This is a genomic window from Flavobacteriales bacterium (assembly GCA_020435415.1).
GTDB lineage: Bacteria > Bacteroidota > Bacteroidia > JACJYZ01 > JACJYZ01 > JACJYZ01.
This window is the reverse complement of record JAGQZQ010000007.1, coordinates 1-57671: the sequence shown is the minus strand read 5'-3', so window position 1 is coordinate 57671 and position 57671 is coordinate 1. Positions and strand designations below refer to the sequence as shown.

Sequence of the window (57671 nt, the reverse complement as noted above, 5' to 3'; positions counted from 1 at the left end):
GTTTCACCTCCCGGTGCCCACAAATAGGAATATGGCGTGGTACCTCCCGTTACATCCACTGCTACTTCTCCGTCACAAAGACCACCGCATGAAATATGGTACTCCGCCGGCGTAGTCACCATCGGGTTAGGTTCGGTGATGTTCAGTGTAGCAAATGCCTGACAACCGTTCTTATCGGTTATGGTTACACTATATGCTCCCGGACAAAGATTCTTCAGGGTATCCTGCGTACTGGCATTGGTCCACACATAAGTATAAGGTGTCGTACCACCACTTGGCGCCACATAGGCGGTTCCATCGCAAGCAGCGTTACATTGCACATTGCTACTTCCTTCGTTGGCTACAAGTAATCCCGGTTCGTCAATCGTTATGGATATATTATCCTGGCAACCGTTGATATCGGTCACGGTGATCGTGTAGTTACCCACACACAAGCCTGTGCAATTCGATTGAGTACATCCGTTACTCCACGTATAACTATAGGGCGGGGTTCCATCAATAGCCGTGACCGAACCATCCCCATCACAAACAGAGAAACAGCTGGCATCCTGAGGAGGAGGCGTGGCGAATATCACCAACTCTGCAGGTTCCGTAACCGCCTGGGACTTAAAGTGAACACAGCCTGTTCCTACGTCCGTTACACGCACCGTATACGTTCCGGGACCAAGACCGGTAAGTGAATCGGCTGTAGAACCGTTAAACAGCCATACATATGTAATAGGACCTGTTTCCCCGATCAGAGAATCAACCCGTGCTATCCCATCCGAGAAGCCATTACAGCTAACGGCGGTGGATGAAGTAACGATGGTAAACGGGCAAACAGAGTCCGGAGACAATGGCCCCGGGCTGGCTGCGGAAGGTGTATCAAACAGGACAGGTCCTTGAAACGCCATCCCGTTTGCCTCCATATCCATCTTTTTCCAGTTATTCGAATGAAGATGAATACTTCCGTAAAAATTGTTGATGATCTTATCCGAAAAATGGGCATCACCATATATATACAGCGAACTATTGACGTCAGAGGCGAAAATCACTTTATAAGAAAGTGAACTCCAATCTATTGATCTGCATTCGGCTCTCCCCTGAACAGTTACTTTATCGGAATAGGAATCAAAGGAGTTCTGATCAAAATGAACATTATCCTTACTGGTAGGAACGCCCGTGCCTCCTTTTCCACCACTTTGCGAGGACCATGAGGTACGATTGTGCCAGGAACCACTGCCACCCACCCAATATAAATCGGCCGCAAACAGTTGTGAAGAAAGAAATACGCCCACTAAGCTCCATGCCAGGCGCTGGGCGAAACGGTACTTCAAAAACATCCGATTGGGATAATGCACAATATCATCAATTCTAAAATTCTCCATTTATACTCGATATGGAAGAATTTGTTACAGCATAAACACGGACACTAACTGTCGAAGTTAACAAGAAATGAGGCTGGCAGCAACGTTACCACCCCTGGCTGTTAATTACTCTTTCCAATTGTTGATTTCTTTCCGGGATTCGGGCGATATTTTTCTAATTTTGGTCTGGCGCTCAATTTATTATCACAATGGCGCAATCTTTGATCCCATTCTCATAAAGAAATTCTGAATGACACACCGGATCCTTATTATATGCCTCTCCCTCATTTTGCTTGGAAGTTGCACCTCTTCCCGGAAGTATCTTAGCCGTGGCCAATATGAGATGGCCCTCCATAAATCGGTCAAGAAACTGCGGAAGAAACCCGAAAAAATGAAGGAGATCGATGTTTTACGCGAGTCGTATCGCATTGCCAATCAAAAAGACATGGATAAGGTGAATTTCCTCAAAGCGGAAGGCAACCCCCAACGTTGGAATGACTTGTACGTTCTGTATGAGCGGCTCAAGGCCAGGCAGTCTACCGTTTCCACGCTACCCAGTTACACCAAGGACGCCATCGGTTTCAGCCAGATCAACTACGATGCAGAACTGATCGAGGCAAAGAAAAATGCCGCCGAGTACCTGTATACCCATGCCGTTCGGTTGCTTGACAGCAAGGAGAAAGAAGACGCAAGGGCTGCCTGGTACGAATTGGCCAAAGTAAAATCCTATTTTCCTGACTACAAGGATACCGACGATCTGATGCGGAAAGCCAAAGAACTCGGAATGTCCTATGTGTTTTTTGAGATCCGCAACAAGAGTCAGGTGCTGATTCCTGCGACGTTCGATGAAGAGATCCGGCGGATTGCGCTTTCAGAGTTGAACACGGAATGGATCACCTATCATGTCCGATCCGAACAAAAGATCGGCTATGACTACAGCATTGCCCTTGAGATCAAGCATATTGAAGTGTCACCGGAAAGGGTAAAAGAAGTGCATTACGATGAAAAAGCCACTGTGAAAGATGGCTGGGAGTATAAACTTGATGAAAAGGGCAATGTAGTAAAAGACAGTCTGGGAAATGACATCAAGGTAGATAAGTATGTGAACATACAATGCAAAGTCATTGAAACGCAGCAGTCGAAAGCTGCCATACTTACGGGAGTTATAAACTACACCAATCTGCTGAGCGGACAGCTGATCAAAACAGAAGCCATTTCCGTTGAATCTGTGTTTGACCATGCAGCAGCTATCGCCATTGGTGATTTACGGGCATTAAGTAAGGCTTCGCAGGAGAAGACCAAGAGAAAGCCCGTACCTTTTCCTTCGGATGCGGATTTGATACTGCAATCTGCGGATATCATGAAAGGTCAGTTGAAGGATCTTATCTGGAAAAACAAAGGTCTGTTGCGTTAACAGTGCTCTGAGAAGATGTCCGTTACCTCCAAAATACTGGACCGCCTGAACATTGCAGGCAAACTCACGCCAAAAAGGCTGGCCAATGCCGGCAGGGTCTATACCAGCTTTTATAAGTCCCGTATGCTTGGCTCAACATATCATCCGGCATTTCCACTTGGCCTGGCGATCGAACCAACAACAGCGTGCAATCTCCGCTGTCCGGAGTGCCCTTCAGGTCTGAGATCTTTCACCAGACCTACAGGCAGATTGTCAATGCCTTTGGTGAAACGTGTACTGGATGAAGTTTCTCCATATACCTTTTACCTGACCTTGTATTTTCAGGGAGAACCATACCTCAATCCCGACTTTTTGGACATAGTTGAATATGCCAGGAGCAAGTCCATGTATACAGCAACATCCACCAACGGCCACTTCCTGAATGACGAAAATGCACGGCGAACGGTGGAGTCAGGTCTTGACCGCCTGATCATATCCCTTGACGGAACCACCCAGGAAACCTACGAGGCCTATCGAAAAGAAGGGCAGCTTGACAAGGTACTTGCGGGTGCCGAACGCATCGTCTATTGGAAAAAAAAGCTGAAATCCCGCACCCCGTATACCGTGTTTCAATTCCTGGTTGTCAAACCCAACGAACATCAGATTCCGGAAGCCAGAGACCTGACCACCCGTTTAGGTTTGGATGGCCTGTTGCTTAAAACCGCTCAGGTTTATGACTTCAAACATGGCCACGAGCTAATCCCGGATCAGGAACAGTTTGCACGTTATAAGAAAATGCCGGACGGAACTTATACCATTAAGAATTCGCTGGACAATCACTGTTGGAAACTCTGGACATCCTGTGTGGTTACCTGGGACGGCAAAGTGGTGCCATGTTGTTTTGACAAAGATGCATCGCACGAGATGGGCAATCTGAATGAACGTAGTTTTCGGGAAGTGTGGAACAACGAAGCTTACCGCGCATTCCGGAGCCAACTCCTGAAATCCAGGTCTACCATAGACATTTGCAACAATTGCTCAGAAGGCACCAAGGTATGGGGTTGAAGCCGTTTAGATCAAACGGTCATGATCTCCTTTTCCTTGGACTGAAGGTGTGCGTCGATCTTACCGGAAAATTGGTCGGTCACCTGCTGTATTGAACTCTCAGCATCTTTGGCCAGGTCTTCGGACAGGCCGTTTTTCACCAATCCTTTGATTTTTTCGTTGGCTTCCCTGCGAATATTTCTCAGGCTTACCTTGCCATGCTCAGCCTCCCCCTTGGTTTTCTTCACCAGCTCAAGTCTACGTTCCTCAGTCAGCGGTGGTATGTTGATACGGATCAGGGTACCGTCGTTCTGCGGATTGAATCCCAGATTGGATTCGCGGATCGCTTTTTCGATCGGTTCGATCATGGACTTCTCCCAGGGTTGCACGGTCAGTGTTCTAGGGTCCGGTGCACCGATATTGGCAACCTGGCTGAGGGGGGTACTATTTCCGTAATAATCCACATCTACGTTATCCAGCATAGAAGGATTTGCCCTTCCGGCTCTAATCTTGGCCATCTCATTTTCCAGATGGTCAATGGCTTTCATCATTTGGGTTTTTGCATGATCAATGCATGCTTGTAGTTCCGGCGTCATGCTAGCTTACTTTTACGATGTGGATCGTGTGATTCAACAATGGCGAAAGTTACTGATTTCCTCGAAAATGGTCAAAATTCCACAAGGGTGCCGACAGATTCCCCTTCAAGGATTCTCATCAGATTTCCTTCGACATTTACATCAAAAACAACGATAGGGAGTTTATTCTCATTGCATAGTGTGAATGCGGTCATATCCATTACATTCAAGGCCTTTTCATACACTTCACTGAAAGAAACCCGGTCATACTTGGTTGCCGTGGCGTCCTTCTCCGGATCAGCAGTGTATACCCCATCCACCCTGGTACCTTTGAGAATAACATCCGCTTCGATTTCTATGGCCCTTAATGTAGCTGCAGTGTCCGTAGTAAAGTAGGGGTTTCCTGTTCCGGCTCCGAAGATCACGATACGCCCTTTCTCCAGATGCCTTACGGCTCTTCTTCTGATAAAAGGTTCACATATTTGTTCCATTTTTATGGCAGAGAGGAGTCTTGTTTGCAAGCCTAAAGATTCTAATGCGGACTGCAAAGCCATGCCGTTGATGACGGTTGCAAGCATGCCCATGTAGTCTGCATGAACCCTTTCGATCCCACCTTTTGAGGCCTCAATGCCTCTGAAAATATTTCCACCACCGACAACTACAGCCACTTCCACACCTTTTTTTACGGCTGCTGCAATTTCGTTGGCATATTGGGTAAGCCGGTTGTTATCAATCCCGAAATCCTTTTCGCCCATCAATGATTCTCCGCTAAGTTTCAGCAGGATCCGCTTGTATTTGATCTCTCCCATGTGACCTTGCCGTTGATGTACGGCTCCATTTTAAAAGTTAGACTAAAAAAAAAGAGAGAATAACTTCTCTCTTTTTGAATATTGATCAGATACCCAGGCCAACGCGCCTGAATGCCTCGATTTTCAAATCTTTATCTACCTCACTGAGGTATTGTCTTACGGTTTTCTTACCGTCACGCACAAAGTCCTGATTGAGCAGGGTGCTTTCCTTGTAGAATTTATTAAGCTTACCCATGGCAATTTTTTCGAGCATGTCTTCAGGCTTGCCTTCCTTTCTTGCCAGCTCTTTGGCGATATCCAGTTCCTTTTCCACCGTTCCGCTATCCACGTCATCCTTATCAAGGGCTACGGGGTTCATGGCAGCTACCTGCATGGCCACTTCCTTGGCGACCTGTTCGATCACTTCCCCGTTGGAAATGTTCACACCTACCAGGGTTGCCAACTTATTACCGGGGTGGTTATAAGCAACCACACGTTCGGAATTGATTACTTCAAAGGCGGTGATTTCCAGTTTCTCGCCAATCTTTCCCATCTCATCAACGATGTTGTTCTCGATGGTACGTCCGTTATTTTCAACGGACTTCAGCTCTTCAATAGAAGACACGTTATTGGTAAGCGCTGCTTCGGCAATTTGATTGGCCAGGTTGATGAAATCATCGTTCTTGGCAACAAAGTCCGTCTCACAGTTCAGCGCGATCAAAATACCTTTTTTATTATCCGAAGCGATTTTAGCAACCACATAACCTTCATTGGCTTCACGGTCGGAACGCTTGTCTGCGATCTTTTGTCCTTTCTTACGAAGAATCTCAACTGCCTTTTCAAAATCGCCGTTGGCTTCCGTCAACGCGTTCTTACAATCCATCATTCCAGCGCCGGTCTTCTGCCTTAGGCTGTTAACATCGGCTGCGGTAATATTGGCCATGATCTTAAAATGATTTGATAAAAGATGGTGTTATACTTTATTCTTTCTCTGCCTTCACGTCCTCTGCAGTTTCAGCAGTCGCCTCGGTAGAAGCTTCCTGTGTTGGTGCATCGGCTGCTTTCTCTTCCTTCACTTCCACCTTCTTTGGCTGAGGAGATTTAGAGGCCGTAGGGGTTTTTCCCTTTTTACCCTCTGCATCTTTGGATTTCGCAGCACCTTTGGCTTCGGTGGATTTACCTTCTTTCTCAGCGATGGCTGCTTCTTTATCCTTTTCCTTCTTTCTTTCGTCCAGTCCTTCCTTTACGCCGGAGATCACACTTTCCATGATCACGGCGATAGAACGAGTTGCATCGTCATTGGCTGGAATCGGGAAGTCCACAAGGGTAGGATCGGAATTTGTATCAACGATTGCAAAAGTAGGGATATTCAACTTTTTGGCTTCTTTGATAGCGATATGTTCACGCATGATATCCACCACAAAAAGTGCAGCGGGCAGGCGTGTCAGATCAGCGATACTTCCGAGTTCCTTTTCCAGTTTCTCTTTTTGCCTTTCAAACTGAAGACGCTCTCTTTTAGAGATGTTATCGTAAGTCCCGTCGGTCTTCATCTTTTCGATGGAAGCCATTTTACGGATCGATTTACGGATTGTCGCAAAGTTGGTCAGCATTCCGCCGGGCCATCTTTCGGTCACGTAAGGCATATTCACGCCTTTTACGATCTCAGCAACAGAGTTCTTCGCTTGTTTCTTGGTCGCAACGAAGAGTATTTTTTTTCCGGACTTGGCCATTTGCTTCAGGGCTGCTCTGGCAGTCTCTGTTTTGGCAATGGTCTTGTTCAGGTCGATGATATGGATCCCGTTTTTCTCCATGAAAATGTAGGGAGCCATTTTGGGGTTCCATTTCCTTTTGAGGTGACCAAAGTGTGCACCCGCATCCAGAAGTTCCTTTTGGGTAAGTTGTGCCATAAAAAAGGTTCGGGTTTCTTAACGTTTGCTGAATTGGAATCTCTTCCGTGCTTTCCTTCTGCCAAATTTCTTTCTTTCCACCATTCTGGAATCCCTGGTAAGGAGTCCTTCGGGCTTAAGCACAGTTCTGTACTCCGGATTGATCTGGCACAATGCTTTACTGATGGCAAGGCGAATAGCTTCGGCCTGGCCTTTGATACCGCCACCATGCACATTCACAGTCACATCGAACTTGCCTTTATTGTCAGTCAGCATGAATGGCTGATTTACCTTTTCGATGAGTTCAGGAACAGTGAAGTAGTCTTTTTCTTCCCTGCGGTTGATAATGACAGAACCGTTGCCTTCACTCAGATAAATTCTGGCCACGGATGTTTTTCTTCTGCCAATGGTATTGATGACTTCCATAGGTTATTTGATTGTGCTGAGAGCGAGTGGTTGGGGGTTTTGACCGGCGTGCTGATGTTCGTTGCCCGCATAAACGTGCAGGTTTCCGAATATTTTATTTCCGAGTTTATTCTTGGGGAGCATCCCTCTGACCGCCTTTTCGATCAGCTGGGCAGGCTTTTTCTGAATAAGATCAGCGGCTTTGACTTGCCTTTGTCCGCCAGGATAGCCGGTGTGACGGATGTAGATCTTATCCTCCATCTTGGTACCGGTCAAACGAACCTTATCCGCGTTGATCACGATCACATTGTCTCCGCAATCTGCGTGAGGTGTGAAACCGGTTTTGTGTTTGCCACGGAGAACAAAAGCCACTTTGGAAGACAATCTTCCCAGAACTTCGTTCTCGGCATCCACCACAAACCATTCTTTGTTGGCATTCGCCTTGTTCAGCGATACCGTTTTATTGCTTAAGGTGTCCACTATTGCTTATATTTCAGGTATTCCGAATACGTTTTAACTCAGTAAAATCCACAAAATGGGCTGCGAAGATAGTTCCTTTTTTTCAATGCCACAAGCACAGAACCATTTAATTTACCAGAACGCCCAGTTGTTTTCCAACGTTAATAAATGCCTTTATCGCCTGATCAAGGTGTTCCTTCTTATGGGCCGCCGATATCTGGACCCTGATCCGGGCCTGATCTTTAGGCACCACAGGATAGAAAAAGCCGATCACATATATACCTTCTTTTAACAGATGGTCTGCAAAGACCTGTGCCGTTTTCGCATCATACAACATGATGGGCACGATGGGATGAACACCTTCCTTTATATCAAAGCCGGCATCGGTCATGCCCTTTCTGAAATACGCCGTATTCTCCATCAGGGTATCTCTCAGGTTCGTCGTTTCAGTGAGCAAGTCAAATACACGGCTTGCAGCACCTGTAATGGACGGAGCAAGGCTGTTTGAGAACAAATAAGGGCGTGACCGCTGTCTGAGCATATCAATCACTTCCTTCCGGCCCGACGTAAAACCACCCATGGCACCACCCAGCGCCTTTCCAAGCGTGCTGGTAATGATATCCACCCTTCCCATTACACCACAATGTTCATGGGTTCCACGACCGGTTTTGCCAACAAAACCCGTTGCATGGCTATCATCCACCATCACAAGGGCATCATATTTTTCTGCCAGGTCACAGATCTGATCCAGTTTGGCAATGTATCCATCCATGGAAAACACGCCATCAGTAACGATCATCCTGAACCGCTGGGCTTGTGCCTCCTGAAGTTTCGCTTCCAGATCCGCCATATCACTGTTCTTATAACGGTACCGCTGGGCCTTGCAAAGGCGAACACCATCTATAATGGAAGCATGGTTGAGTTCATCCGAGATCAGTGCATCCTCCGGACCGAGCAGAGGTTCAAAAACGCCGCCGTTTGCATCGAAGCATGCCGCATAAAGAATGGTATCCTCAGTACCAAGGAAGGCCGACACCTTTTCTTCCAGCTGTTTGTGAATATCCTGTGTCCCGCAGATAAAGCGAACTGAAGACATACCATAACCGCGGCTGTCGAGTGTTTCGTACGCTGCTTTGATCACCTCCGGATGCGATGAAAGTCCGAGATAATTGTTGGCACAGAAGTTCAGCACTTCCTTTCCATCGGTGGTTTTGATTACCGCATCCTGCGGCGTAGTGATGATGCGCTCCTTTTTATAGAGGCCTGCTTGCTCAATGCCCTGGAGTTCCTCTTGCAGAAATTTTTGAAATGAACCGTACATATACTCTACCCTATATTAATGAATGACTAATGAAAATCACGGACAAAAAAAAGACGGTGGCTCTCAGAGAACCACCGTCCAAAATTAATGAAATCGGAACGACTTATACCAGTCCCTGATCCAGCATGGAATCAGCAACCTTCACGAAGCCTCCGATGTTCGCACCTTTTACATAGTTAACGAAATCACCGTCTTCACGGCCATATTTCAGGCACATTTGGTGAATGCTCGTCATGATGCCCTTCAATTTATCATCCACTTCTTCACGTGTCCATGACAAACGGAGCGAGTTCTGGCTCATTTCAAGTCCGGATGTGGCCACACCACCTGCGTTGGCAGCTTTACCGGGACCGAACATGATCTTGTTGTTCAGGAATACTTCAACAGCTTCCGGTGTAGATGGCATATTCGCGCCTTCACTCACCGCAATACAACCATTGCTGATCAGTTTCTGAGCATCTTCTCCGTTCAACTCGTTTTGCGTGGCACATGGCAGGGCAATGTCACATTTGACTTCCCATGGCCTCTTACCGGCGATGAATTTGGCACCGAACTTATCAGCGTATTCTTTGATACGACCACGCTTGACGTTTTTCAGTTCCATCACCCATGCCAGTTTCTCACGGTCGATTCCCTTTTCGTCATAGATATATCCTTCGGAATCCGAGAAAGTCAGCACTTTACCTCCGAGGTCAAGAACCTTTTCGGCGGCATACTGGGCTACGTTACCTGAACCGGAGATCACCACGGTCTTGTCTTTCACCATTTGGCCTCGCACTTCAAGCATTTGTTCTGCGAAGTACACACAGCCATATCCGGTGGCTTCCGGACGGATCAGGCTACCACCCCAGTTGGGTGACTTACCTGTAAGTACGCCGGTGAATTCATTACGAATCCGTTTGTACTGACCAAACATAAAGCCGATCTCACGACCACCCACACCGATGTCACCGGCAGGAACGTCGGTATCAGGACCGATATGACGTGAAAGCTCAGTCATAAAGCTTTGGCAGAAAGCCATCACTTCATTGTCACTCTTTCCTTTGGGGTCAAAATCGGATCCTCCTTTACCGCCGCCCATGGGCAGGGTGGTGAGGCTGTTCTTGAATACCTGTTCAAAGGCCAGGAATTTCAAAATACCCAGGTTTACGGAAGGGTGAAAACGAAGTCCACCTTTGTAAGGTCCGATGGCGCTGTTCATCTCAATACGGAATCCGCGGTTGATCTGAAACTGTCCTTTGTCATCTTTCCACGGAACGCGGAACATGATCACTCTTTCGGGTTCACAAATCCTTTCCAGGATTCTTGCATCCTTATACTTGGGATGTGCTTCCATGAAGGGAATAATAACTTCGGCAACTTCATGTACAGCTTGCAGATACTCGGGTTCATTTCCGTTGCGGACCCTGACTTTGGCCATGAACTCCTCAAGCTTGGGGTCTTGAGCTTTTTTTGGTTCCATCGTTGCGGTTTCCATAGATGATTTGTTAAATAAGCGTCAAAATTTGGTTTTAGTGCTGGTAGATATATTTCAAATATAAAACAAACTTAAATCAGTAGTAACACATGGAAAATGTATCATGTTGGGTTTATCGACTTATCCATCAATTTGAACGACCAACCAAATCAGTGTACAAATGATAGTTCACTTTTTCAGGAACGGAGAGCACAAAAACGCGTGCATCCTTCGCTCCCGTCAACAAAGCAGTTTCCTCATCTTTGATCAATATAAAATCTCCGGTCACGGCCGACTTTCCATCAATGTTAATTTCGCCATCAAGTACAAATGCACCAACGATCTGGCCGGATGGCGACATTGAATACGAACTTCCTTCAGACATAGTTACCTGTTGCATGACCACCTCCGGACTTTCCATTTTCATGGGTGCCTTTTCTCCTGAAAACGAAACCACAGAGACACCATCGGATACCTCCACCGGAAAATCAGAAGACTTGTAATCATTATAGGATGCCGGACGGCTGAGGGATTGTTCAAGTCCCGGATCGAACCAAATCTGAAAAATGGCAGACTGCGGAAGCAGACGCTCGGCATGGGTGATTCCATTGCCTGCCCTGATGATCTGTGCATCACCGGCCTGCAGTGTTTTCCAATCTTTTAACTGGCTGTCGTAATGTTGAATTTCTCCTTTGAGAACGATGGTCACAATCTCAAACCCACGATGCGGATGCTCACCGATCAACCCACCTTCATCGCTCCAGGCATGGGCCCAGTAAAATAGATTGGACATAGGGGATAACTTCCCGCCGTCCTGGGGAAAACCAATCGGTTTCCGTTCCTGAATCCTGCCGCCGTCAAATGCACCGGCCGCTTGTTGCGAAGGCTCGAATCTCTCGTAAGCCATTGTGTAGTTAGGTAAAAACACCCAATGTTAGAAAAATTATAACTCATAAAAAAAGGCCCGATGAACAATATCAGGCCTTTTTTAGTATCCGGATCGCCGGATCCATGCGTCATTACACTATTTCAGGGTCACGTTGTAAGTCTTACCGCGAAACACAACGGTGGCTTGATTGTCACAATTTCCGTTGCCATAATCTCCGGTGATGGGGTCCTTGCCATCAGGGGTCAGTTCGAAGCTTCCGCTGGTAATCCACCGGCAGCTCAGTTCCACCCTCAAAGGGGTCTTGACCGCTGCATTGTACCCGTTTCCATTTGCACCCGTTCCACTGGCTGTTCCGGTGATCAGGTAAACATCATCCAACCAATTGATCAGGGTTGATTCACCTTCCACCCATTCTCTGACACGATCAGATTTCCACGTGGCTGACTTCCCGTCGGGAGCAGTAACCGTTCCATCAACCGTGATGTTATAGTAAAGGTGGTTGCTGGAATTGTAGCCCATGTTGGTTACAGATTTTAATCCTTCGATTTTATAGTCATTCACATAATAATCTTCAGGAGTGATGCTATGGGTAGATCCGGGATCCCGGTACATGCCGTTATAACTGACCCTGATCTTTCCACGACGGTTGCGGCCATCGTTGCACAGACAGTTCACGGTGCCGAAATCGACCACCAATGAACGTGGTGTGGTGGTGGTGTCATGGGTGATCGTGGCGCATTTACCCATGATTGACTGATCAAGTCCGTCTTTATAGCTGGTGAGATTGCCATCGGCAGCCTGATCAGAGATGCTTTCTATATCGCTGAAGCTGCGTTCGGCCAACGCATTGTCATTGGCTGCAGAATAGTCATTGTCCCGCTCTTTTTTACAGGAGACAAAAGCCATACCTAATGCCGCTGCCATCAACAACAGTGATTTTCCGGAGGTCAGAGGTTTCATAATGTACATTTTGATTATAGATTTCTTACCCGCACAAAAAGGCAAAGACTATGCCAGAATCAGGAAACGATGAACCGGTTCCTTAAGGAGAAAGACGTTTTATCTCCCATGCATCACCCTTCCACTGATAATCAAAACGGTTGTGCAGGCGAAATTGTTGGTCCTCCCAGAATTCATATCGATCAGGAATGATCCTGAAACCACCCCAGTAGTCCGGACGCTCCACCGGTTTGTTGAGAAACTGTGCGGCACTTTTTGCCACCGAACGCAGCAACTGAATCCTTGAACTGATCGGCCGGCTTTGCTTGGATGCCCATGCACCCAACTGGCTCTGCCGGGGACGGGTGGCGAAATAAGCGTCCGATTCTTCAGCGCTGACTTTTTCCACCTGGCCTTCCACCCTCACCTGCCGACCTAGTTCCTTCCAGTAAAACAACAGAAAGGCTTGAGGGTTCTCCTCCAGCTCATGGCCTTTTCGGCTTTCATAGTTTGTAAAAAAGACAAAGCCCTTTTCATCAAAACTTTTTAAAAGCACCATTCGAGCCGAAGGGCGGCCGGATTTGCTTGCAGTGGCGAGGCAAACAGCCTCCGGCATGTTCTTCACTTCCTGTTCCGCCTTCGCATACCATTGTCCGAATAATTCCAATGGATTGGGTTCCATGTTTCTTCTTTTTTACAAAGGTATAAAGTTTGATCCCAGATTATGCATTAGGAAGCGCCTTTCGCGCTGAACTATATATGTATTAGCTGGGGCTATCCCGCATTAGAAAATCAAGAATTTATTCCGAAGCAAACAATCGGTATCCTATGATTTTCTTATGCGTCATGCAATAGTTTTTTTCTATTGCATGATTCGGGTTGATCTGCGGGAATCGTCATGATCAACATCCGCTTCCTTTTTCTTGTTGTTTTGCCGGGAAATTCGCTAATTTCATGGCATGAAAACGCATTTGACCGTTTCACGATAGACAAATCACAGTGGTAACCATTTCAAAAGAAGCCCGGATCAAAGACCTGATTGAGCAGCATGCCTATCTCAAGGATGTACTCAGCAGATTTAATATTGACCAGGGACTGTTCGGACTCACCATTGTAGATGCTTGCAACGTGGTTGGTTTGAACGCGGATTTCCTGCTTACCCTGCTGGGTGCATATGAGAACCCGGATGCTTTTCCTGAACAGGAATTAAAGAAGTTTCCGGTGACCACGATGCTGGACTTTCTCCAAAAAACCCATCAGTACTACCGGTACCGCAGACTTCCCGAAGCGGAAAAATATATTTTTGACCTGATCCGCGAATTGATGGCACCTCATGCCATGCTGGATGAGATCAACCGGGAGTTCACCGAAGTGAAAGAAGAAATACTGGAACACATTGCTTTGGAAGAGGCATCCTTGTTTCCGTATATACTTTATCTATACAACATCGGGTACAATGAATACAACCTGGTGGAATTATATGAGCTGATGGAAAAAAATGCCATCAGCAAATTCACCACCGAACATGACGATATCGAAAGGCAACTGGAGTTGGTTCTGGACAAGCTGGAATCATGTGACGACCGGATTCAACAATTGCCTTCATTCGACAAGACCGTGCGGCATCTGCATGGACTGATCAAGGACCTCACCATTCACAAATGGGTGGAAGACCGGGTACTTACGCCCGCCGCGATTGAGATCGAAAAGAAGATCCGAAAAGAGATTTATTAAGGTTCGCGTGGAACGTTAACCCCTGGCTATTTTCTTCCCCGTTTCTTCTTTCCTTTATGACTCTGATCCTTCCTCCATCCGTCATCATCTCCCGATGGCCATTCTTCAACCACCACTTTCAATCCTTTGTATTTAACGTTTCCGAAGGACTTCAGTAGTTTTTTCTCATAGGCCTGATCCAACTCGAATACCGTGAAATTCTTTTGGATCTCAATGCGACCGATCTCGATGTTACGGGCAGCCAGTTGCTGGTTGATCATCTGGAAAAGAATGCTTGGCTTGAAGCGGTGTTTGACACCCAGGTTGATGACAAACTTCCCGAAAGTATAACCCTTACCATCTTTCTCTCCCCTTGTTCTTTTTCCGTCGCCGCGTTCTCCGCGTTCGCCTCGTTCGCCACGATCATTGCGATCGCCACGGCCGGATACGGTACTCAGATCCCTGGCATCTTTATAATAGGAAAGAAAGCGATTGAACTCCACGGATACAAACCGGGTGATCAGGTCTTCCTTACTCATCCATTCCAGCTTTTTGTAGATCACCGGCAGGAAGTCGCCGATCTGTTCTTCGTGCACTTCGATGGTCTCCATGCGATTGATGAGGTGAAACAGCTGCCTCTCACAAATCTCTTTTCCGGTTGGCACCTTCATCTGCTCGATGGGGCGGCCGAGCACTTTCTCAAGGTATGCGATCCTTTTCTTCTCTGACACATGAACAATGGCCAGCGATACACCGGTTTTATCACCCCTGCCTGTTCTTCCGCTTCGATGAACATACGCGGCATCATCGTCGGGTAAATTATAATGGATCACATGACTAAGATCATTCACATCCAGGCCCCGTGCAGCCACATCTGTGGCAATCAGCATCCTGATCTGCTTATTCCGGAAACGTCCCATCACGAAATCGCGTTGCCCCTGGCTCAGATCACCATGCAGGGCATCTACCGCATATCCTTCTGCCGACATCTTATCGGCGATCTCCTTGGTCTCTCTTCGTGTGCGGCAAAACACGATGGCGTAGATATTGGGATTCATATCCGCAATCCTTTTCAGCGCCAGGAAGCGGTCCCTTCCACTAACCAGAAAATAACCATGCTTTACGCTCCCGGTGCTGATGTGGGCATGCGCCACACTGAGCTCCTTCGCATCCTTCATATAGGATTTTGCCAGGCGTTTCACACCGGCCGGCATGGTGGCGGAGAACAACAGTGACTGCGCATCCGTGGGCACCGCCTCCATGATGGCATCAAGCTCTTCCTTGAAGCCCATGGATAGCATTTCATCCGCCTCATCAAGAACAAGCCACCGGATGTTTTCCAGTTTCAGGACCTTTCTATTCAGCAAATCAAGGGTACGTCCGGGGGTACCTACTACGACATGACTTCCTTTTTTCAAGGCCCGTACCTGGGTTTCCATGCTGGCGCCACCATACACCGGAGTCACATATAACCCTTTGGTGTGCTTGGAAAAACTTTCGAGGTCACGGGCGATCTGAATGCAAAGTTCCCGGGTGGGGCAAAGAATGATGGCTTGTGCATTCTTGCTTTGCAGGTCGAGCTGCTGAAGGATAGGGAGTCCGAAGCCAGCGGTTTTTCCGGTACCGGTTTGTGCGGTTGCGATCAGGTCTTCCCTGGTATTCAGCAAATGCGGGATGGTCAGTTGTTGGATGGGGGTTGGCTGTTGAAAGCCCAGATCAGCGATAGACCGGAGTATACCGGCATCCAGACCCATGTCTTCAAACGGGATCATAGCAAGCGGACTTTTGTTTTACGGCCAGGTGATCAACCGTGCGCCACCCTGGCTGCCCGCGTAGAATAACCCTTCTTCGTTCAAAAGCAGTGCAAAGGAACGGAATATTTATCAATAAAGAATAAGGTGTATGCAATGAAATTACCGGCGTTTCGCCCTCCAGCCGGAGTTTCTGATCCTGGAGCGGGTATTTTTGATGACTGATTCCGATTCCCGAGGAATCTTATCGGCAGGCAGTGTGGAAAAACGGAACCCTTCATAAACGGCAATGGCATAAAAGAAGAAGTCCATGGGTTCAAGGGAGTCCTGATACATATCAAACAGAAAGGTCACATCGATCATATCGATGATATCCAGCACACTCATACCACTGCCTGCACTTAAAAATCCGGCCACGCAAAGCAGGTTTCCGATAAAACAACCGACCAGAGAATAGATGGCTCCAAGTATTGCGAACTTGGATTCCACTCCCTTGCCGGCCCAACGTATGGTAAAGCCTACCACCGCACCAATGGCCACGGCTACATAACCGATCATCATATTTGTAACGATGGTGATGACGGCCCATAACACAGCGGCAACGATGGATGCAATCGCACCAAACAGGACCGCCCGTGCGAAGTCCTGTTCTCGGAGCATGGCTTCGTAGGTCTTCTTTTCCGGAAGAACACTTTCATGCTGGTCGGATGGTGTGATCACCACTTCAGGATCCGCTTCAAAGTCCGGGCAGTATTTTTCAAACGCAGCTTTCTGTCCGGTCAGGCTGCACAGCAAACCTTCCTTCATATCCAGCTGACGTTTTGTACAACGCTTGCAGAACTCAAGTTGTTCTTGTCGTGATATCATGTTCCCGGCAGATAATATATCATCCGCGAAGAGGTGTACGGCATTATACGGGGGAGGGTTATCATAATGTGCTGATGCGGTGATGTGCTAATGCGTTGATGATGTGATGACCTGCTAGCCGATGCTTAGGCCACTGGGATACAGGAATTGACCTGATGAATGTGAATTATTTAGCAGTGGGGGTACTCTAAAAAAGGAGAGCTGGTTAGAACAGTAATTCTATACATGGAAGCCGTAGTTAATGACATCATGTTTAGGGCATCCTCGCAATTTTTGCTTCACCGTACCATTATATCAACACATTAGCACATCACCGCATCAGCACATCATCACATCACCTTTTGAATACGTAACAAAAAATAAGTAACTGTGAATTTCGTGTTAATAAAACAGCCGTGCCAAAACCGTTAAAAAAAATTAGCGGACAACATTTTTCGCAGCGGGTAAGGGATAGCGTGTCAACTTTATTTTTTCACAGACATTTTGTTTATAAAAATGAAGAGATGCATGGAAAACATAAGGGGGTATTTTTGATTTTTGTAAAGTCGAAATTATCCGAGGAGAATTCCGGGATATTGATGTGAATCCCGGAGCGCCCGTCGCCGAACATACCGGTCTTTGTTAAAATGAGATTAATTACTTGATTTTTACCAAAATTGAGGGTGGGAAACTTTCCTCTTTTTTGTTCACCCAACAATACGAATTACTGATGCCCATAACCGATAAAAACAAACCTGCGATGTCCGAAATCAAAGAGCAAAACCAGACCCTGACCCTCGACCTCAATCTTGATGAAAAGGCCACCGCGCAACCCGTGAGTCCGACTGTTGAAATGAACACTACACCCACACCGAAGAAGGCCCTGGAAGGTCCGTTCCCCTTCGAAGAAGTGCTTCAGCAATCCATCGCTTACTTCCGGGGAGACGAGCTGGCAGCCAACGTATGGATCAATAAATATGCCCTGAAGGATTCCGAAGGCAATATCTTTGAACGCACACCCGATGACATGCACCGGAGAATGGCTTCCGAGATTGCGCGCATTGAAGCCAAATACCCGAAGCCTTTCAAGGAAGAAGAGATTTTCGATGTCCTGAAAGACTTCAAATACATTATCCCGCAAGGTGGTCCGATGACAGGCATCGGTAACGACTTTCAGATCGCATCCCTTTCCAACTGCTTCGTGATCGGACATGACAGCAATGCGGATTCTTACGGTGGCATCATGAAGATTGATCAGGAACAGGTACAGTTAATGAAACGCCGCGGCGGGGTAGGACATGACCTGTCGCACATTCGTCCCAAAGGAAGTCCTGTGATGAACAGCGCCCTCTCCTCTACCGGCATCGTACCATTCATGGAACGCTATTCCAACTCTACCCGGGAAGTTGCGCAAGACGGCAGAAGGGGCGCCCTGATGCTGAGCATCTCCATCCAGCATCCCGATGCTGAGAAGTTCATCGATGCGAAACTGGACGGCACCAAGGTCACCGGCGCCAATGTTTCCGTTAGAATGGATGATGCCTTTATGAAAGCGGCCACCACCGGCACCACGTATACACAACAATATCCTATCCAATCGGCCAACCCTGTTTACAAGCAGGAGATCGATGCTTCAGCACTCTGGAAAAAGATCATTCACAACGCATGGAAGTCCGCCGAACCCGGCATCCTGTTCTGGGATACCATCATCAAAGAATCCGTGCCCGACTGCTATGCAGACCTCGGCTTCAGAACCGTTTCCACCAATCCTTGCGGTGAGATCCCATTGTGCCCTTACGACAGCTGCCGGCTGCTCGCGGTGAACCTCTACAGCTATGTAAAGAACCCATTCACTCCGGAAGCCGCCTTTGACTTTCCGTTGTTCCGCAAGCATGTGCGGATGGCCCAGCGCATGATGGATGACATCATCGATCTGGAACTCGAAAAGATCGATGCCATCATCGAGAAGATTGCAAAAGATCCGGAGGATGAAGAGATCAAACGCGTTGAAAGTAATCTATGGAAGAAGATCAGGGAAAAATGTCTGCAAGGTCGTCGTACCGGTGTAGGCATCACAGCGGAAGGTGATATGCTGGCCGCTCTGAATATCCTCTACGGATCGGATGACTCCATCAAGTTCTCTGAAAGAATCCACAAGACCATTGCACTGGAAGCTTACCGCTCATCCGTAGACATGGCCAAAGACCGCGGATCCTTCCCGATCTATGATCCTGTCCGGGAAGAAAAGAATCCGTTCATCGGCCGCATCAAACACGCCGACCCCGCCCTTTATGACGACATGGTGAAATACGGACGCCGCAATATCTCCCTGCTGACGATCGCCCCTACCGGTACCACCAGCCTCATGTCCCAAACCACCTCAGGCATCGAGCCTGTGTTCATGGAGTCTTACAAAAGACGCCGCAAAGTAAATCCGAACGACAAGAATGTAAGGGTTGACTTTGTGGATGAAGTGGGAGATGCCTGGGAAGAATACCACGTTTTTCATCATCACTTCATCACCTGGTTCAAAGCCAATGGCTATACCGAAGATCAGGTCAAGAAGATGTCCGACGAGGAACTGGAAGAACTGAAGAAACAATCGCCTTATTACAAAGCCACTGCCAATGATGTAGACTGGGTCGCCAAGGTGAAACTCCAGGGCGCCGTGCAAAAATGGGTGGACCATTCCATCAGCGTTACCGTGAACGTACCGAAGGATGTGAATGAAGAACTCGTGGCCAACATCTACCGCACCGGCTGGGAAAGCGGTTGCAAAGGCATCACTGTTTACCGCGACGGTTCCCGCTCAGGCGTCCTGGTGAATGACGATAAAAAGAAAGACAAGAAGGATGAACCCGGTCTGGTCAGCGAATCCAAGGCACCGAAAAGACCTAAAACCCTGGAAGCTGCCGTTGTGAGGTTCCAGAACAACAACGAAAAATGGATGGCCGTGGTGGGTTTGCTTAACAACAAGCCTTACGAGATCTTCACCGGCCGCATCGAGGATGTATTCACCCTGCCTGCCTGGGTAGACAAAGGCTGGGTGATCAAGAGCCGCACGGAAGACGGAACATCCCGGTACGACTTCCAGTACCAGGACAAGGAAGGCTACAAAGTGACCTTCGAAGGACTATCACGTTCCTTCAACCAGGAATACTGGAACTATGCCAAGCTGATCTCCGGCGTACTCCGCCACGGCATGCCATTGCCATTCGTGGTGCACATGGTGTCCGGCCTTAACATGAATGATGAATATCTGAACACATGGAAGAACGGTGTGGTACGGGCGCTGAAGAAATTCATTCCCGACGGCACCGCTCCCGTGGATAACGAATGCCCCGACTGCGGACAAGGCACCCTGGTTTATGAAGAAGGCTGCCTGAACTGCAAAAGCTGCGGACATACCAAGTGCGCATAATCTGGTCAAACCCTAACCTTAAAAAAGGCTGTCATACATATGACGGCCTTTTTTATTTTCTTCATTCTGATCGTCGCTTTGCGATTGTGCATAGGTTTTTCTAATTTTATCTACTTCCCCCTAACGCATACAGAGACATAGTTTCAACCATATTTTCAATCGCATGTCCACACACAGACACTGGTTTGCCGTACTGATCGCAAGCGCCCTTATTTCTTCCACCGTCATTGCCCGGAATGCTTCCACCGAATGGATGCTGAAAGTTGACTCCAAACTCATGGCCAAAGCTTCAGCCGGCGGAGAGGTGGAATTCTTCGTAGTGATGAAGCAGCAGGCCGATGTCAGCGATGCCTATCACTTCAAGACAAAGGAAGAAAAAGGAACCTATGTCTTCAATAAACTGCAGGACCTCGCGGCACATACACAGCCCCCATTATGGAACAAACTACAGGAATTGAATGCACCGTACAGTTCCTATTTCATCATCAATGGCATCTGGGTCAAAGGGGATGTGAGTGTTATACAGGCCTTGGCGGAATTCTCCGAGGTCTCCCGGATATTCACGAACGCCCGCTTTGAAATGCTGAAGCCGGTGAATGAAGCACAACCCGCATCCACCGGTACTGAATCCATGGAAGCCATTGAGTGGAGCCTTACCCTGACCAAAGCAGACCAGGTATGGGATTTGGGCCACACCGGGCAGGGCGCTGTGGTTGGCGGACAGGACACAGGCTATGAATGGGATCACCCGGCCATCCTCGCTCAATACCGGGGGTGGAACGGGAATGCCGCAAATCATAACTACAACTGGCATGATGCCGTCCACACAGGGAACGGCGGCGATTGCGGCCTGAACTCCACTGAACCCTGCGATGACCATAACCACGGCACCCATACCATGGGCACCATGGTGGGGGATGACGGTAACACCAACCAGATCGGGATGGCGCCGGGAGCAACCTGGATCGGCTGCCGCAATATGGATGTTGGTGCCGGAACTTTCGCAAGCTATGCCGAATGTTTCCAGTGGTTCATTGCACCCACCGACTTAAATGATGCCAACCCCATGCCTTCAAAAGCACCACATGTCATCAACAACTCCTGGGGCTGTCCGCCATCGGAGGGATGTGACTCCAGCAATTTTTCCGCCATGGCCACGATAATCGGCAATGTCCGCGCTGCGGGGATCGTTGTGGTCGCCTCTGCGGGAAACAGCGGTTCCGCCTGCAACACCGTTCAGGATCCTCCTGCCATGTTCGACGAAAGTTTTTCCGTGGGTTCCACCACCAACCTGGATGAAATCTCAGGCTTCAGCAGCCGGGGCAATGTCACCGTGGATGGCAGCAATCTCATGAAACCCGATATTTCCGCCCCGGGCTCATCGATCCGTTCCTGCATCAGGGGTGGAAGCTACAGCACTTTCAGCGGCACCAGTATGGCGGGACCACACGTGGCCGGTTTGGTTGCCCTGATCATCTCCGCCAATCCCGCACTGGCCGGACAGGTAGACAGCATCGAGAACATCATCAAGTCGACCGCCGTTCAGCTCACCACGACAGAGAACTGTGGCGGTGTCTCCGGCAGCCAGATCCCCAACAACACCTTTGGTTGGGGACGCATTGATGCACTCGCTGCCGTCAATAAGGTTATCACAGATGTGCACCAGACGGAAGGGAATGAAACCACACGGGCCCACATCTACCCCAACCCGATGGTTGACCACGCCACCTTATTTATTCAGGGCAACAACCAAACCATCCGTGAGGTGAACATCTTCACCCTGAATGGCCAAAAGATCCGAACGCTGCTTCCCCAACCCGGAGCCATCATTCCGCTCAACGGACTGGAACTGGCATCAGGCACCTACTTTGTGGAGGCCGTGGCTGAAAACGGCGTCGTATTTCACGAGAAACTGATTGTGAGGTAGGGGTCTGAATTTACGAAGCCGGGATAAGGCGTAGTCGAAAAAGCTGAGACCGGATGGGATTGTTTTGAAGGGAAGTGGTATTTGTGAATGCTATTGCTCGGGAGATTATTGAGAAAAAAACATGGTGATATACCCTCTTCTTCCGTTGCTGTTTAACATGTTTTCCGGCATTGGCGGTTTTAATATACCGACCAAACAATATCCTATATCACACTTTCAGGATAACGACTCTGTCCAGATAAACTTTAACTGTCATACAGATACAGTTACTTTTTCCCCGAGTAAATTACAGCCTGTTTATAAAACACAAATAAAGCAATGGTGTGGAATCCGGATCATCTATGATGAGGATGTAAGCGGGGTGAACATATTTTGTGAATCAACCTTAAACCCCATTGTACTCGAATTACATACTCGTTACAAACTTCGTTCAGTTAAAGATGGGACTAAACATATTATGTCGTATTCATATAATAACAAGCATTCGGGAGAAGATACACTAACTGTTACTGCTGATTATAATGGGACTAGGAGGGTAATTGCAACGAAAACCTTCACTGTTGTTGGGGAGAACAAATAAGATTTCAGGCATTGATCGTTTAAACTACTTCAAAGGCGACCCCGGATGTTCGGGGTCGCTTCTTTTTTGTTTTCATAAATCAAAGCGCGAAGCTTCCTTCTTGACGGATGCAAAAGTGCGTAGGCCTGAACGAACGGCGGGCGTGGGGAGGCGTGAATGCAGGAATGCGTAAAAACAAACAAAAGGGGCTTGCCTTTGGGTGTTAACACCCACTACTTTTGTATTGTTTTAGCATTCTTGCAGAGCGGGAGGATAGCATCGTTCGTTCTTGATTCTTTTGTTTCTTTTCTCATCAAGGAGAAAAGAAAGTAAGAAGAAAAAAAGCGACGAAGCAGGTACACTTGCAATATAGCCGTGATTGCAGTGGAAAGCCCGGACAGCAGCCGGACCATAAGGCTGGATGATAAAAAGAAACTGCTGTACTTTAAACCTCAATTCCGCAAGTGCTGTTAATAAAAACGCGGAAAACTTGTAAAGACAGGTTGTTCCGCGTTTTGTGTCTTTCACCATATTGGTGATGTGACAAGACAATCAAATATCTTCGTTTACGGTGGATTGCGCAAGGCATGGGATAGAATTTCTTCCAAAAAGTTATCCACCATTTTCACCGCAGTTGTGGGAGAACGCGCCGGTAATGCCTGCTACAGTCATTATGAAGTGTTTGGTTCATTGCTGGGGATGACCCTGGGCGGGGGCAGTTGCCTGGAGGACCTTCAGTATCTGCGCAGGACGCACAAAGATGCCTTACCCATGCGCATATGCAGTCCGGATACGGCAGCATATGCATTGAAGGAACTGGCCGTAGAAGATCATCTTGTACTCTCAGAGCGGTCCTGTCATCTGTTTAATCGCAACAATAAACTGAACCGGTTGCTGATATCCACCGCCAAAAATCTGGGCATGATCAAGAAGGTGATTGATCTGGATGTGGACGGCAAGGTGTTTGAGTGCGGGAAGAAAGATGCAAAGGGTACCTATACCGGAACAGTAGGCTACCAACCCATGATGGCCTTCAGTGGCAGGATACCCTTGTACATTGAAGGGCGCAATGGCAACACCAATGCATCCTTCTGCATGCATTTGATGCTCAGAGATTGCTTTACAAAACTCCGGGAAGAGAACATTCAGGTGGACCGCTTACGGATCGATGCAGCTGGTTGCCAGTATAAGGTGATCAAAGAAGTGAAAAACAATTGTCGCTCTTTTTTCATCCGGTGCAGCGATGTGCTGCATCATCTGCAAGGCCAGGAGCTTCATTGGGAGAAGGTCACTATCGGGCAAAGAGAGATAGAAGTGGCCCAAGGGCAATGGAAACATCCCGGTTATAAAAAACCCTTCCGCCTGGTGGTTGAACGCAATCAGGATATCAGAGAGCAGACCAACATCTTCACCGGGGAAAGCTATATCTACCGGGGCATCATCACCAATCATACCGCCATGACCCCGCAGCAAGTCATCCAATACTACAACGGCAGGGGCGCAGCCGAACGAAACTTTGATTTTCTGGGCAACGACTTTAACCTGAATCATCTTCCCTTCTCATCCATGAAAATGAACATGGTGTATATGGCAGCTATGGCCTGGTGTGCCATCGTCTTTGAGTATCTGAAAACCACCCTGAGAAAAAGGTTCGGCAAAAATGTGATCAAATGGAGACTCAAACAATTCATCTACCGATACGTGATCCATCCCTTCCGTCTCACAAAGCATGCGCGGAAAATCACCGTGCAGTTCGCCCCGGGATATACCTGAACAAATCATAACCATCCAACCCGACGGTAACAAACCCCGGGAAAGGGATAACTACGCCCGGACCTGAAAAACAGTCCCGAAACAGTACGGAATTGCATTACCCTAGCACTACAGGTAAGCTAAAAATCAAAAAATATTCAGAGTCGTCACCCCATTCTTTGACCTGACTCACCAAAGGTTGTTATATTGAGGGAACTTGCGGAATTGAGGATAAAAGCGAGCCTGCCTTCGCCAAGGCTACGGCAGGCAATGGAGGACTTGCAACGTAAAGCGCGAAGGTCGTTTGAGAAAGCGATAAACGCTTCGCTACAAAACACAAAAACACCCACCAATACTACCTTACCGGTGCGTTAAAGAGAAAAGAACTCGGTGACAATCTACAGGAATATAGAGCTAAATCACTGCGGCAATAACGGGACTCATTACCCTGGTCATTCTATGATTTATCCCAAGGGTTTACCAGGGCCAGGTCTTTTATCGCTTTGAAGTCGTAACATTGCGGGTGATCAAAGTAAGATCGTGGACAATAGCTGTAGCGGCAATGATCGCATCCGGGAGCTTTATCTTGTATTGCTTTCGAATGTTTGCTGTTCTGAGTTTTATTTCATGCTCTAATTCAATAACAATAATGTCATTGATAAAAAGCTGAATGGCTTCCAGATCCTTTTCTGTTGCAGCCTTCCAGCACAGCAATTCTATTTCCGTAATAGCTGAAATGCACGGCAGTGCTTTCTTTAGGGTGTTATCAATAAACCTTTCCGCTTTTTCCGGAAATTGCTGTTGCAGATAGTAGATGGCAATGTTGGTATCCCAAATATGTTTTACTCCCATCCGCCACGCAATTCATTAAGTTGGTTATCTATATCGGATAGCGATTGCTTAGACATAGTACCCTTGTGTCGTTGTGCCCAATTGACGGTGTGCGTATGATCCTTCTCCCTCCGCAAACGGATGAGTTTTAAAAGCTCCAGATCTTTCAGGAGTTTCATGGCTTTCTCATTAATGATATCAATGGTTATCGTTCGTATCATGGCCGTTTTATGCTTTCCGGTGGGTTACCTAACAAATTTACGGTTTTTGAATTACTTGGTTGCATATCGGAAGATGTTTGCCGGTATGTACTTGCCATGCAGAAGGTGGGATTGAAGGAATACGAACCGACGCAGGAAATTATCGCTTATGTGTTTTGATACGTGCATCGGAATCCTCGGCCATTTGCTTGGACACACTGGTTCCTCTTTTAATGATTGTAACCATTCTTCATCACTTTTTGTACTTATGAAGATAGGATAAAATCACGGCTCGATACAAAGCCATACCTATTTTCAAAGTGGCAAGCCAAACATTCAAGACTGCCCTCCTACCTACACCCACAGTTGCGGATTCCATCCCACCTCTCTACCTTTACCATCATGGGAAAGAAAAAGATCGTGATCGGGATCACCGGCGCCAGCGGCGCGGCGTATGCCAGGTTGTTGTTACAACAACTGGAAGGAATGAAAGACCAGATCGAAACAGCAGGCATCGTGGCATCAGACAGCGCCAGGGTGGTGTGGCAGGAAGAACTGGGTGAGTCCTTTCCGAAAGAAACTGCCTTCCCACTCTATACAAAAGACAACTTCCATGCACCTTTCGCTTCCGGATCTGCGGGCTATGATGCGATGATCATTTGTCCATGTTCCATGGGCACCCTCGGACGTATCGCTTCCGGAATTTCCAATGACCTGATGACACGCGCCGCCGATGTGATGCTGAAGGAACGCCGAAAGCTGATCCTGGTTGCACGTGAAACACCCTACAACCTCATCCATATCCGGAACATGGAAACCGTGACCCTGGCGGGTGGGATCATCTGTCCAGCCAGTCCATCCCTGTACAGCCAACCGGAAAACATCGAACAACTTTTATCTACTGTGACCCACCGTGCGCTGGCTTTGGCAGGTCTTGAGCCTGGCGGTTTTAGGTGGGGCAGACAATAGCAGCATACAGCAACAGCATACAGGGAGTGACGGTATACATTGCGATGTTTCAGTATGTTATTGGAGAACGGCAGACGATAAGAGGTCAGAGGTTAGACGGAACAGCATACAATAGCAGCATACAGCAAGAGCATACAGCATACAGGGAGTGGCGATATACATTGTGGTGTTTCTGTATGTTATTGGGGAACGTCAGACTTTAAGAGGTCAGAGGTTAGACGGAACAGCATACAATAGCAGCATACAGCAAGAGCATACGGCATACAGGGAGTGGCGATTTGCTTTGCGGTGTTTCTGTATGACGTTTTAGACATCGTAGAAAGCTTTATGTCGCCATAGATCCCTCGCTGCGCTTCGGGATGACAAGTCTGTTTTGTCTAAATGGGAAGAAAGGTGAAAGTGTGCGACTGAATCATCAGGATATGAAAACGTCAGTCGCGCACTTTCACCTTTCCACAAGCCTTATGATTTCTGTCATCCCGAAGCGCAGCGAGGGATCTGTCAACAGCACCATAGCATACAACCACCGTCGAAATGATTACCTACTCCACAATGTTTCGGTACGGCCTCACTGTATGCTGTTGCTGTATGCTCTTGCTGTAATGGTGTGCTCTTGCTGTAATGGTGTGCTGCTGCAACATAAAAAAACGGCCGCACAGAGGCGCGGCCGTTTTTCCTAACTAATAAACCTCATATGGCTCGAGGCATCTTCAAAGCGATTATTCAACCACAATTCTCTGGGTCGCTGTATGCTGTTCAGACTGAACACGCACGAGGTATACCCCTTTCGGTTGATTGCGCAGATCAATCGTTGACGTAGATGTCAGGCTTGATGCACCCAGTTGTTTCTGGTAGACCACCTCGCCGATCAGGTTCATCACGATCAGGTTTGCGCTGTTGGCATTTGGGAGGCCCAGGTTCACGTTGATCACACCGGTGGTAGGGTTAGGTGCAATACGCATCACGTTTTGCGCAGAGGGGTCATCGAGACCTGTGCATACATCTGTTACACCGGTAACTTGTGTTCTTTCACTGACACATCCTGGGCCTTGTACTTCCCAATCGTAGAAAAAGTAATAGTAACCCTGGTCCGTGTAGTTGTTTCCGGTCAGAGAAACGAGTCCACTCACATCGTAAGGATAGCTGGCACCTGCATTATTGCGGTAAAGGTCCACCAGGGAGCCGGTGATCTTCATGTAGTAGCCTGTGCCTGCAGGTACAGTCCAATCCAGTGTGATGCGTTGCTGACCATCAGCCATGTCAATGTCTTTGGTCTCGATCACATTGCCACCGTCACCATCGAGCAGTTCCACTGTTCTGGTACCTGCGCCATTGGCATCCACGAGTACCGATTTGATGGTCACATCGGAGATCACATCAAGGAAGATACCCCGGATATCGTTATCTGCGAAGTAGCCGCCGGCACCGACGGAAGCAGGTGTTGCGGGTCCGCCTTTGGCAGGGGCCGGAGCAGTTGACTCTTCCACCCAGAAGTTGGTATTGGCGGTGATGTTGGGTGAATAGGTACTTCCGGTATGAAGCAGGGTTCCACCGGTGGCTGCATCGTACCAGTTCAGGTCGCCGCCGGAAGAAGCGGTGGCGGACAAATTAACCACACCTGATCCGCAGCGCTCTCCGTCGACCGCAACAGGTGCGGACAGGACGGTGGCGGTTACATTCTGCGTGGTGTTATCCGAACCGAACTGATTGGTAACGGTCAGTTTCACCGTGTGTTCCGGACTGGGTATACTTGTGCGTTGCAACGGCGCTGGAAGATGTACCTCCGTCACCGAACTCCCACAGGTAGGTATCCACGGCATTCTGTACCACACCTTCGAAAGTGAACTCACCGCAGTTGTCGGCCGCATCAATGGATACGATCGTGGGTGGCACATCGGCACTTCCGGGAGGGTAGTTCCCGCTGATCTCGAAGTAGCCGAGGGATGCATAATCGGAATATCCGTTGGTCACGGGGTCGCCGTATCCCACGCCGTCAATTTCAATATAGTAAGTACCGGATTGCAACGTAGTGCTGATGCTGGCCTGGAGTCCAGTCGGGTTGGACTTGGTCACTTCCGTACCACTGGCATCGAGCAGCCTGGCCTGGATGTCAAGGTCGGCTTCGTTGGTCCATTCGCCGGTTCCGCTTTGGAAGTTAAAGCTTACGGAGCCGCCGCTGGTCATAAAGGAGAATACATCTTTATCTGTTCTCTTTGTAATGATACCGTTATTTTTCGATCCCATGACAGTACCATCGGTCTCCACGTCAATCTCTGTGGCGCTGTTAATGTCATCACCGTGTTCATCGGTACGGTAACCTACGCCGGGGTTACCTGCGATGATGGCAACATCGTCCTGGTAGTTTTGTCCACCACCATGGTGGGTGGCTCCGGCATACTCGCCTTTGCTCCACTGCCAGATAGCCCTACCACTGGTCTGGTAGTTGTTGCCCATGATGGCACCGTAGTTACCATGGCCACCCCAATAGTTTCCGTCTGAAGTGCTTCCGTCGTGTTGCAGACCGAAGGCATGGCCTGACTCGTGTGCACCGGTCACCGCCATATCACTCACGGTTTGTTCAAGGTGATTAAAGAACACCCAGCAGATATCCGTTCCATTATTGGCTATAGAACCGATATCGGCAACACCTCCACCTGAACCCCAGGTATTGGTATAAACCACCATGTGACGCGCTGCTTTGGATTTGGCATCAAAAGAAGCGCGTTCTGTAGATACATTGATGTTGTATGGGCGATAGTCTTCTGAGATAGCCGCCCAAACATCCGTGATAAACGCATTGGAGTAATTCGGGCCATTGCATTGTTTTGCACCGCCCATCTGGCTATTCCAGTATGAGTCGTTGACGTACTCACCATCAAAATCGAGGTAAAGCACAAAAGGCGCACTTGGGTTGCTGTTCAGCGCCGGTTGTGCCTGCACCTTATTGGCTTGTGGTTGGTTATTAACGGCGGTGACATTTTCCTTTCCGGGGGAAATGCAGATCAGTTGACCCACATCCACTTTGGTAATGATCACCTGACCGGATTTGGCGTCGGTGCTCACTTCATAACCTTCCTTATTATCGATCACGATCTTTCCGTTCACGCTGTGTTCGGTACCATATATATGGAAGATGGATGTTTTCGCATTCTGTACCTCACCATAGACGCGAAACACCTGGCTGGTGGTTTGATCGTCAATGATCTTTACATCAATGGCCTTTCCGGAAGGCAACTGCATGGATACGTTCTTGTTTACATGTTGCAGGAACATCCCGGCCACTTCGGGGATCGATCCAATGTTCATGGGTTTTTGCACATCCTGCCCCAACACACTGCCAGTCACGACACAGGATAGTGAAATACCGAATAATACTTTGTAGATGTTTTTCATAGCGTTCATACCTCAATTTTTGTTAACACCAGTTATAGAAACTTAACCTTCTGGTAAAAGGTCTTGGGAATCTTGTATTACAATTTGACATAAAATCATCATGAAAGCAATTCAAAAACCGGAATTTCTTAGCTTTTGAACAGTGCCGATTCACGCGATACTGCGGCCATTGCATGGGGGAAGGTGATCGGAGAACGATCCCTTATTATACGCAGACCCGGGCGACAATCGTTACACCCGGAATCGGACGAGTGGCGAAATTTTACCTATAAATAATACAAAATAACAAAGCAAACTACCGGATATCAGCACTTAGGGGGCCGTCATGGCGGGTTATTCAATCCGGCAGGTATAGCCGGTTTATGGGAGGGAGCGAGATTTAGTTGTTGAAAAAACGTTTGAAGGAGGTATAAAAAATCACTTGGCAGTCGATTGGGGGTTTGCAATGGGTGATCTAAGGAGGAAAGTCTATCTGGAGTTCGGAGGCATTAACAAAACAGAAGAGCATATCCTGTACAGTAAAAGTTCAATAATCCTTCACCAGCGTTTCCAACGGAATATTCAATACCTGGTGCAACTTTCTCACCATGTTCAGATTCAACTTACGATGCTTTTTGAAGATGTCGGTTACCCTGCTTTTATATCCCAGAATATTCGCCAGATCCTTGTTGGTCAAACCCTGTTCTTCCATTCTATACTTAATGGCCTCCAGGGGATCGGGAACTTCTATCACATAATGACGATGTTCATAATCCTCAATCAGCAATGCCAGCACATCCGCTTCATCACTCTCAGGTGTTCCCGGTTTTGCCTGGAATATTTCCTCAAAGCGACCAAGGGCTTCCCGGTAATCCTTTTTGGTTTTGATTCGTTTGAGCTTCATGTTTATGTCCTTTTCGGTTTATAAGCATCAATTGTTTCCGGATCGATCTTGTCATACGCAGCATGTGTACCGATGAATTTTATAAACAACCAACCCTTCTGATAATTGACCTCAGCGATCAACCGGTACACATTCCCGTTGATCTTAAAAATGGCCCGGCTATTTTTAATCGTCCGCGCCGTATTGAAATCTCTTGTCAAATCTCCCGGTTTCTTCCAACGTTTCGACAAAACATCATGATACCATTTCTCGAGCGTTTCCTTGCAATCCGGATGCTTACTGTAAAATGCCGTAACGGAACCCCGATTGTAGATATTCACTGTTATCCTGGAGATTATACTACAAAGATACAAAAGAGTTACCAAATTGGTTACTCTATACTGTTATAGGAAATGTTAGTAAGAAGACACGGAATGGCCAGACGAAGACACCCACCCATGTGACGATCCGGGCATCACATTAACCCAACTTATGCAGTAGGAGTGGAGGAACGAGCCGAACTATCTGTATTTAGTTGGGGTTATCCCTCCCGTACCTACGGGATAGAAAATCACTTTTCGGATGCACGCAGTACGGGCCGGAAAGGTTGATTTTCTTAATCGTTATGCAATAGAAGATTTTCTATTGCATAGTTTGGGATTAACCATTAACAACCATTCATTAGTCAGGTCCCGTGTTTCCTTAACTCCATGGTGTATTCATGAAAATTATAACGTACTTTCATGTAAACGACAACACCAACCAAACAATCTCCCGATGAACATACGCCCTACTCTTGTACTTATCCTGATATTACTTTGCGGACTCTGCGCCAACGCCACCACCTACTATTTTTCGGAAAGCACCGGCAACGACAGCTGGTCCGGCATGCTGCCCTACCCCGATAGCAATGGCAACGGCCCGAAACAAACCACCAGTGCAGCCAACACCCTGTTAAACAACACGGCGGTGCCGGGAGACTCGGTGCTGTTCATGCGCGGTGATACCTGGTCGGGCTCATCGGCTTCCCTGGCCCTGTCCACCTGCGCAGGACTGATCAACAACCCCATTGTGATCGGTGCATATGGCAGTGGAAGCAAACCGGTATTCAACAAGACATCCACCGGAGACATCATCCTGGTCAGAGGGACCGGTACACAGGGAGAAGAAAGCGCATACCTGGTCTTCAAAGATCTGTATCTCACCACCAACGCCACTCCGGGTAGCCGTCCGCGAGGCATCTACGTAAACGAATCGTTCTATACCTACAAGCCCCACCATATTACGTTTGATAGTGTGGATGTGTCCGGAACAACAATTGGAGCCGTACTTTATACCTGGGGACACACCATGCATCATTGCCACATCTCGGAGAACTACAACATATCCCCCGAGACCGGTCACAGCCAGGGCGTATTCGTTTCGGGAAGCAATATGACACTCACCGGGAATCATTTCGAGAATAACGGAAAACCGGATTCCTGGTTCGACTGGCACCTATACCTGGCACTTGGCGAGAATTACCACGTCGAAGGCAACGAGTTCAACGGGCACGTGGGTGCATTGAAAATACGAACAGTCAGGAATGCCGTCATCCGAGGTAATCTCTTCCATGACCTTTACCTCACTGCCATCAGCGTAGGTGGTGACAGCGACTACGGTTCTTCTAACATCCTCATAGAATCCAACACCATCCATCATACCGTGGACGGCATCACCATCAAGGATCAAAGCGGCGGCGGACTCACCGGCATCGATACACTCATCATCCGGAACAATATCCTCCACACGAACCAGGCACAAACAGTGACCAGTCTGGGTGATGGCTATGCCGGTTACCTGGGCATCACCAATGACCCGGTCAACCACATTGATATCTACAACAACCTCATTTACAATATCACGGATAAATATGCTGTGATGATCGACAACAGTAACCTGTCCAACGGCCGCATCAAGAACAACATCTTCCACCGGTCAGACACACAATCACCATTGGTGTCCATGCGCAGCGATGCGCTCAATGCATCGGAACTTGATGCCAACCTCTACCATTGCAGCGGCTGTGATGTGTTGGAGATCAGCAACACCACGTTTGCCAACCTGGCGCAATTCACAGCCCAGTATAGCGGACAGGAGATCATGGGGCAGGAGGGCGATCCGATGTTCGTCAATGCCCCCATCGACTTTCATCTGACATCACAAAGTACACTGGCTGTTGACAAAGGCGCGGACGCAACCGGAATATGTGACAACGATTTTGATGGCACCCTTCGCCCCCTCGACGGCGACCTTACAGGAGGAGCCCAATGGGACATCGGACCGTATGAGTATAACGGACCTACAGGAGATGTGCACCGGGACTTCGTGATCACCGGTCTCATCGCATTCCCCAACCCGGCAACGGAAGCGGTGACTTTGCTGTCACATGCAGCGGGAGTCATCCGCATATTCAATCCGGTTGGCGAGATGGTTTTTGAAACATCCATAGGTATTGGGCAGAACCGTATTACGTGGAACAATGCCGGCGGAGCTGCAGGAATATATGTGATTGAGTTCTCCGGTAACGAATCAACCACTTACCAAAAACTGATCTTCATAAAATAAATGAAGAACAAGCCCTGTTACTCAAAACCCTGACAGGGCCTGTTCTTCTCCTCCCGCTAATTCCAGCCGCCCCCCAGTGCCTGGTACATATTCACCAGGGCATTCAGTTGGTCCTTTCTGGTCTCGATCAATTCCATTTTTGCTTCCAGTGCATCGCGTTGAGTCATAAGCACCTCCATATAGTCAGCCTTGGCCGATCTGAAGAGGTTCGTTGAAATGGTGATCGACTGGGTCAACGCCTGCACCTGTTTTGATTTCAGGTCATAACTTTTACCCAGGTTATCGATCTTCGACAATTGGTTCGTGACTTCAACAACCGCATTCAGAATACTGCGCTCATAATTATGCACCGCTTGCAGCTGCTTTGCATTGGCGCTGTTGTATGCCGCCTTGATCTCATTCCTGTTGATCAAGGGAACCATCAATCCACCCGCCAGATTATAGATCATCGATTCGGGTGTGGTGATGAGGAATGCCGGATTGAACGCCTGATAACCCATGCCTGCAGAGATATCCAGAGAAGGATAGAACCTGGCCCTGGCGACTTTCACATCCAGTTTCGCGGCGCTCAGCTCCATCTCGGCCTGCATGATGTCCGGACGTTTTTGAAGCAACTGGGAAGGAATACCGGGTGCAACGGGATTTTTTATCGCGTCATCAAACACCTGGGAATCTCTTTGCACCGGTTGCGGTAACCTACCGACAAGAAAATTGATCCTGTTCTCCGTCTCGACGATCTGTTGCTGAATATAGAACCGGCTGCTCTGGTTCTTGAGCACTTCCGCTTCAAATTTACGGACGGCCAGTTCCGTCACCCGGGCAGCGTCTTTCTGCAACCTTACAATCCTCAGGGCATTCTGCTGGATCTCAATATTCCTTGTCACAAGGGTCAGTTGGTTATCAAGCGCCAGCAATTCATAATACGAATTCGCGATCTCTGCCACGAGGTTGGTAACCATGAAATTCTTTCCTTCCACGGAGGCCAGGTACCTGAATGTGGCCGCTTTTTTTGCGTTCCTCAACTTCTTCCAGATATCCAGCTCCCATGACACCCTCGCTGCAAGCAGAAAGTCAGTCAAAGGTTCAGGAAATTCCTCGCCGGGTTTGATCTCAAGGTTATGCTCCACCGCACCATCCCGGGTATAGCTTCCCACTTTGTCCGCACCTGCTTCGGCTCCCAGGTGAACGAAGGGAAGGTATTCTCCCTTGCTCGCCCTCACCTCATTCTGTGCGATGTTGATCTCCTGAAGTACAATATTCAACTCCTGGTTGTTGTTCAACGCCGTATCAATAAGTGCGGCCAGGTATGGATCATTGAAAAAATCCTTCCATTTGATACTGGCCATGTTCGAGGAATCGCGTGACCCGGAATAACTTTCCGGGACAACGGTATTCGCTTTTCTCTGCGTTGAATCCGGAATCGTGCATGCCTGGAAGATGAGTGGCATGCATGCGATGACCAGATATATATGTATGTTATTTTTAGTCATTGTGAACGAAATTTGAATTACGATTTCCCTTCTCTTCTCAGCAATCTTCTTAACACCCGGTTGATCTGTCGCAGATTTTCGGAGACTTTGTTCCTGTCTTCCGAAGCACTCACAAATCCTTCTGTCAACGGTTCATCATATTCATCCCTGATAAGCTGACGACCTTCGATGAGCTTACCGAAAATAAAATACAGTCCGGGAATCACGAGTACGCCGAAAATGGTTCCGACGAGCATACCGCCAAGGGATGAGCCTCCGATCGTTCTGTTCCCGATCGCCCCGGCGCCGGTGGCCATGATGAGCGGTATCAGTCCTGCGACAAAAGCGAAGGACGTCATGAGGATCGGTCTGAACCGGGTCCTGGCACCTTCAATGGCAGCCTCAAGTACCGTGGCACCCTGACGACGTTTTTGGACGGCAAACTCCACGATCAACACGGCATTCTTACCGAGCAGTCCCACCAGCATGATCAGACCTACCTGACCGTAGATGTCATTCGCCAGTCCCATCACCTTCAACAACAGGAACGAACCGAAGACCCCGATCGGCAATGACAGGATCACGGCCAACGGCAAAACGAAACTTTCATATTGTGCGGCAAGAACGAGGTAGACGAAGACGATCACCACAATGAAGATATAAAGGGCTTCGTTTCCGCGATTCGCCTCGTCAAAGGAAAGTCCCTCCCATGCGATGTCGAGTCCACGCGGCAATGTTTCGGCAGCCACTTCCCGGATCGCCGTGATGGCATCGCCGGTGGTATATCCCGGAGCGGGCTGTCCACGAATGGCCGCTGAGTTGTACATGTTATAACGGGATATTTCATTCGGTCCCTGCGTTTTCTTGATCCTCATGAAAGAAGAATAAGGCACCATCTCCCCGCTTTCATTTTTCACAAACAACCGCTTCAGGTCCGAAGGGAACCTCCGGTATTCAGGGGCTGCCTGGGTATACACTTTAAAGAATCGACCGAAGCGGATGAAGCCCTGCTCATAGGTACTACCGATCAGAATGTTGAGGTTCTCCATGGCCTTACCGATGGATACCCCTTTCTGCATGGCGATCTTGTTATCGATCTCCAATTCATATTGGGGATAGTTCGCCGCGAAGAAGGTAAAGAGTCCGGTCAGCTCTTTCCGTTTGGCCAAAGCGTCCATGAAGTCCTTATTCACCTTGTCGAATTCCTGATAGTCGGTCGAATTGGTTTTGTCGAGCAGCCTCATGGAGAAACCACCCGATGAACCGAATCCCGGTACTGCGGGAGGTTCAAAGTATTCGATCACCCCACCGAGGTCTTTCGACTTTTCTTCCAACTCTTCCATGATCTCGTGTACCGAATGTTTCCGGTCGGACCATTTCTTGAGATTGATCAGACAGGTACCGGCATTGGAACCGCGTCCTTCTGTCATGATCTCAAACCCGGCCAGTGCGGACACGGATTCCACGCCTTCCACCTCTTCACAGATCTTCTGCAATTGCTCTGCCACCTGGTTGGTCCTTTCCAGTGTAGCACCGGGCGGGGTTTGGATGATGGCGTAGATGGTGCCCTGATCTTCACCCGGAATAAATCCGGCGGGAAGCACCTTGTTCACACCAAAAATACCGGCACAGAATAAGAACAGGACACCGAAAGTGACCACCCGTCTGTTCACGATACGCTTCAGAATGTTGGTGTACCTTCCGGTCAGTTTTTCAAACCAACGGTTAAAGCGGTCGATGAACCAGGTGACCGGAGATTTCTTCTTCGGCTTACCATGATTATTCTTCAACAGAACCGCGCAAAGTACCGGTGTCAGCGTGAGGGCAACAATTCCCGAGATCACGATGGCACTGGCCATGGTAATAGAGAATTGCCGGTAAAACGTACCGACCGGCCCGGTCATAAATGCGATCGGAATGAACACGGCGGTCATCACCAATGTAATGGCAATGATAGCTCCGCTGATCTCACCGAGCACCTGCTGTGTGGCTTTGTAAGGCGTAAGTTTCCCATCGCCCTCCATCTTGGCATGCACGGCCTCCACCACCACGATGGCATTATCCACCACGATACCGATGGCCAGAACGAGCGCAAAGAGCGTGATGAGGTTGATGGACAGTCCGAATATCTGCATCACAAAGAATGCCCCGACGAGTGACACCGGAACGGCGAGGATAGGGATCAGCGTCGAACGCCAGTCGCCCAGAAACAGGAACACCACCAATGCCACCAGGATGAAGGCATCCCGTAGCGTATGGGTAACCTGCTCAATGGAGGCATCCAGGAACTGGGATACATCATAGCTGATCTTATAATCCATGCCGGGCGGAAAGTCCGCTTCCATTTCCTTGAGCTTGGCTTTCACCTCTTTGATCACATCACTGGCATTGCTCCCGAATGACTGCTTGAGAACAATGGCTGCAGACGGGTAGCCGTCAAGGTTCGAGTAGATGTCGAAGAATTCGGGGCCCAGCTCAACGGTGGCCAGGTCCCTAAGATGGATGATCTCCCCTTCTTCATTCGCTTTGATGATGATGTTCTCGTACTGTTCGGGTTTGCTATACCGGTCCTGGTAGACCAGCACATACTCCAACGACTGTGCGGACTTCCCGGAGCTTTGTCCAAGGCGTCCCGGTCTTCCGATAATGCTTTGCTCCTGCATGGCCTCCATCACTTCTTCGGCGGAGATGTTGTATGCTCGCATCCGGTCGGGTTTCAGCCAGATCCGCATAGCGTACTGGCGGCTTCCCAGGATCTGCGCACGCGCCATACCCCTGATGCGTTGCAGTTCGGGGACCATGTGTACGTTTGCATAGTTATAAAGGAACTTCTGATCGGCATGCTCGTCTTTGCTGTAAAGACTAACGTACATCAGCATACTGGGCTGTATGGGTGTGATCACCACACCCTCTCGTTGCACCAATACAGGTAGCAGTGGCATCACCTGATCAACGCGTGTTTTCACCCGCACCACTGCCTGGTTGGGGTCGGTGCCCGGCTCGAATATCACCTGTATTGTCGCTTCACCGGCACTGGTAGCATCCGATGAGATGTACCTCATACCTTCCACTCCGTTTATTGATCTCTCCAGTGGAATCAGGGTAGAGTTCACAAGTACATTGGCACTCGCACCCGGATAAGCAATGAAGATATGCACCGATGTAGGTGCGATCTGAGGAAACTGGGAGATAGGAAGCTGGAAAATGGCCAGCGTCCCGGTAAAGATGATGACAAGCGAAATTACGATAGATAGTACGGGCCTGTGTAGAATCTTACTAAACATTTTCTTTGCTGTTATAAGTGCTTACACTACTCCGTGTACAATTCCAGTTGAGCCAAAGCCGCTTCGGGCTTCAGATACTCATAGGCGATCTTGTCCTTATCCCTCACCTTTCGCAGGCCTTCAAGCAGGATCTTGCTTCCGTCTGCCAGTCCGGATTTCACCTCATACAAATGCGGCATTTCTTCGCCAACGGTGATCTGTTGAGATCGCACGACGTTGTCTTTATCAATGACGAATACATACTTCTTATCAAGAATTTCGAACGTGGCTTTCTGCGGAATGAGCAAGGCATGTTTGAGCGGTTTTCCCATGAGGATACTTCCGGTTTCTCCGTGCCGGAGTAGTCTGTCTGGGTTTGGGAATGTAGCCCTGAATGCGATGTTGCCGGTCTCATTATTAAAATCCGCTTCAATGGTTGTCACGGTGCCCTGGTGATCAAAGAACTTGTTGTTGGGCATCAGCAACTGTACCGTCATCAGGCTGTCTTTTTTCACTGCCGAGCGGTAGTCCAGGTATTCAGCTTCGGGCACATTGAAATATACCCACATGCTGCTGTTATCGGACAGGGTTGTCAGCAGTTCACCCTCATCCACCAGGCTTCCCAGCCTGACATGAAAATGATCCATCAAACCGTCAAAGGGTGCCCTGATCTCGGTGAACTGGAGATGTGCCTGTGCCAGCGCAAGCTCTGCCTGAGCCTTGTCAAGTTCTGCCTTGGCAAGTGCCAGTTCATTCGGGGAAACGATGTTGCTGTCGGCAAGTGCCTTTGTATTCTGGTATTCGATGCGAGCGAAATCCGCTTCCGCCTGAGCCTTCTGGAGTTCAGCCTTATACATCAGGGGCATGATGGTGAACATGATTTGTCCCTTCTTTACAAGTTGTCCTTCATCCACAAAGATGTTTTCGATGTATCCCCTTTCCAGGGCCCTTAGTTCGATGTGTTGGGCCGAGCGTACCTGACATACATAGTCCTGGGAGACGGAGGTATCGGTTCGCATCGGGCTGGTGACCAGGAATTTTGTTTCCTGTTCATGGTGTTCCTGATGTTCTGTCTGACAACTTGAGTAGGCCACAATAGCGGTAAGGCCTATCAGCACTTTTAAATTATTCATCACGAGAGGTATTTGAATTCAACAAATTGGTATATGGTTCTCATTCTGCACCAAAGGACAATGCCCTGGGTGGTGAACACATAATCCTTTTTAAGACATGTGTGCGGGATAGAAAAATGAATCAGCGGATGTGCAGGACGAGGCATATGCCTGCATCATGCGATGCCTGTAAGATAACCGTGGAGGACCTTAAGGGCGGTGGGGTATTATCAAAGCCTGAAAACCTCGTAGAGGATATACAGGGGGGTACCTGGGTGATCGTTGTGCAGTTGACCGCGATCAGAAAAGGGCGGGGCATTGATCTGATAAGACAAATACTCCCGTTGCACGTTGATGGCCGGAAAATATCTTACCTTCTTTTTGACGAATTCATCATCTTCTTCCATGTCCTGTTGTTCGCCAGGAATCATACAGAACGGGGATGAGACAGGATGGGAATGGTCTTGAGAGGTGATTACCGATTGATCCGGTGAGTAGGATGTATTGAAAAAGGAAACTTGCTGGTTCGTTGCCTGAATGTTGCTGACAACGGATTTTCCAAACGAAAAAAGGAAAGCGGTTAAAACGAGGACCGGAAGTAAAATCTTTGTAATACCCTTTAACATACCATCACTGCACTATTGCGGAAGCAAAATTATAAAAAATCAAAATGCGCCACATCATTCATGATCACCATCACCCGTTCGGTTAGACGAGCTTATCCTTGAAAACTGTGAGTTGCTGATTTGTTGAGACGAAGGAGGTAATGCGTTAATCACTTCAGGAGTTTCAGATATCATAGGTTAGATGGCATCGTTATCATCTTCGCGATCTACTCTTCTATTCAAAGATCCTTTGCTTTGAGTCATCATCAACCGGGCCTCATCAAGAAACTATTCACTTTGATTTTCGTTATCTTTGTTACTGACCCAAACGTAAGACAATGAAGGTTATTCTTGACATAAAAGATAATAGAGGTGCTTTCTTTATGGAATTACTAAAAAGTCTTGACTACATAAAGGTGGTCAAAGAGATCAAGGATAAACACAAGAGTCAGGCCATCCAGGATTTAGCAGAAGCCCTTAATGATGCTGAACTTCATGAGCAGGGAAAGAAAAAGTTGAAGTCTGCCAAGGACCTGATGGATGAGCTTTGAAGTAATTGCCACCGAACCTTTTGAACGCAAGCTTAAAAGATTGGCAAAGAAGTATAAGTCAATCAAAAATGACCTTGCGATTTTATTCGACTCTCTTTCCGAAAACCCTGTTCAGGGAACGCAGGCTAGCGCGGATTTGTAATCCGTGTCTTTAATTCACACATCTGCTAACCAGCGTTGTACATATTTGCATTCTAGAGGAAAATCCAGGTTTTGATATGACCATACCCGAACAGAATCTACATGCTAGTGTATGAAAACCTTATGTTTGTTGCTACATTCAACACAATCCGACTAATGCTCGATGAAGCTTCAAAAACAGAATTGACCGATGAGATTGACCGACAATGGGAATATCATCTCTTGACGCGTGCAGTGTTTAATTCAAATTTTCCAAAGGATTTAGAATATATAAGTCCACCATTTTATGAAGAAAGAGGAATATGCATCAAAGTAAAAATTCTTGATGCTTATTCCGAAGTTTTCAAGAACAGTGCGGGAACCGTTGCGGTATGGTTAAATCAGAACTATGTTATTCGTCTTTATGGGATATTAGACAGTAAGCGTTTAATAAAACATGGTAAAGAGAATGATATCAAGATCATTGAGCTTATCAATATCATGAGACAAAACGTTGGAGCACATTCTACTGGTAGAAGAGCTTCGAACAAGTCGGATTTAAATAAGGCAACCAAACTTATCAATGAATTGTTTGGGAAAAAAATATCCATTGAAAGTATCCGTAGCTATACCTTGTCGATCGATTCTGTCTTAGAACCAATGAAAGATCAGGTAAAAGCATTTATTTCGGGTCTTAAGGCCTGCTAAACCCACACAAACTTCAGATTTCTCTTGAATCCTTCAAACCCGGGCCTTTGCAAAGCCGATTTCCCGAACACCTTTTTAAACACATCTTCCGTGATCTCCGTCCACGCTTCCCTGTCCCAGTCCAGCATGCCTTCCGGCGGCCGGAAAGATGCATCGGTGGTTGATTCGGCAAAACGATTCCATGGACATACTTCCTGGCATACATCGCAACCAAAGACCCAATCATTGAACTGGCCCTTCATGCTCGTGGGGATCTCATCTTTTAACTCAATGGTGAAATAGGAGATACACCGGCTACCATCCACCACATAAGGGGCGGCAATCGCTCCGGTCGGACAGGCATCCATGCATCGTGTACAGCTGCCGCAATGGTCAGTAACTGGACGGTCTTCTTCCAGTTCAAGATCACAGATGAGTTCCGCAATGAAGAAATATGATCCCTCCCCTTTCCGGATCAGGTTGGCATTTTTTCCGATCCAGCCCAGTCCGGATTTTGCTGCCCATGCTTTATCCATCACGGGGGCAGAGTCTACGAACACACGGCCGTTCACCTCACCGATATGTTCCCGGATGCTTTCCACCAACATAAACAACTTATCCTTGATCACGCGGTGATAATCAACCGCACCGTATGCATACCGGGAAATTCTGGGTGCATCGGGGTTTTGTTGTTGTTCGGGATAATAATTGATCAAGAGGGATATCACGGACCTGGCCCCATCCACCAGCTTCGTAGGATCCAATCGTTTATCAAAATGATTGGCCATATAGTCCATCCGGCCGTGCATGTTTGCCTTCAGCCATTTCTCAAGCCGGGGAGCCTCTTCTTCTAAAAAACCTGCTTTTGAAATGCCACAATAGTCAAAGCCAAGGCGTTTGGCCTCTTGCTTGATCCAGCTTGTATGGTGTGGATTGGGCATTACTCCCCATCAAACAGCTCCCCCTGTACCCTTCCGGGTTTCAGTCCGAGGTGCTTGTATGCACGTTCCGTTACTACGCGGCCGCGCGGCGTTCTGGCAAGGTATCCCTCCTGGATCAGGAAGGGTTCGTAGACTTCCTCCAGGGTATCAGCCTCTTCGCTCACTGCTGTGGCAATGGTGGTGATACCTACCGGTCCGCCCTTGAATTTTTCAATGATGGTGGTGAGGATCTTGTTGTCCATCTCATCCAGCCCATGTGCATCCACCTTCAAAGCTTTTAAGCTGGTGGTGGTAATATCCAGGTCAATGTTCCCATCGCCACGCACCTGTGCAAAGTCACGTACACGTCTCAGGAGTGCATTGGCGATACGGGGGGTACCGCGGCTTCTTCTGGCGATCTCTTGTGAGGCATCCTCATAAATCTTCACCTGCAGGATTCCTGCCGATCGTTTGATGATATCGGAGAGTTGTCCTGTCTGATAGTATGCCAGCCGGCTGGTGATACCGAATCGCGCCCTTAGGGGTGACGTAAGCAATCCTGAGCGGGTGGTGGCACCGATCAGTGTGAACGGGTTCAGCTCGATTTGCACAGTACGTGCATTGGGGCCGGTATCAATCATGATATCGATGACATAATCTTCCATCGCCGAATACAGATACTCTTCAATCACCGGGCTAAGGCGATGGATCTCATCAATAAACAGAACATCATTGGTTTCGAGGTTGGTGAGCAAACCTGCCAGGTCGCCGGGTTTTTCCAGCACCGGTCCGGAAGTGATCTTTACATTCACCCCCAACTCATTCGCAATGATGTGTGCCAGGGTTGTTTTCCCCAATCCGGGAGGGCCATGAAGCAACATGTGATCGAGTGCCTCATCACGAAGGCGGGCGGCTTCCACGAACACCCGCAGGTTATCCACCACTTCTTCCTGTCCGGTAAAATCCTCGAAGGATTTCGGGCGTAATACCTTCTCCAGCTCGTTGTCAACGGGCTTCAGCTCCTCTTTGTTGGGGTTCAGATTTTCGTTCATGGCAGGGATCCTGACCTAAAATAACAAAAAATCCCCCGTACCGGGGTGGTGCGGGGGATGAACATTTTTTAAAAGGCGTCAATGACCTTCATCGTACTCACCGGATTCCAGGGGAACCGTTTGTGGTACATAGTCCTCTTCCTTTCCTGGCTTGCTGTAATCATACGGCCAGCGATGTACTTCCGGAATAGCGCCGGGCCAGTTACCGTGTACATGTTCAACCGGAGCGGTCCATTCAAGGGTGTTGGATCTCCATGGATTCTGGCTTGCTTTGCGTCCCAGGTAAATGCTGTAGAAGAAGTTGAAGATAAAGATGCCCTGTGCAATCGCTCCCATCACAGCGAAGAAAGTGATCAGTTGATTCATATCCCTGAAACCTTCGAACATGGCAAAGGCATCGTAGTTGAAATAACGTCTGGGGTATCCAGCCAAACCGGAGTAGTGCATGGGGAAGAATACACCGTAAACAGATACGATGGTGACCCAGAAGTGGAGATAACCCAGCTTCTTATTCATCATCTTCCCGTACATCCTGGGGAACCAGTGGTATATTCCGGCGAACATTCCAAAAATGGCGGACATACCCATCACAATGTGGAAGTGACCAACCACGAAATAAGTATCATGAACGTTGATGTCCAATGCCGAATCCGCTAGGATGATACCGGTTACCCCTCCCGTGATAAAGGTGGAGACAAGACCTATCGAGAACAGCATGGCCGGTGTGAGTTGCAGGTTCCCTTTCCACAGGGTGGTAATATAGTTAAACACCTTTACTGCAGATGGAATCGCGATCAGCAGCGTGGTGAATACGAACACCGAACCGAGGAACGGATTCATGCCGGTCACATACATATGGTGACCCCAAACGATGAATGACAAAAAGCCGATCACGAGGATTGAACCGATCATGGCGCGGTAACCGAAGATAGGTTTACGCGAGTTGGTTGCGATTACCTCCGAGGCAATTCCGAGCGCCGGTAGAAGTACGATATAAACCTCAGGGTGACCGAGGAACCAGAACAAGTGCTGGAAAAGGATGGGGTTACCACCTTCATGATGAAGGGGTGCACCCTGGATAAAAATGTCTGACAAATAGAAGCTGGTTCCGAAACTGCGGTCAAAAATGAGCAGCAGGGCAGCGGATAGCAGCACGGGGAAAGAAAGTACACCCAGGATGGCTGTTACCAGGAATGCCCAGATTGTTAGCGGCAGGCGGGTCATCTTCATCCCCTTGGTGCGCAGGTTTACAACGGTCACGATGTAGTTCAGACCACCCAGAAGTGCGGATACGATAAACAGTGCCATACTTACCAGCCAGAGGGTCATACCCAGTCCGGAACCGGGGATGGCTTGCTCCAGGGCACTCAGTGGAGGATAAATGGTCCAGCCTGATGATGCAGGACCCGTTTCCACAAAGCATGAGATCAGCATGATCGCACTTGAAATGAAAAAGAACCAATAAGATAGCATGTTCAGGAAGCCGGAAGCCATATCACGTGCACCGACCTGGAAGGGGATCAGCAGGTTGCTGAAGGTACCGGAGAGTCCGCCTGTCAATACCATAAACACCATGATGGTACCGTGGATGGTTACCAGTCCGAGGTACATCTCGGGCTTCATGATTCCACCCGGAGCACCTTTGTCACCAAGAAAGAAGTTAAGAATTCCGAAGCTTTCTCCGGGGTATGCGAGTTGAAGTCTGAAAAAGGTAGACATCAACATACCCACAACGGCCATGACAATAGCGGTGACCAGAAACTGCTTGGAGATCATTTTATGGTCCATGCTGAACACATACTTTGAAATCCAGTGTTCTTTATGGTGATGATGCGAGTGCGCGTGGCTTTCTGCAGACATAGCGTTCAATTATATGGATTGATTTTGTGTTCTTAAATTTTATTGTTCACCGAATGCTTTCTGTTTGGCGAACCAGGCATTGAATTCCTCTTCGGATTCAACCACCACCTTCATTTGCATATTGTTGTGGGCCATTCCACAAATTTTATTACACAACAAAATGTAATTGAATTCAGCATCTTCCGCTTCTCCTCTTTGCTTACGGAGCTGGTTGATCTTGGCATACTTATTAATCACGTATGGATCTTCCCTCATTTCCGCGGTTGTCTTACTCGGCGTAAATGCAAACTGTGTGGTCATACCGGGTACACAGTTCATCTGTACCCTGAAGTGGGGTAGGTAAGCACTGTGGATCACGTCGCGCGAACGGAAAGAAAGCTTTACCGGCTTGCCTTTCGGAAGGTGGAGTTCTTTCACCACTTTATCATCGCTACCAGCCGGATCATTTACATCCAATCCCAGGGCATTGGTTCCTTCGATCAGGCGGAAGCTTGCCTTTCCGAATTTACCATCTACACCGGCATAGCGTGCGGTCCAGTCGAACTGCTTGGCATATAATTCAATGTGCAGGTAATCTTCTTCAGCATATTTATTGGCATCCATCACCCTGTTCCACATGGTCAGACCATAGGTGATCAGGCCGGCCAGAACGATCATGGGCGCAATGGTCCATGCCATTTCCAATTTGTTGTTGTGTGGGTAGAAAGTCGCCTTGCTGTTCTTTCTTCCATGGTATTTAAAGGCAAAGAAGAAAAGAAGAATATTGGTCAGAAAGAAAACGGCGCTGATGATCACCAGGTTGAGGTGCATCATATCATCAATACCCTGTCCGTGTTCGGAAGCAGGAGAAGGCAATTGGAATTCTGCATATTTCATGGTGAGGCCTATCACAAAGGCGAAGAAGATCACCATGAAAACGATGTAGAGAATACCGTTGGTACGGTTGTCCCTTTCCGTGGTGACCTCATTGTCGTCTCCCTTTCCTTGCAGCACAGCCGCAAGATCCAACACCTTCACCAACTGAATGGCAGCGATGACGAGCAAAATGATTCCGATAAATATGAAAAAACCGATCATGTGTTGATATTTTAAAACCGCATCCTAAATCTGTTGTTCTCTGACCTATTAATAATGATGGTGAAGGCTCTCTTCGAGGAAGGGATGATTCTTCACAACCATGGGCGCCTTGGCCAGGGCATTCTGCACTACAAAAAGGAACAGGCCCAGGAATCCGAGGAACATACCCCATTCGGCAAAACCGATATGACCGTGTTCCTGTACTATGCCAGGGATCACCATCATCTGTACATCATACCAGTGTCCCAGGAAAATAATACCTCCGACCATTGTCAGCAGTCCGGTATGCCTTTTGGCATCACGGCTCATCAGCACGAAGAATGGCAGGAAGAAGTTAACGATGACCATACCGAAGAATGGCAGGGCATATTCCTCAATCCGGAACTGGTAATAAGTTACCTCTTCAGGGATATTGGCATACCATATCAACAGGAACTGGGATACCCATAGGTAGGCCCACACCATGCTGGTGGCAAACATCCATTTGCCCATATCATGGAGGTGATTCTCATTTACCTCCTGGAGGTATCCCTTGCGTTTCAGGTAGATCGTGAAGAGTAACGCAAACGTTGTTCCACTGACCCAGAAACCCAGAAACACATACCATCCGAACAAGGTACTGAACCAGTGAGCATCAATGGACATGATCCAGTCCCACGCTGCGATGGAAGTACTCACGGCGAAGAAAACCACAAAACCGGCGGAAGCCTTAATGCTTTTCTTGTGCCATTTCAGTCCTCCCTGAAGGTCTTCCTGTAAAGAATATTTCCTGAGGAAATAGGTACCAACAATCCAGCCGGCGATATAGATCACGGAACGGACGTAAAAGAAAACGGGATTAAGGAAGGCCTCTTTACCGGCAATGATCTTATCAAAGTGCGGGGAACCCTCTTCGAAGAGTTCGTGGTCCATCCAGTGAAATATGTTATGATTTCCTGCAAAGATGACAATGAGGAAAAGGGGGCCACCTATATAAAGATACTGGGCCATGGCCTCCGGGATTCTTTTGATCACCGCAGACCAGCCACTTTCGGTCAGGTATTGGAAGGCAATAAAGAAAGTACCGAACAGGGCGATGGCCAGAAAGAAAAAGTTATCGACCAGCAGGTTGGCCCATGCCTGATGTGGGTCTGATGCAAAAGCCGCAATGATGGACACCAGTCCGATTGCCATCAGTATAAAACTGAAAACCTTGCTCTTCTGTGTAAAATTATACTCCATAATCACGACCAATTAACCGTTTTGCGTTGATTCTGCAGGTGCAGCTTCCTGTTCAGCGGGAACCGGGGTTGCCTCCTGTGTTCCTGTTGCGCCTCCTTCAGCCGGAACCTCTGCTGTTTTCGGTCCCTGAAGGGTTTGAATAAAGTGAATGATCTTCCACCGTTCTTCCGGATAAAGCTGGGTTGCGTGGTTCGGCATCAGGTTCTTTCCGTAAGTAATGGAATGGTACATCTTGCCTTCCGACAGGTTCTTCAATGCTTCCGAGCTGTATGCCGGCGGCGGTGGGAACCGGTCATTCTTAATCATCTTACCATCTCCCATTCCTGTTGCTCCATGACAATGAGAACAGTATTTGACAAAAAGATCCTGGCCTTCTTCCAATACTTTCGGGGAAAGAGGGATCGGGTTTTTCAGTTGTTGCCCGGCCAGTTCATATCCTTCCTTTGTATTGGGATAAGCGTATGGCAGATGCCCCCGTGCTACTGTACCTGCTACCGGTTTTTGTGCAGACATACTGTCTGCAAACACCGGGTTGGTTGAGTAGGTCTCATACGACGGTGATCTGTACATATCCATAGCCGCCGTATACTCAATGCGCGGTGTGGTATGCTTCTGACTCTCGTCGTACTTACGCGTGGGATCTTGTCCGCATGAGGCCATACCCATCACGACAACTACGCCAAGGAGGGCATGCGTTGCGATCTGATTTACGGTTTTCGGTGCTTTCAAACGGTTCATAGGCGATGTTAATTCGCTGAGCTTATTTTGTATTGACTTCAAAAGCGCCTGATTCATTCAGTGCGCTGGTCATTGCAGAAACCTCTTCCTCGGAATGGGCTTCGAGTTCAATGCAGAATTTATCGTCGGTGGTTCTGGGATCCGGGTTCTTTGCACTCACACCGGGCAGCAACCAGCTTCTCAACAAAAAGGTGATGGACATACCATGTGCTGCGAGCAACACACCTGATTCAAAAGTCACGGGAATAAACGATGTCAGGTTCTCTCTGAAAGAGAAGCTAGGCTTACCACCGATATCCATTGGCCAGTCCTGAATGGTCATGTACCAGTTCATCAGAAGGGCCAGGCTCACACCGGTCATACCATAGATGAATGAGCATATGGCCAGGCGGGTCCTTTCGAGGCCCATTGCGGCATCCAAGCCGTGAACCGGGTAAGGGGTGTAGACTTCCTCAATATGAAACCCTTTGGCACGAAGGGCCTTCACCGCGTCTATCAATACGTGGTCGTCATCAAATAGACCGTATATTTTCTTATGCGTCATGGCGTCTGTTATTCAGAGATCACGTTCAAATATTGGTTACCTGTTCCTTTCAGGATAGACTTGGTCTCACTTTGTGCGATGACCGGGAATACCCTTGAGAATAGAAGGAACAAGACGAAGAATATACCGATGGTACCGATGTAAATACCGATATCCACAAAGCTCGGATGGTACATCGTCCAGCTGCTTGGCAGGAAGTCGCGGTGCAGCGATGTCACGATGATCACAAAACGTTCGAACCACATACCGATATTCACGATGATGGACAGAACAAAAGTAAAGGTGAGGTTCCTTCTCCATTTGCCTACCCAGAACAATTGCGGGCTCACCACGTTGCAGGTCATCATGGATGCATAGGCCCAGAAATACGGGCCGGTTGCACGGTTGATAAAGGCATAGCTTTCATATTCCACACCTGAGTACCACGACACAAAGAGCTCCGTGATATAGGCCACACCCACCATTGAACCGGTAAGCATGATGATCTTGTTCATATACTCGATGTGGGAGATGGTGATATAATCTTCCAGATGCATCACCTTCCGCATGATCAGAGACAGGGTCAATACCATGGCAAAGCCGGAGAACAGGGCACCCAATACAAAGTAAGGCGGGAAGATGGTGGTATGCCAACCGGGAAGCACCGCAGTGGCAAAGTCCATACTTACAATGGAGTGTACCGAGAATACCAGTGGTGTAGCCAATCCAGCCAATACCAGTGATACTTCCTCAAAACGTTGCCAGTCTTTTGCGCGTCCGCTCCATCCGAAGCTGAGGAGGGCATAAATCTTTTTGGTCATCGGTTTGATGGCCCGGTCGCGGATCATGGCGAAGTCAGGCAACAGTCCGATGTACCAGAATACCAGCGAAACGGAGAAGTAGGTCGAGATCGCGAATACGTCCCACAACAGCGGGGAGTTGAAGTTCACCCACAGCGAACCCAGTTGGTTTGGCAATGGCAGCGCATAAAACGCCAGCCACGGTCTTCCCATGTGAATCAGCGGGAACTGCGCCGCCATGATCACCGCGAAGATGGTCATCGCTTCTGCGGAGCGGTTGATCGCCATACGCCAGCGGGAGCGGAACAACAAAAGTACGGCTGAGATCAGGGTACCGGCGTGACCGATACCGATCCACCAAACGAAGTTGGTGATATCCCATGCCCAACCAACGGTTTTGTTAACTCCCCAGGTGCCGATCCCCCGGCCGATGGTATACATAATGCAACCGATGCCCCAAAGAGCAGCCACCACCGCCACGGTAAATACGATGTACCAAAGGCGGCTGGCCTTTCCTTCTACGGATCTGGCCACATCCTCAGTGATCTGATGCAGGTCTTTACTGCCTTTGATCAGCGGCTGACGAATGGTCTGTACTGCTTCGCTCATAGCGTAAATGATCTGTTAATTAAGCTTTATCTGTATTTCTCACCTTGGTCATGTACTGCACCGAAGGTTTCACATTCAATTCTTCCAGCAGGTAATAGGTTCTGGGATCTTCGGACAACTTCCGGACCTCGGAATTCTCATCTGCCACGTTTCCGAAACGGATGGCATGTGTAGGACAAACGGCACTACATGCAGTCTGAACTTCACCGTCTTTAATAGGTCTACCTTCCTTCTTCGCTTCCAGTTTACCTTCTTGCAGACGTTGTACACACATGCTGCATTTTTCCATCACCCCACGGGAACGTACCACCACATCAGGGTTCAGTACAAGACGACCCAGCTCATTCTGCGATGGGTTAATGTCTGTGAACTTGGAATCCCTCGGATAGCTATACCAGTTGAAGCGACGTACTTTATACGGACAGTTGTTCTGGCAGTATTTTGTACCCACGCAACGGTTATAGGTCATCATATTCAAACCTTCGTTGCTATGGGAAGTGGCAGCCACCGGACAAACCGTTTCACACGGTGCATGGTTACAGTGCTGACACATTACTGGTTGGAAAACCACCTGAGGATTTTCAGAAGGCTCTTCCAAGCGGTGATACATTTCGATCTTTCCTACACCCTCTTCCTTGGCTTTCGCCTTGCTGTAGTCAGAGCTGTAGTAGCGGTCGATCCGGATCCAGTGCATTTCCCTGGACCTTCTCACCTCATCCTTACCAACGACAGCGATATTGTTCTCTGAGATACAGCTCACGGCGCAAGCCCCGCAACCTATGCAGGATGTCAGGTCGACAGACAGGTTCCAGTGAATGGCATCCTTGGTATGCGATTTCCACAAGTCCACCTTATCCGGTGTCTCATGTTTATGATCAACCGTAGCGACAGTCACCTGCTTGTTGCCGGATGAAGCATCGTTCATATAAGCAGCAAGGGTGGTTTCCTTAACGATACCGGTCTCCTCACTATCACGTCCCATCAGGGTGTGGTGGGTCTGTGTAGTGGCCAGGTGCATTTTTCCAACGGAACCGCTGATACTGCAATTGGCAGCATAGTATACGATTCCATTGCCATCGCGTGTAGCAAGTTTATATGCATTCACACCAACGTCTTTACCCGCTTTTCCAACGGTGGTGCGGCCATATCCGAGCGCCAGTCCGATAGTTCCCTTCGCCTGTCCGGGTTGAGGATATACAGGTGCATTCAGCGTGGCCTTTCCGACAGTGAGGGTAATGACATCCGCCTCCTGTTGCTGACCCAGAACGGTGTTGAATCCAAGTTCCTTCATATGAACCGGGTTCATGGTCACGTAGTTGTCCCAGCAAATTTTGGAGATCGGATCGGGGAGTTCCTGCAACCATGGGTTGTTGGCATGCATCCCGTTACCTACGCCTGTTTTTTCATACAGCACGAGTTCATAAGCACCACCCTTAGGTACAGAATTTGCAACGGCAGAAGCGGCTGCAGAAAGATCCGTCGCTATACCTACGGCAGGAATCAGAGCAGTTGGAGCAAGAGACAAACAACCTTTGTGCAAGCTGTTGTTCCAGAAAGCGTCGAACATCAACTCACCGCTTTGTCTGGTAAACTGATCTGCTTCCCACTGCTTTCTGATAAAATCATGAAACGACGTTGGCTGACCTGCCCATGCAAGGAGACTTTCCTGATACTGTCTTGTTTTGAACAGCGGACTGATGGTTGGCTGGCAAACGCTATACTCGCCATTCCTCGGGCTATGGTCATTCCATGATTCCAGGAAATGTGAATCCGGGCAAACAAACTCAACCGAAGCGGCTGTTTCATCAAGAGACGGTGCAAAAGAAACCGTCAGGTCCACCTTTTTCAGGGCGGCCTTGAACGCTTCACCATCGGGCAAGCTATAAACCGGGTTGGTATTGTAAATCAACAGAGCGCCAACCTGGCCACTTTGCATGTCCTTTATAAGATTGTCAACGGCTGCATCATCACTCTGGAAGAGCAGGCTTGGTCTTTCAATGTCAAGTGTCTTGCCATAGTTACCAAGCATATTGTTGATACCAGTCACGAGCAATTGAACATTGGGGTCATTACTTCCACAGACCACGAGAGACTTTCCGGGATTCTTGAGAAGATGAGACGCCGCACTTTTGATCTTTTCATCAAAAGGAAGTGAAGCACTACCTCCAGGGGTATTGCCCGTGCCTGATGCAACAGCATTATAGAGCGCAAGTACAGTTTGTCCCTGTTGAGATGGTTTCATCGGGATGCGCTCATCGGCGTTGGAACCGGTCAGCGACAGATGTGTTTCAAACTGGATATGTTTGGAGATCGTCTTGTTTTCCTTCAGGTTCCTTTTCTTACCGTACTGTTTCATGAACTCAACGGGGGATACCCAGTTGGCCAGGAAATCCGCACCGATACTCACCACCACGTCGGCTTTGTCAAATGAATACGCCGGAACAGCGGAGCGACCAAAGGCTTTCCTATGTGCCTCGATGATTCCATAGCGTGAAACGGCATCATAGGTCACCACTTCGTTGGTGGCCTGCGTACCATCATCGCTGGTACCTGCACCATATACATTCAGAAATGCTTGTATGGCTTTGGATGTGCTTGGGCTTGCCGTAGAAGAAGTAAGAATTCTCACCTTCTTTCCGGCAGCCTTGGCAGCCTTTAGTTTTGAGATGATGGCTTGATCCACCGATGCCCAGTCGCTGTTCTGACCACCCTTCATCGGGTTACGCAGTCTGGATTCATCGTATAAAGAAAGGATACCGGCCTGCACACGCGCGTTGATCGAACCTTCCGTAACGGATGAGGACTTATTTCCTTCAATCTTGATGGGGCGACCTTCACGTGTCTTTACCAGCACACTGCAATAGTCGTTGCCATCAAAATAAGAAGATGCATACCAGTTGGCGATACCGGGGGTGATCTCCTCTGGTTTGATGATATAAGGGATGGCCTTATTAACGGGGGCTTCACATGCAGCAAGTGTAGCGGCAGTCACACCGAATCCGAGGTATTTCAGAAAATCTCTGCGGCTTGTGGGTGCCTTCTGAACCTGTTCGCCGGACAGGAATTCATCCACAGGGAGGTGTTCCGCAAACTCGTTGTCCCTTGCTTGTATAAAGGAGGGATCCTGCTCGAGTTCTTCAATGCCTTTCCAGTAAGTCTTATTCATGGTTGTCATTCCCAGACAAGGTTTTTCAGTTCAGATTAATAGTGGCAGCGGGCACATTCCAGTCCGCCTAATTCTTCAACAGTGATCTTTCCGTCCTTCATGAACTTGGCCTTATGTTCCTCGCTCAGCTTATTATGCACGTAATCATAGTATCCGTTGCCTTCCATTTTCACCGGTTGGTTGCGGTGACAATCAACACACCATCCCATGGTCAGGGTTGATTCCTGGTGCAACACATCCATCTCTTCAACGGCGCCATGACAGGTTTGACAGGCAATGCCGCCCACTTTCACGTGTTGTGAGTGGTTGAAGTAGGCCAGATCAGGCAGGTTGTGAATGCGCACCCATTTAACGGGCTTCGGATTATCTCCGTAAGTTTTGGTTTCAGGATCGTAGTCAAGGTATTCATAAATCTTGTTGATCTCTGACGATCCGCTGCGTTCCCCTTCAGCCACATAAACGTGACAATTCATACACACATTCAGGGATGGAATGCCGGCTGTTTTGCCTTTTTCCGCGCTTGAGTGACAGTATACACAGTTGATACCGTTCTTTCCTGCGTGCAGGTCATGCGGGAAAGCAATAGGTTGTGTTGGCTCATAGCCCTGATGTACACCTATCCAGATAACGCTGTACCAGGCCTGACGAAGTCCGAGCGCAACGATCAACAACACGATCACGGCAACCGCGCGTTTGTTGTTTGACATCCAATGCTTGAGGTTGCCGAACAGACCGCGGTCCACAGGAATAGGCTCACCCAGTTTATCCGCTACCGCAACCTTCAGCGACTTCTTGGTGGAAGACAGGAACCAGATAACAAGCAGCAGGGTAATACATGCAATGATCAGGGCATAAAGCAGGGTATTGCCTGCAGGCGCACCAGGAGTTCCGCCTGCAGGCGCACCAGGAGTTCCGCCTTCAGGATCTTTAACCACTACTTCCGGTATCTTATAGTCCTTAATATAAGTAAGGATGGCGTCAATCTCTTCCTTTGAAACCGCTTGGGCGGGCATGTCTATTTCATTGTTTTCCTTGAAAACCTTAACAGCATATGCATCTCCGGCATCGATCAGCGATCTGGAATTCTGTATCCATTGGTACAGCCAGTCTTTACTTGGCACCCGGTCTTCAATTCCGGCAAGACCCGGCCCGATCACTACTTTATCGCCTGGCGAATGGCATGCTTTACAGTTCGCTTCGAACAAATCTTTACCGCTCTGCGCGTGGCTGGACGACACCGCGGCAACTCCGAAGATCAGTAGAAAATGTAGCGCCAATCTGAGCTTGGAAACCCTCATAAACAGGTTGCGCATATTGGATATTTTGCGTAGAAAACAATACTTTTTACGGTGGACAAATTTAGAACAATTCGCATTTTATCATTCATCGGTAATTAAGAAATGATTAATTTATAATGATTCTAAATAAGGTATTGGAAGCCGTTTCAAACCTCTGTCTATAAAAATGATATCTTGGTAGATGACTTCTAAAAATTGAGCGCACAAAAATACCGAACAACCATTCGTAACGTTCCTGAAGTATCACTGCGATAAAGCGAACACAATACCGGAAATATGTACCTTGCACCCCCGATGAAAAACACATGGACAGGACTGGCAGTCGCGATGATGGCTACCGTCAATATCAGTCTCGCACAGGTACCAACCGATTCTATCACACGCACCAATCCGGTAAAGGTCGAAAGCGATGAACGTCTCGACCGCCTCCAGGAGGCTTACGAAAAAGAGGGCAGGGAAAAGGGCACGGTCGCGGGCTACCGGGTACAAATCTATTTTGGTTCAGGAACAGAAGCCAAGAATAAAGCAAACCAGGTGAAATCGGAAGTACTCGTTAAATACCCCGAGCTATCGGTTTATGTACAATGGGATGCCCCCAACTATAAAGTAAGGGTCGGCGATTGCCGGAACCGGTTTGCTGCAGAAAAACTCAAGAAGGACCTCATCGAAACTTTCCCGGCGTGTTTTATTGTCAAAGACGACATCCGCTGGTCTGCGATTCCGGAAGAGTGATTTACGGCGCAGGGGTCAACAAGGAAGCACTTCTTCTACTTAACCTGTACCTGGGTAAATCCTTCCACGATATCTCCTACTTTGATATCATTGAAGTTCTCAATGGATAATCCGCACTCGTAACCACTGCTCACTTCCTTAACATCATCCTTGAAGCGTTTGAGGGAAGATAATTTACCGGTGTAGATCACGATACCATCGCGGATGATGCGCACCTGTGTATTTCTGGTCATCTTTCCATCGATCACCATACAACCTGCGATCGTACCAACGCGGGAGATTTTGAATACTTCGCGAACCTCCACATTGCTCACCACTTCTTCCTTCATCTCCGGTGCAAGCATTCCTTCCATCGCGGATTTGATCTCATTGATGGCATTGTAGATCACTGAATACAGTCGGATATCGATCTCTTCCTTCTCTGCCAGCTTCCGTGCATTGAGGCTCGGGCGGATCTGGAAGCCCACGATGATGGCGTTGGATGCGCTGGCCAGCAACACATCCGTTTCGGTGATCTGTCCTACGGATTTGTGGATCACGTTCACCTGAATTTTATCGGTAGACAATTTGAGCAATGAATCGGCAAGTGCTTCCACGGAACCATCCACGTCACCTTTCACGATCACGTTCAGTTCCTGGAAGTCTCCTATGGCCAGACGTCTGCCGATCTCATCAAGTGTGATATGTTTTTGTGCACGTATGCCTTGTTCACGTTGAAGTTGCATCCGTTTGTTTGCGATTTCCTTGGCTTTGCGCTCTTCTTCCAGCACATTGAACTTATCACCTGCCTGGGGTGCACCGTTCAGTCCGAGGATCTGCACCGGTGTAGACGGTCCGGCTTCAGGAATCGCCTGGCCTCTTTCATTGAACAGCGCCTTAACCCTTCCGTAATGACATCCTGCCAGAATGATGTCTCCGACGCGAAGCGTCCCACCCTGAACCAACAACGTACATACATAACCGCGGCCACGGTCCAGGGTTGCTTCGATGATGGTACCGTTCGCCCTTCTGTCCGGATTGGCTTTCAGTTCGAGAAGTTCTGCCTCGAGCAACACCTTCTCAAGAAGATCATCCACACCGGTTCCTTTCTTGGCTGAGATGTCATGACTTTGATATTTACCACCCCATTCTTCCACGAGGAAATTCCTGGCAGACAGGGCTTCCTTGATCTTGTCAGGATTGGCATTCGGTTTATCCACTTTGTTGATCGCGAAGATGATGGGTACTCCGGCAGCCTGGGCATGATTGATCGCTTCCACGGTTTGTGGCATGATGTCATCATCCGCCGCAATCACGATGATCGCTACGTCCGTTACCTGCGCACCGCGGGCACGCATGGCGGTAAACGCTTCGTGACCGGGTGTATCCAGGAAGGTGATCCTGCGACCATCCTTCAGATCTACCGCATATGCTCCGATATGCTGTGTAATACCACCTGCTTCACCGGCGATCACGTTGGCCTTTCGGACGTAGTCGAGCAAAGACGTTTTACCGTGGTCGACGTGTCCCATTACAGTAACGATAGGCGGGCGCGGGACAAGGGTGGCTTCATCATCCTCTATCTCTTCTTCCTCTTTCAATGTTTCCTGCAGATCGGCACTGACGAACTCCATCTTATATCCGAATTCCTCGGCGATAATGGATAACGTTTCAGCGTCCAGTCTTTGGTTGATGGAGAGGAACAGGCCGAGGGCCATACCGGCGGAAATGATCTCGTTCACCGGCACGTTCATCATCTTCGCCAGTTCATTGGCTGAAACAAATTCCGTTACCTTGAGGATCATGCTTTCCGATTCCGCACGCTCCATGTCCTGCTGCATCTGTTCGCTTATCGCCTGACGTTTCTGACGGCGGTATTTGGAACTTTTGGACTTACCGCCCGAGCTACTCAGACGTGCAAGGGTATCTTTAATTTGTGCGCGGATTTCCTCTTCATTGGGTTCCTCCTTTACCGCACGTCCTTTTCTTCCGCGCTTATCACCGCCTCCACCGGGACCACCAGGGCCACCACCGGTGCGTGGGCCGGCCCCTTCCTTCTTGGCGGGTTCCGTACCGATTCTTTTTCTTTTTCTCTTTCGACCTTTGCTATCTATTTCAGAATCCGACGAGGAAGCAACGGGTTTCTTCTGTGGTTCGGGAAGATCAATCTTACCCACGATGGTAGGACCCTCAAGGCGACTGACCCTGGCTTTGATCACACCGTCATCCGCATCCTCCTCTGCTTTGGGAGGTGCTTGCGCTTCCTCGGTTTTGGTTTCCTTTGGCTCAGCAGGTTCTTCCTTTACCGCTTCGGGTGTTTCTACAACTTCTGCGGGCTTTTCCGGTTCCGGTTCCGGAGGTGTTGGTTCAGCCGGTTTTTCCGCCACTACTTCTTCTGTCTTCGTTTCCTCTTCTGGCTTTACTTCGGGCTCAGGCTTCTTCTCTGCTTTGGTGGTGGTTTTCTTTTCTTTTTTTGGAGGCTCGGGCTTTTCTTCCGGCGCTGCCGTTTCTTTGGCTTCAACTTTGGGAGCTTCCTCTTCGGTGAGTTCGACGGGAT

46 protein-coding genes (1 of these 46 running past the window's edge) are annotated in these 57671 nt (G+C 48.5%); 11 read left to right on the top strand and 35 right to left on the bottom strand.

Features of this window, described 5'->3' with window-relative positions:
- On the bottom strand, positions 1 to 1367 hold part of the coding region annotated (locus tag KDD36_02595; protein ID MCB0395514.1) for a SprB repeat-containing protein (this coding region is incomplete at its 3' end). The annotated region extends 4490 nt beyond the left edge of the window; 1367 of 5857 annotated nt are visible.
- Between the two features lie 229 nt (positions 1368 to 1596).
- On the opposite strand from KDD36_02595, the gene KDD36_02590 reads away from it, so the two are divergent.
- A complete protein-coding gene (locus KDD36_02590) occupies positions 1597 to 2760 on the top strand; it encodes a hypothetical protein (protein ID MCB0395513.1) in 1164 nt (387 codons plus the stop codon).
- 15 nt (positions 2761 to 2775) lie between these two features.
- Positions 2776 to 3804, top strand: a complete 1029-nt coding sequence (locus KDD36_02585; GenBank protein MCB0395512.1) for an SPASM domain-containing protein — start codon at positions 2776 to 2778, stop codon at positions 3802 to 3804.
- An 11-nt stretch (positions 3805 to 3815) separates the two neighbouring features.
- On the opposite strand, the gene frr is transcribed toward KDD36_02585, so the two are convergent.
- The 11 genes from frr to pdxH all read right to left on the bottom strand — a co-directional run bounded on the left by frr (position 3816) and on the right by pdxH (position 13183).
- Positions 3816 to 4379: a ribosome recycling factor gene (frr, locus tag KDD36_02580; GenBank protein MCB0395511.1), complete on the bottom strand. Its 564-nt coding sequence runs from the start codon at positions 4377 to 4379 to the stop codon at positions 3816 to 3818.
- Between the two features lie 71 nt (positions 4380 to 4450).
- Positions 4451 to 5167, bottom strand: coding sequence for a UMP kinase (locus tag KDD36_02575; protein MCB0395510.1), 717 nt, complete (start codon positions 5165 to 5167; stop codon positions 4451 to 4453).
- Positions 5168 to 5252: 85 nt separating this feature from the next.
- Positions 5253 to 6089: an elongation factor Ts gene (locus KDD36_02570; protein ID MCB0395509.1), complete on the bottom strand. Its 837-nt coding sequence runs from the start codon at positions 6087 to 6089 to the stop codon at positions 5253 to 5255.
- A 37-nt stretch (positions 6090 to 6126) separates the two neighbouring features.
- Positions 6127 to 7053: a 30S ribosomal protein S2 gene (gene rpsB / locus KDD36_02565; GenBank protein MCB0395508.1), complete on the bottom strand. Its 927-nt coding sequence runs from the start codon at positions 7051 to 7053 to the stop codon at positions 6127 to 6129.
- A gap of 18 nt (positions 7054 to 7071) precedes the next feature.
- Entirely contained in the window at positions 7072 to 7458 is a 387-nt protein-coding gene (rpsI, locus tag KDD36_02560) for a 30S ribosomal protein S9 (GenBank protein ID MCB0395507.1), read from the bottom strand.
- A gap of 3 nt (positions 7459 to 7461) precedes the next feature.
- Positions 7462 to 7917 carry a 50S ribosomal protein L13 gene (rplM, locus tag KDD36_02555; GenBank protein MCB0395506.1) on the bottom strand — a complete coding sequence of 152 codons (456 nt, stop codon included), beginning with the start codon at positions 7915 to 7917 and terminating at the stop codon, positions 7462 to 7464.
- Between the two features lie 106 nt (positions 7918 to 8023).
- Positions 8024 to 9217 (bottom strand): glycine C-acetyltransferase, encoded by a 1194-nt coding sequence (kbl, locus tag KDD36_02550; GenBank protein MCB0395505.1) that lies wholly within the window; start codon positions 9215 to 9217, stop codon positions 8024 to 8026.
- Positions 9218 to 9320: 103 nt separating this feature from the next.
- Entirely contained in the window at positions 9321 to 10679 is a 1359-nt protein-coding gene (gdhA, locus tag KDD36_02545) for an NADP-specific glutamate dehydrogenase (GenBank protein ID MCB0395504.1), read from the bottom strand.
- A gap of 142 nt (positions 10680 to 10821) precedes the next feature.
- Positions 10822 to 11580: a pirin family protein gene (locus tag KDD36_02540; GenBank protein ID MCB0395503.1), complete on the bottom strand. Its 759-nt coding sequence runs from the start codon at positions 11578 to 11580 to the stop codon at positions 10822 to 10824.
- Positions 11581 to 11697: 117 nt separating this feature from the next.
- Positions 11698 to 12522: a hypothetical protein gene (locus tag KDD36_02535; protein ID MCB0395502.1), complete on the bottom strand. Its 825-nt coding sequence runs from the start codon at positions 12520 to 12522 to the stop codon at positions 11698 to 11700.
- Positions 12523 to 12604: 82 nt separating this feature from the next.
- Entirely contained in the window at positions 12605 to 13183 is a 579-nt protein-coding gene (gene pdxH, locus KDD36_02530) for a pyridoxamine 5'-phosphate oxidase (GenBank protein ID MCB0395501.1), read from the bottom strand.
- 317 nt (positions 13184 to 13500) lie between these two features.
- Here pdxH and KDD36_02525 point away from each other — a divergent pair, with 317 nt between their 5' ends.
- On the top strand, positions 13501 to 14235 hold the full coding sequence (locus tag KDD36_02525; GenBank protein MCB0395500.1) for a hypothetical protein: 735 nt from the start codon (positions 13501 to 13503) through the stop codon (positions 14233 to 14235).
- A 26-nt stretch (positions 14236 to 14261) separates the two neighbouring features.
- On the opposite strand, the gene KDD36_02520 is transcribed toward KDD36_02525, so the two are convergent.
- On the bottom strand, positions 14262 to 15986 hold the full coding sequence (locus KDD36_02520; GenBank protein MCB0395499.1) for a DEAD/DEAH box helicase: 1725 nt from the start codon (positions 15984 to 15986) through the stop codon (positions 14262 to 14264).
- A 141-nt stretch (positions 15987 to 16127) separates the two neighbouring features.
- On the bottom strand, positions 16128 to 16832 hold the full coding sequence (locus KDD36_02515; GenBank protein MCB0395498.1) for a hypothetical protein: 705 nt from the start codon (positions 16830 to 16832) through the stop codon (positions 16128 to 16130).
- An 832-nt stretch (positions 16833 to 17664) separates the two neighbouring features.
- Here KDD36_02515 and KDD36_02510 point away from each other — a divergent pair.
- The 3 genes from KDD36_02510 (at position 17665) to KDD36_02500 (ending at position 24491) form a co-directional block, all read left to right on the top strand.
- Positions 17665 to 20232, top strand: a complete 2568-nt coding sequence (locus tag KDD36_02510) for an adenosylcobalamin-dependent ribonucleoside-diphosphate reductase (GenBank protein ID MCB0395497.1) — start codon at positions 17665 to 17667, stop codon at positions 20230 to 20232.
- A gap of 163 nt (positions 20233 to 20395) precedes the next feature.
- A complete protein-coding gene (locus tag KDD36_02505; GenBank protein ID MCB0395496.1) occupies positions 20396 to 22159 on the top strand; it encodes a S8 family serine peptidase in 1764 nt (587 codons plus the stop codon).
- A gap of 1099 nt (positions 22160 to 23258) precedes the next feature.
- Complete coding sequence (locus tag KDD36_02500) at positions 23259 to 24491, top strand: transposase (GenBank protein MCB0395495.1); 1233 nt, start codon at positions 23259 to 23261, stop codon at positions 24489 to 24491.
- A gap of 474 nt (positions 24492 to 24965) precedes the next feature.
- On the opposite strand, the gene KDD36_02495 is transcribed toward KDD36_02500, so the two are convergent.
- Both KDD36_02495 and KDD36_02490 read right to left on the bottom strand, forming a co-directional pair.
- On the bottom strand, positions 24966 to 25322 hold the full coding sequence (locus KDD36_02495) for a type II toxin-antitoxin system VapC family toxin (protein MCB0395494.1): 357 nt from the start codon (positions 25320 to 25322) through the stop codon (positions 24966 to 24968).
- Positions 25313 to 25522, bottom strand: a complete 210-nt coding sequence (locus KDD36_02490; protein ID MCB0395493.1) for a hypothetical protein — start codon at positions 25520 to 25522, stop codon at positions 25313 to 25315. Before KDD36_02490 ends, KDD36_02495 begins: the two co-directional genes overlap by 10 nt.
- A 381-nt stretch (positions 25523 to 25903) precedes the next feature.
- On the opposite strand from KDD36_02490, the gene KDD36_02485 reads away from it, so the two are divergent.
- Complete coding sequence (locus KDD36_02485) at positions 25904 to 26470, top strand: UbiX family flavin prenyltransferase (GenBank protein MCB0395492.1); 567 nt, start codon at positions 25904 to 25906, stop codon at positions 26468 to 26470.
- A 719-nt stretch (positions 26471 to 27189) separates the two neighbouring features.
- On the opposite strand, the gene KDD36_02480 is transcribed toward KDD36_02485, so the two are convergent.
- From KDD36_02480 to KDD36_02465, 4 genes are all read right to left on the bottom strand, one after another.
- Positions 27190 to 28197 (bottom strand): T9SS type A sorting domain-containing protein, encoded by a 1008-nt coding sequence (locus KDD36_02480; GenBank protein ID MCB0395491.1) that lies wholly within the window; start codon positions 28195 to 28197, stop codon positions 27190 to 27192.
- Positions 28160 to 29863, bottom strand: coding sequence for a pre-peptidase C-terminal domain-containing protein (locus KDD36_02475; GenBank protein MCB0395490.1), 1704 nt, complete (start codon positions 29861 to 29863; stop codon positions 28160 to 28162). The genes KDD36_02480 and KDD36_02475 overlap by 38 nt, the downstream gene beginning before the upstream one ends.
- A gap of 526 nt (positions 29864 to 30389) precedes the next feature.
- Positions 30390 to 30746 carry a helix-turn-helix domain-containing protein gene (locus KDD36_02470; GenBank protein ID MCB0395489.1) on the bottom strand — a complete coding sequence of 119 codons (357 nt, stop codon included), beginning with the start codon at positions 30744 to 30746 and terminating at the stop codon, positions 30390 to 30392.
- 2 nt (positions 30747 to 30748) lie between these two features.
- Positions 30749 to 31066 carry a type II toxin-antitoxin system HigB family toxin gene (locus tag KDD36_02465; protein MCB0395488.1) on the bottom strand — a complete coding sequence of 106 codons (318 nt, stop codon included), beginning with the start codon at positions 31064 to 31066 and terminating at the stop codon, positions 30749 to 30751.
- Positions 31067 to 31502: 436 nt separating this feature from the next.
- On the opposite strand from KDD36_02465, the gene KDD36_02460 reads away from it, so the two are divergent.
- Positions 31503 to 33332, top strand: a complete 1830-nt coding sequence (locus KDD36_02460; GenBank protein ID MCB0395487.1) for a T9SS type A sorting domain-containing protein — start codon at positions 31503 to 31505, stop codon at positions 33330 to 33332.
- A 56-nt stretch (positions 33333 to 33388) separates the two neighbouring features.
- On the opposite strand, the gene KDD36_02455 is transcribed toward KDD36_02460, so the two are convergent.
- From KDD36_02455 to KDD36_02440, 4 genes are all read right to left on the bottom strand, one after another.
- Complete coding sequence (locus KDD36_02455; GenBank protein ID MCB0395486.1) at positions 33389 to 34822, bottom strand: efflux transporter outer membrane subunit; 1434 nt, start codon at positions 34820 to 34822, stop codon at positions 33389 to 33391.
- A gap of 17 nt (positions 34823 to 34839) precedes the next feature.
- A complete protein-coding gene (locus KDD36_02450) occupies positions 34840 to 38085 on the bottom strand; it encodes an efflux RND transporter permease subunit (protein MCB0395485.1) in 3246 nt (1081 codons plus the stop codon).
- 26 nt (positions 38086 to 38111) lie between these two features.
- Positions 38112 to 39197 (bottom strand): efflux RND transporter periplasmic adaptor subunit, encoded by a 1086-nt coding sequence (locus tag KDD36_02445; GenBank protein ID MCB0395484.1) that lies wholly within the window; start codon positions 39195 to 39197, stop codon positions 38112 to 38114.
- A 209-nt stretch (positions 39198 to 39406) separates the two neighbouring features.
- On the bottom strand, positions 39407 to 39607 hold the full coding sequence (locus KDD36_02440; protein ID MCB0395483.1) for a hypothetical protein: 201 nt from the start codon (positions 39605 to 39607) through the stop codon (positions 39407 to 39409).
- A 557-nt stretch (positions 39608 to 40164) separates the two neighbouring features.
- On the opposite strand from KDD36_02440, the gene KDD36_02435 reads away from it, so the two are divergent.
- Positions 40165 to 40332: a hypothetical protein gene (locus KDD36_02435; protein MCB0395482.1), complete on the top strand. Its 168-nt coding sequence runs from the start codon at positions 40165 to 40167 to the stop codon at positions 40330 to 40332.
- Positions 40333 to 40629: 297 nt separating this feature from the next.
- Positions 40630 to 41160 carry a hypothetical protein gene (locus KDD36_02430; GenBank protein MCB0395481.1) on the top strand — a complete coding sequence of 177 codons (531 nt, stop codon included), beginning with the start codon at positions 40630 to 40632 and terminating at the stop codon, positions 41158 to 41160.
- On the opposite strand, the gene queG is transcribed toward KDD36_02430, so the two are convergent.
- From queG to KDD36_02380, 10 genes are all read right to left on the bottom strand, one after another.
- A complete protein-coding gene (queG, locus tag KDD36_02425; protein MCB0395480.1) occupies positions 41157 to 42080 on the bottom strand; it encodes a tRNA epoxyqueuosine(34) reductase QueG in 924 nt (307 codons plus the stop codon). The genes KDD36_02430 and queG overlap by 4 nt on opposite strands.
- Positions 42080 to 43111, bottom strand: a complete 1032-nt coding sequence (gene ruvB, locus KDD36_02420) for a Holliday junction branch migration DNA helicase RuvB (GenBank protein ID MCB0395479.1) — start codon at positions 43109 to 43111, stop codon at positions 42080 to 42082. Before ruvB ends, queG begins: the two co-directional genes overlap by 1 nt.
- A 78-nt stretch (positions 43112 to 43189) precedes the next feature.
- Entirely contained in the window at positions 43190 to 44971 is a 1782-nt protein-coding gene (locus KDD36_02415) for a cbb3-type cytochrome c oxidase subunit I (GenBank protein MCB0395478.1), read from the bottom strand.
- A gap of 39 nt (positions 44972 to 45010) precedes the next feature.
- Positions 45011 to 46048: a cytochrome c oxidase subunit II gene (locus KDD36_02410; GenBank protein MCB0395477.1), complete on the bottom strand. Its 1038-nt coding sequence runs from the start codon at positions 46046 to 46048 to the stop codon at positions 45011 to 45013.
- Between the two features lie 48 nt (positions 46049 to 46096).
- Positions 46097 to 47221, bottom strand: coding sequence for a quinol:cytochrome C oxidoreductase (locus tag KDD36_02405; protein MCB0395476.1), 1125 nt, complete (start codon positions 47219 to 47221; stop codon positions 46097 to 46099).
- 60 nt (positions 47222 to 47281) lie between these two features.
- Positions 47282 to 48007 (bottom strand): cytochrome c, encoded by a 726-nt coding sequence (locus tag KDD36_02400; GenBank protein MCB0395475.1) that lies wholly within the window; start codon positions 48005 to 48007, stop codon positions 47282 to 47284.
- Between the two features lie 22 nt (positions 48008 to 48029).
- Positions 48030 to 48551 carry a DUF3341 domain-containing protein gene (locus tag KDD36_02395; protein ID MCB0395474.1) on the bottom strand — a complete coding sequence of 174 codons (522 nt, stop codon included), beginning with the start codon at positions 48549 to 48551 and terminating at the stop codon, positions 48030 to 48032.
- An 8-nt stretch (positions 48552 to 48559) separates the two neighbouring features.
- Entirely contained in the window at positions 48560 to 49939 is a 1380-nt protein-coding gene (gene nrfD / locus KDD36_02390; GenBank protein ID MCB0395473.1) for a polysulfide reductase NrfD, read from the bottom strand.
- Between the two features lie 19 nt (positions 49940 to 49958).
- On the bottom strand, positions 49959 to 53114 hold the full coding sequence (locus KDD36_02385) for a TAT-variant-translocated molybdopterin oxidoreductase (protein MCB0395472.1): 3156 nt from the start codon (positions 53112 to 53114) through the stop codon (positions 49959 to 49961).
- A 26-nt stretch (positions 53115 to 53140) separates the two neighbouring features.
- Positions 53141 to 54418 (bottom strand): c-type cytochrome, encoded by a 1278-nt coding sequence (locus KDD36_02380; GenBank protein ID MCB0395471.1) that lies wholly within the window; start codon positions 54416 to 54418, stop codon positions 53141 to 53143.
- A 279-nt stretch (positions 54419 to 54697) separates the two neighbouring features.
- Here KDD36_02380 and KDD36_02375 point away from each other — a divergent pair, with 279 nt between their 5' ends.
- Positions 54698 to 55135, top strand: coding sequence for an SPOR domain-containing protein (locus KDD36_02375; GenBank protein ID MCB0395470.1), 438 nt, complete (start codon positions 54698 to 54700; stop codon positions 55133 to 55135).
- A gap of 35 nt (positions 55136 to 55170) precedes the next feature.
- On the opposite strand, the gene infB is transcribed toward KDD36_02375, so the two are convergent.
- Positions 55171 to 57671, bottom strand: a 2501-nt coding sequence (gene infB, locus KDD36_02370; GenBank protein ID MCB0395469.1) for a translation initiation factor IF-2, incomplete at its 5' end; no start/stop codon positions are given.

Bases quoted from the DNA above. Each gene is read 5' to 3' on its own strand.
- KDD36_02460 (MCB0395487.1), top strand. From the start codon at position 31,503: ATGAACATACGCCCTACTCTTGTACTTATCCTGATATTACTTTGCGGA.
- KDD36_02395 (MCB0395474.1), bottom strand. From the start codon at position 48,551: ATGACGCATAAGAAAATATACGGTCTATTTGATGACGACCACGTATTG.
- KDD36_02445 (MCB0395484.1), bottom strand. From the start codon at position 39,197: ATGAATAATTTAAAAGTGCTGATAGGCCTTACCGCTATTGTGGCCTAC.
- KDD36_02585 (MCB0395512.1), top strand. From the start codon at position 2,776: ATGTCCGTTACCTCCAAAATACTGGACCGCCTGAACATTGCAGGCAAA.
- rpsB (MCB0395508.1), bottom strand. From the start codon at position 7,053: ATGGCACAACTTACCCAAAAGGAACTTCTGGATGCGGGTGCACACTTT.
- KDD36_02405 (MCB0395476.1), bottom strand. From the start codon at position 47,221: ATGGCAATCGGACTGGTGTCCATCATTGCGGCTTTTGCATCAGACCCA.
- KDD36_02540 (MCB0395503.1), bottom strand. From the start codon at position 11,580: ATGGCTTACGAGAGATTCGAGCCTTCGCAACAAGCGGCCGGTGCATTT.
- queG (MCB0395480.1), bottom strand. From the start codon at position 42,080: ATGCCCAATCCACACCATACAAGCTGGATCAAGCAAGAGGCCAAACGC.
- nrfD (MCB0395473.1), bottom strand. From the start codon at position 49,939: ATGAGCGAAGCAGTACAGACCATTCGTCAGCCGCTGATCAAAGGCAGT.
- KDD36_02430 (MCB0395481.1), top strand. From the start codon at position 40,630: ATGCTCGATGAAGCTTCAAAAACAGAATTGACCGATGAGATTGACCGA.
- KDD36_02535 (MCB0395502.1), bottom strand. From the start codon at position 12,522: ATGAAACCTCTGACCTCCGGAAAATCACTGTTGTTGATGGCAGCGGCA.
- KDD36_02415 (MCB0395478.1), bottom strand. From the start codon at position 44,971: ATGTCTGCAGAAAGCCACGCGCACTCGCATCATCACCATAAAGAACAC.
- KDD36_02440 (MCB0395483.1), bottom strand. From the start codon at position 39,607: ATGATTCCTGGCGAACAACAGGACATGGAAGAAGATGATGAATTCGTC.
- KDD36_02380 (MCB0395471.1), bottom strand. From the start codon at position 54,418: ATGCGCAACCTGTTTATGAGGGTTTCCAAGCTCAGATTGGCGCTACAT.
- KDD36_02590 (MCB0395513.1), top strand. From the start codon at position 1,597: ATGACACACCGGATCCTTATTATATGCCTCTCCCTCATTTTGCTTGGA.
- KDD36_02510 (MCB0395497.1), top strand. From the start codon at position 17,665: ATGAACACTACACCCACACCGAAGAAGGCCCTGGAAGGTCCGTTCCCC.
- KDD36_02495 (MCB0395494.1), bottom strand. From the start codon at position 25,322: ATGGGAGTAAAACATATTTGGGATACCAACATTGCCATCTACTATCTG.
- KDD36_02485 (MCB0395492.1), top strand. From the start codon at position 25,904: ATGGGAAAGAAAAAGATCGTGATCGGGATCACCGGCGCCAGCGGCGCG.
- rpsI (MCB0395507.1), bottom strand. From the start codon at position 7,458: ATGGAAGTCATCAATACCATTGGCAGAAGAAAAACATCCGTGGCCAGA.
- pdxH (MCB0395501.1), bottom strand. From the start codon at position 13,183: ATGGAACCCAATCCATTGGAATTATTCGGACAATGGTATGCGAAGGCG.
- KDD36_02375 (MCB0395470.1), top strand. From the start codon at position 54,698: ATGAAAAACACATGGACAGGACTGGCAGTCGCGATGATGGCTACCGTC.
- kbl (MCB0395505.1), bottom strand. From the start codon at position 9,217: ATGTACGGTTCATTTCAAAAATTTCTGCAAGAGGAACTCCAGGGCATT.
- KDD36_02520 (MCB0395499.1), bottom strand. From the start codon at position 15,986: ATGATCCCGTTTGAAGACATGGGTCTGGATGCCGGTATACTCCGGTCT.
- KDD36_02400 (MCB0395475.1), bottom strand. From the start codon at position 48,007: ATGAACCGTTTGAAAGCACCGAAAACCGTAAATCAGATCGCAACGCAT.
- gdhA (MCB0395504.1), bottom strand. From the start codon at position 10,679: ATGGAACCAAAAAAAGCTCAAGACCCCAAGCTTGAGGAGTTCATGGCC.
- ruvB (MCB0395479.1), bottom strand. From the start codon at position 43,111: ATGAACGAAAATCTGAACCCCAACAAAGAGGAGCTGAAGCCCGTTGAC.
- KDD36_02475 (MCB0395490.1), bottom strand. From the start codon at position 29,863: ATGAAAAACATCTACAAAGTATTATTCGGTATTTCACTATCCTGTGTC.
- KDD36_02450 (MCB0395485.1), bottom strand. From the start codon at position 38,085: ATGTTTAGTAAGATTCTACACAGGCCCGTACTATCTATCGTAATTTCG.
- KDD36_02410 (MCB0395477.1), bottom strand. From the start codon at position 46,048: ATGATCGGTTTTTTCATATTTATCGGAATCATTTTGCTCGTCATCGCT.
- KDD36_02385 (MCB0395472.1), bottom strand. From the start codon at position 53,114: ATGACAACCATGAATAAGACTTACTGGAAAGGCATTGAAGAACTCGAG.
- KDD36_02575 (MCB0395510.1), bottom strand. From the start codon at position 5,167: ATGGGAGAGATCAAATACAAGCGGATCCTGCTGAAACTTAGCGGAGAA.
- KDD36_02490 (MCB0395493.1), bottom strand. From the start codon at position 25,522: ATGATACGAACGATAACCATTGATATCATTAATGAGAAAGCCATGAAA.
- frr (MCB0395511.1), bottom strand. From the start codon at position 4,379: ATGACGCCGGAACTACAAGCATGCATTGATCATGCAAAAACCCAAATG.
- KDD36_02455 (MCB0395486.1), bottom strand. From the start codon at position 34,822: ATGACTAAAAATAACATACATATATATCTGGTCATCGCATGCATGCCA.
- KDD36_02515 (MCB0395498.1), bottom strand. From the start codon at position 16,832: ATGATATCACGACAAGAACAACTTGAGTTCTGCAAGCGTTGTACAAAA.
- KDD36_02435 (MCB0395482.1), top strand. From the start codon at position 40,165: ATGGAATTACTAAAAAGTCTTGACTACATAAAGGTGGTCAAAGAGATC.
- KDD36_02470 (MCB0395489.1), bottom strand. From the start codon at position 30,746: ATGAAGCTCAAACGAATCAAAACCAAAAAGGATTACCGGGAAGCCCTT.
- KDD36_02570 (MCB0395509.1), bottom strand. From the start codon at position 6,089: ATGGCCAATATTACCGCAGCCGATGTTAACAGCCTAAGGCAGAAGACC.
- KDD36_02505 (MCB0395496.1), top strand. From the start codon at position 20,396: ATGTCCACACACAGACACTGGTTTGCCGTACTGATCGCAAGCGCCCTT.